The 57,671-nt window shown below is 43.8% G+C and carries 54 protein-coding genes and 1 tRNA gene (2 of these 55 cut by a window edge); 18 read left to right on the top strand and 37 right to left on the bottom strand.

The features are described from left to right. The 4 genes from DP923_RS08910 to DP923_RS08930 form a co-directional block, all read right to left on the bottom strand. Window positions 1–343: the 5' portion of a heavy metal translocating P-type ATPase gene (locus tag DP923_RS08910; RefSeq protein ID WP_112305468.1), read on the bottom strand. 2,063 nt of this gene lie to the left of the window's left edge; only the first 343 of its 2,406 coding nucleotides appear in the window; the start codon lies at window positions 341–343; its stop codon lies beyond the left edge, outside the window. Window positions 344–566: 223 nt separating this feature from the next. After that, entirely contained in the window at window positions 567–974 is a 408-nt protein-coding gene (locus DP923_RS08915; RefSeq protein ID WP_112305469.1) for a helix-turn-helix domain-containing protein, read from the bottom strand. 595 nt (window positions 975–1,569) lie between these two features. Further along, on the bottom strand, window positions 1,570–2,142 hold the full coding sequence (locus tag DP923_RS08925; RefSeq protein WP_112305471.1) for a plastocyanin/azurin family copper-binding protein: 573 nt from the start codon (window positions 2,140–2,142) through the stop codon (window positions 1,570–1,572). Window positions 2,143–2,183: 41 nt separating this feature from the next. Then, a complete protein-coding gene (locus DP923_RS08930) occupies window positions 2,184–3,905 on the bottom strand; it encodes a L,D-transpeptidase family protein (RefSeq protein WP_112305472.1) in 1,722 nt (573 codons plus the stop codon). Between the two features lie 334 nt (window positions 3,906–4,239). On the opposite strand from DP923_RS08930, the gene DP923_RS08935 reads away from it, so the two are divergent. Then, the gene (locus tag DP923_RS08935; RefSeq protein ID WP_239020979.1) at window positions 4,240–6,147 is read left to right on the top strand and encodes a M1 family metallopeptidase; all 1,908 of its coding nucleotides are present in this window, start codon (window positions 4,240–4,242) and stop codon (window positions 6,145–6,147) included. A 163-nt stretch (window positions 6,148–6,310) separates the two neighbouring features. Here DP923_RS08935 and DP923_RS08940 read toward each other — a convergent pair whose 3' ends face one another. Beyond that, complete coding sequence (locus DP923_RS08940; RefSeq protein ID WP_112305473.1) at window positions 6,311–6,799, bottom strand: YciE/YciF ferroxidase family protein; 489 nt, start codon at window positions 6,797–6,799, stop codon at window positions 6,311–6,313. Between the two features lie 305 nt (window positions 6,800–7,104). Here DP923_RS08940 and DP923_RS08945 point away from each other — a divergent pair, with 305 nt between their 5' ends. After that, window positions 7,105–7,998: a cyanophycinase gene (locus DP923_RS08945; RefSeq protein ID WP_112305474.1), complete on the top strand. Its 894-nt coding sequence runs from the start codon at window positions 7,105–7,107 to the stop codon at window positions 7,996–7,998. Window positions 7,999–8,025: 27 nt separating this feature from the next. Here the strand turns inward: DP923_RS08945 and DP923_RS08950 are convergent, their stop codons facing one another. Beyond that, complete coding sequence (locus tag DP923_RS08950; RefSeq protein ID WP_112305475.1) at window positions 8,026–8,958, bottom strand: isoaspartyl peptidase/L-asparaginase family protein; 933 nt, start codon at window positions 8,956–8,958, stop codon at window positions 8,026–8,028. Window positions 8,959–9,122: 164 nt separating this feature from the next. Here DP923_RS08950 and DP923_RS08955 point away from each other — a divergent pair, with 164 nt between their 5' ends. Next, window positions 9,123–9,503: a DUF3127 domain-containing protein gene (locus DP923_RS08955; RefSeq protein ID WP_112305476.1), complete on the top strand. Its 381-nt coding sequence runs from the start codon at window positions 9,123–9,125 to the stop codon at window positions 9,501–9,503. 153 nt (window positions 9,504–9,656) lie between these two features. Further along, entirely contained in the window at window positions 9,657–10,280 is a 624-nt protein-coding gene (locus tag DP923_RS08960) for an RNA-binding domain-containing protein (RefSeq protein WP_112305477.1), read from the top strand. Window positions 10,281–10,300: 20 nt separating this feature from the next. On the opposite strand, the gene DP923_RS08965 is transcribed toward DP923_RS08960, so the two are convergent. Further along, window positions 10,301–10,726 carry a toxin-antitoxin system YwqK family antitoxin gene (locus DP923_RS08965; RefSeq protein WP_112305478.1) on the bottom strand — a complete coding sequence of 142 codons (426 nt, stop codon included), beginning with the start codon at window positions 10,724–10,726 and terminating at the stop codon, window positions 10,301–10,303. Window positions 10,727–11,052: 326 nt separating this feature from the next. Here DP923_RS08965 and DP923_RS08970 point away from each other — a divergent pair, with 326 nt between their 5' ends. Then, window positions 11,053–12,474 carry a PhoH family protein gene (locus DP923_RS08970; protein ID WP_112305479.1) on the top strand — a complete coding sequence of 474 codons (1,422 nt, stop codon included), beginning with the start codon at window positions 11,053–11,055 and terminating at the stop codon, window positions 12,472–12,474. A 54-nt stretch (window positions 12,475–12,528) separates the two neighbouring features. Here the strand turns inward: DP923_RS08970 and DP923_RS08975 are convergent, their stop codons facing one another. Beyond that, complete coding sequence (locus DP923_RS08975; RefSeq protein ID WP_112305480.1) at window positions 12,529–13,065, bottom strand: DinB family protein; 537 nt, start codon at window positions 13,063–13,065, stop codon at window positions 12,529–12,531. Window positions 13,066–13,068: 3 nt separating this feature from the next. Continuing rightward, window positions 13,069–13,635: an SRPBCC family protein gene (locus DP923_RS08980; protein WP_112305481.1), complete on the bottom strand. Its 567-nt coding sequence runs from the start codon at window positions 13,633–13,635 to the stop codon at window positions 13,069–13,071. Window positions 13,636–13,831: 196 nt separating this feature from the next. Between DP923_RS08980 and DP923_RS08985 the strand changes: the two genes are divergently transcribed. Next, window positions 13,832–14,281: a YkvA family protein gene (locus DP923_RS08985; RefSeq protein ID WP_112305482.1), complete on the top strand. Its 450-nt coding sequence runs from the start codon at window positions 13,832–13,834 to the stop codon at window positions 14,279–14,281. Between the two features lie 84 nt (window positions 14,282–14,365). Here DP923_RS08985 and DP923_RS08990 read toward each other — a convergent pair whose 3' ends face one another. From DP923_RS08990 to mnmA, 3 genes are read right to left on the bottom strand one after another with little or no spacing between them, the layout of a single operon-like run. Beyond that, the gene (locus DP923_RS08990) at window positions 14,366–16,024 is read right to left on the bottom strand and encodes a S8 family serine peptidase (protein ID WP_125047690.1); all 1,659 of its coding nucleotides are present in this window, start codon (window positions 16,022–16,024) and stop codon (window positions 14,366–14,368) included. 1 nt (window position 16,025) lies between these two features. Continuing rightward, on the bottom strand, window positions 16,026–16,754 hold the full coding sequence (locus tag DP923_RS08995; RefSeq protein WP_112305484.1) for a hypothetical protein: 729 nt from the start codon (window positions 16,752–16,754) through the stop codon (window positions 16,026–16,028). Beyond that, window positions 16,755–17,882 (bottom strand): tRNA 2-thiouridine(34) synthase MnmA, encoded by a 1,128-nt coding sequence (gene mnmA, locus DP923_RS09000; RefSeq protein ID WP_112305485.1) that lies wholly within the window; start codon window positions 17,880–17,882, stop codon window positions 16,755–16,757. A gap of 229 nt (window positions 17,883–18,111) precedes the next feature. On the opposite strand from mnmA, the gene DP923_RS09005 reads away from it, so the two are divergent. Further along, window positions 18,112–18,735 (top strand): phosphoribosylanthranilate isomerase, encoded by a 624-nt coding sequence (locus DP923_RS09005; protein WP_112305486.1) that lies wholly within the window; start codon window positions 18,112–18,114, stop codon window positions 18,733–18,735. Between the two features lie 51 nt (window positions 18,736–18,786). On the opposite strand, the gene trmB is transcribed toward DP923_RS09005, so the two are convergent. The 9 genes from trmB to holA form a co-directional block, all read right to left on the bottom strand. Then, complete coding sequence (gene trmB / locus DP923_RS09010; RefSeq protein ID WP_112305487.1) at window positions 18,787–19,440, bottom strand: tRNA (guanosine(46)-N7)-methyltransferase TrmB; 654 nt, start codon at window positions 19,438–19,440, stop codon at window positions 18,787–18,789. A 2-nt stretch (window positions 19,441–19,442) separates the two neighbouring features. Next, the gene (locus DP923_RS09015; RefSeq protein WP_112305488.1) at window positions 19,443–20,729 is read right to left on the bottom strand and encodes a bifunctional folylpolyglutamate synthase/dihydrofolate synthase; all 1,287 of its coding nucleotides are present in this window, start codon (window positions 20,727–20,729) and stop codon (window positions 19,443–19,445) included. A gap of 18 nt (window positions 20,730–20,747) precedes the next feature. Continuing rightward, on the bottom strand, window positions 20,748–21,614 hold the full coding sequence (locus DP923_RS09020) for a hypothetical protein (protein WP_112305489.1): 867 nt from the start codon (window positions 21,612–21,614) through the stop codon (window positions 20,748–20,750). A 9-nt stretch (window positions 21,615–21,623) separates the two neighbouring features. Further along, complete coding sequence (locus DP923_RS09025; RefSeq protein ID WP_112305490.1) at window positions 21,624–22,019, bottom strand: ExbD/TolR family protein; 396 nt, start codon at window positions 22,017–22,019, stop codon at window positions 21,624–21,626. 2 nt (window positions 22,020–22,021) lie between these two features. Further along, complete coding sequence (locus DP923_RS09030; RefSeq protein WP_239020980.1) at window positions 22,022–22,735, bottom strand: MotA/TolQ/ExbB proton channel family protein; 714 nt, start codon at window positions 22,733–22,735, stop codon at window positions 22,022–22,024. Between the two features lies 1 nt (window position 22,736). Further along, on the bottom strand, window positions 22,737–23,873 hold the full coding sequence (locus tag DP923_RS09035; protein ID WP_112305491.1) for an HU domain-containing protein: 1,137 nt from the start codon (window positions 23,871–23,873) through the stop codon (window positions 22,737–22,739). Window positions 23,874–23,878: 5 nt separating this feature from the next. Continuing rightward, window positions 23,879–25,567: a TonB-dependent receptor gene (locus tag DP923_RS09040; protein WP_112305492.1), complete on the bottom strand. Its 1,689-nt coding sequence runs from the start codon at window positions 25,565–25,567 to the stop codon at window positions 23,879–23,881. 29 nt (window positions 25,568–25,596) lie between these two features. Beyond that, on the bottom strand, window positions 25,597–28,752 hold the full coding sequence (locus DP923_RS09045; protein WP_112305493.1) for a tetratricopeptide repeat protein: 3,156 nt from the start codon (window positions 28,750–28,752) through the stop codon (window positions 25,597–25,599). Window positions 28,753–29,005: 253 nt separating this feature from the next. Beyond that, entirely contained in the window at window positions 29,006–30,058 is a 1,053-nt protein-coding gene (gene holA / locus DP923_RS09050; RefSeq protein WP_112305494.1) for a DNA polymerase III subunit delta, read from the bottom strand. 285 nt (window positions 30,059–30,343) lie between these two features. Here holA and DP923_RS09055 point away from each other — a divergent pair, with 285 nt between their 5' ends. Together DP923_RS09055 and tyrS are read left to right on the top strand one after the other, a co-directional pair. Beyond that, window positions 30,344–30,766 carry an STAS/SEC14 domain-containing protein gene (locus DP923_RS09055; protein WP_112305495.1) on the top strand — a complete coding sequence of 141 codons (423 nt, stop codon included), beginning with the start codon at window positions 30,344–30,346 and terminating at the stop codon, window positions 30,764–30,766. Window positions 30,767–30,874: 108 nt separating this feature from the next. Next, window positions 30,875–32,179 carry a tyrosine--tRNA ligase gene (gene tyrS, locus DP923_RS09060; RefSeq protein ID WP_112305496.1) on the top strand — a complete coding sequence of 435 codons (1,305 nt, stop codon included), beginning with the start codon at window positions 30,875–30,877 and terminating at the stop codon, window positions 32,177–32,179. 78 nt (window positions 32,180–32,257) lie between these two features. Here tyrS and DP923_RS09065 read toward each other — a convergent pair whose 3' ends face one another. Both DP923_RS09065 and DP923_RS09070 read right to left on the bottom strand, forming a co-directional pair. Continuing rightward, window positions 32,258–32,449 carry a histone H1 gene (locus tag DP923_RS09065; protein WP_112305497.1) on the bottom strand — a complete coding sequence of 64 codons (192 nt, stop codon included), beginning with the start codon at window positions 32,447–32,449 and terminating at the stop codon, window positions 32,258–32,260. A gap of 104 nt (window positions 32,450–32,553) precedes the next feature. After that, window positions 32,554–33,792, bottom strand: coding sequence for an aminotransferase class I/II-fold pyridoxal phosphate-dependent enzyme (locus DP923_RS09070; RefSeq protein ID WP_112305498.1), 1,239 nt, complete (start codon window positions 33,790–33,792; stop codon window positions 32,554–32,556). A 212-nt stretch (window positions 33,793–34,004) separates the two neighbouring features. Between DP923_RS09070 and accC the strand changes: the two genes are divergently transcribed. Next, entirely contained in the window at window positions 34,005–35,504 is a 1,500-nt protein-coding gene (accC, locus tag DP923_RS09075; protein WP_112305499.1) for an acetyl-CoA carboxylase biotin carboxylase subunit, read from the top strand. 66 nt (window positions 35,505–35,570) lie between these two features. Here the strand turns inward: accC and bshB1 are convergent, their stop codons facing one another. The 8 genes from bshB1 to DP923_RS09115 all read right to left on the bottom strand — a co-directional run bounded on the left by bshB1 (window position 35,571) and on the right by DP923_RS09115 (window position 44,330). Continuing rightward, the gene (bshB1, locus tag DP923_RS09080) at window positions 35,571–36,290 is read right to left on the bottom strand and encodes a bacillithiol biosynthesis deacetylase BshB1 (RefSeq protein WP_112305500.1); all 720 of its coding nucleotides are present in this window, start codon (window positions 36,288–36,290) and stop codon (window positions 35,571–35,573) included. Window positions 36,291–36,297: 7 nt separating this feature from the next. Continuing rightward, entirely contained in the window at window positions 36,298–37,350 is a 1,053-nt protein-coding gene (locus DP923_RS09085) for a M23 family metallopeptidase (RefSeq protein WP_165838169.1), read from the bottom strand. 137 nt (window positions 37,351–37,487) lie between these two features. After that, window positions 37,488–38,426 carry a thioredoxin-disulfide reductase gene (trxB, locus tag DP923_RS09090; protein ID WP_112305501.1) on the bottom strand — a complete coding sequence of 313 codons (939 nt, stop codon included), beginning with the start codon at window positions 38,424–38,426 and terminating at the stop codon, window positions 37,488–37,490. Window positions 38,427–38,676: 250 nt separating this feature from the next. Beyond that, window positions 38,677–39,540, bottom strand: a complete 864-nt coding sequence (locus tag DP923_RS09095; RefSeq protein ID WP_089317726.1) for a sigma-70 family RNA polymerase sigma factor — start codon at window positions 39,538–39,540, stop codon at window positions 38,677–38,679. A 185-nt stretch (window positions 39,541–39,725) separates the two neighbouring features. Next, on the bottom strand, window positions 39,726–41,867 hold the full coding sequence (pnp, locus tag DP923_RS09100; protein ID WP_112305502.1) for a polyribonucleotide nucleotidyltransferase: 2,142 nt from the start codon (window positions 41,865–41,867) through the stop codon (window positions 39,726–39,728). Window positions 41,868–42,000: 133 nt separating this feature from the next. Continuing rightward, window positions 42,001–42,276, bottom strand: coding sequence for a 30S ribosomal protein S15 (rpsO, locus tag DP923_RS09105; protein WP_112305503.1), 276 nt, complete (start codon window positions 42,274–42,276; stop codon window positions 42,001–42,003). A 126-nt stretch (window positions 42,277–42,402) separates the two neighbouring features. Further along, on the bottom strand, window positions 42,403–43,815 hold the full coding sequence (locus DP923_RS09110) for an LptF/LptG family permease (RefSeq protein WP_112305504.1): 1,413 nt from the start codon (window positions 43,813–43,815) through the stop codon (window positions 42,403–42,405). A gap of 110 nt (window positions 43,816–43,925) precedes the next feature. Continuing rightward, entirely contained in the window at window positions 43,926–44,330 is a 405-nt protein-coding gene (locus DP923_RS09115) for an START-like domain-containing protein (RefSeq protein ID WP_112305505.1), read from the bottom strand. Between the two features lie 135 nt (window positions 44,331–44,465). Between DP923_RS09115 and DP923_RS09120 the strand changes: the two genes are divergently transcribed. The 5 genes from DP923_RS09120 to DP923_RS09140 all read left to right on the top strand — a co-directional run bounded on the left by DP923_RS09120 (window position 44,466) and on the right by DP923_RS09140 (window position 46,592). Next, window positions 44,466–44,539, top strand: a tRNA-Met gene (locus DP923_RS09120). Between the two features lie 315 nt (window positions 44,540–44,854). Next, the gene (locus DP923_RS09125) at window positions 44,855–45,046 is read left to right on the top strand and encodes a cold-shock protein (protein WP_112305506.1); all 192 of its coding nucleotides are present in this window, start codon (window positions 44,855–44,857) and stop codon (window positions 45,044–45,046) included. Between the two features lie 140 nt (window positions 45,047–45,186). Next, window positions 45,187–45,414: a hypothetical protein gene (locus tag DP923_RS09130; RefSeq protein WP_112305507.1), complete on the top strand. Its 228-nt coding sequence runs from the start codon at window positions 45,187–45,189 to the stop codon at window positions 45,412–45,414. 62 nt (window positions 45,415–45,476) lie between these two features. After that, entirely contained in the window at window positions 45,477–45,932 is a 456-nt protein-coding gene (locus DP923_RS16825) for a cold-shock protein (protein ID WP_112305508.1), read from the top strand. Between the two features lie 375 nt (window positions 45,933–46,307). Continuing rightward, entirely contained in the window at window positions 46,308–46,592 is a 285-nt protein-coding gene (locus tag DP923_RS09140; RefSeq protein WP_112305509.1) for a hypothetical protein, read from the top strand. A gap of 112 nt (window positions 46,593–46,704) precedes the next feature. Here the strand turns inward: DP923_RS09140 and DP923_RS16690 are convergent, their stop codons facing one another. Together DP923_RS16690 and DP923_RS09145 are read right to left on the bottom strand one after the other, a co-directional pair. Further along, the gene (locus DP923_RS16690; RefSeq protein WP_165838170.1) at window positions 46,705–46,857 is read right to left on the bottom strand and encodes a hypothetical protein; all 153 of its coding nucleotides are present in this window, start codon (window positions 46,855–46,857) and stop codon (window positions 46,705–46,707) included. Window positions 46,858–47,262: 405 nt separating this feature from the next. Next, a complete protein-coding gene (locus DP923_RS09145; RefSeq protein WP_112305649.1) occupies window positions 47,263–49,203 on the bottom strand; it encodes an ABC-F family ATP-binding cassette domain-containing protein in 1,941 nt (646 codons plus the stop codon). Between the two features lie 299 nt (window positions 49,204–49,502). Here DP923_RS09145 and DP923_RS09150 point away from each other — a divergent pair, with 299 nt between their 5' ends. Next, window positions 49,503–50,054: a 2'-5' RNA ligase family protein gene (locus DP923_RS09150; RefSeq protein WP_112305510.1), complete on the top strand. Its 552-nt coding sequence runs from the start codon at window positions 49,503–49,505 to the stop codon at window positions 50,052–50,054. A gap of 421 nt (window positions 50,055–50,475) precedes the next feature. Continuing rightward, window positions 50,476–52,677 (top strand): catalase, encoded by a 2,202-nt coding sequence (locus DP923_RS09155; protein WP_112305511.1) that lies wholly within the window; start codon window positions 50,476–50,478, stop codon window positions 52,675–52,677. A 65-nt stretch (window positions 52,678–52,742) separates the two neighbouring features. On the opposite strand, the gene DP923_RS09160 is transcribed toward DP923_RS09155, so the two are convergent. The 3 genes from DP923_RS09160 to hslV all read right to left on the bottom strand — a co-directional run bounded on the left by DP923_RS09160 (window position 52,743) and on the right by hslV (window position 55,811). After that, window positions 52,743–54,005, bottom strand: coding sequence for a porin family protein (locus tag DP923_RS09160; RefSeq protein ID WP_112305512.1), 1,263 nt, complete (start codon window positions 54,003–54,005; stop codon window positions 52,743–52,745). 150 nt (window positions 54,006–54,155) lie between these two features. After that, window positions 54,156–55,127, bottom strand: a complete 972-nt coding sequence (locus DP923_RS09165) for a deoxyhypusine synthase family protein (protein ID WP_112305650.1) — start codon at window positions 55,125–55,127, stop codon at window positions 54,156–54,158. A gap of 141 nt (window positions 55,128–55,268) precedes the next feature. Next, window positions 55,269–55,811: an ATP-dependent protease subunit HslV gene (gene hslV / locus DP923_RS09170; RefSeq protein ID WP_112305513.1), complete on the bottom strand. Its 543-nt coding sequence runs from the start codon at window positions 55,809–55,811 to the stop codon at window positions 55,269–55,271. A 410-nt stretch (window positions 55,812–56,221) separates the two neighbouring features. Between hslV and DP923_RS09175 the strand changes: the two genes are divergently transcribed. Further along, entirely contained in the window at window positions 56,222–57,091 is an 870-nt protein-coding gene (locus DP923_RS09175; RefSeq protein WP_112305514.1) for an ATP-grasp fold amidoligase family protein, read from the top strand. 87 nt (window positions 57,092–57,178) lie between these two features. Here the strand turns inward: DP923_RS09175 and DP923_RS09180 are convergent, their stop codons facing one another. Then, window positions 57,179–57,671, bottom strand: partial view of a pyruvate dehydrogenase complex dihydrolipoamide acetyltransferase gene (locus DP923_RS09180; protein WP_112305515.1) — the final stretch only. 1,217 nt of this gene lie beyond the right edge of the window; only the last 493 of its 1,710 coding nucleotides appear in the window; its start codon lies off the right edge, out of view — the gene reads right to left on this strand; the stop codon is at window positions 57,179–57,181.

The raw sequence follows: 57,671 nt of genomic DNA on the forward strand, positions 1-57,671 counted from the left end.
TAAAGAGGTTTTCGAGTAGCCAGATACATGAGCTGCAGTGCATCTGGGGCACATAAAAAGTAAGCTTGCAGATAGCGTCGTTCCTGAAACTTACCAGCTGCGCTTCTACGCCGGCATCATCCAGGTAAGCAAAACGGGATTCGTTCAGGGCCTCCTTACCTGATATGCCCGGATTTTGCTCCAGGTTATAGTATGTGCAGAGGTTATTTTCGTCTAGTAGTTCATAAACAGTTTTGCACCCGTCGCAGCAGAAAGCTTTGTCGTGCGCAAGTATGGGCTCTTTCTCGCAGGTATCCCCGCAATGGTAGCATGTCTGAACATTGGTTTGGAGTGCGGCTTCCATCTCAATTTTCCTTTATAAGTACAAAACAAAGGTAGAGACCGCCGCAACGGCAAAAGATGACAATGATCATTTCCCAGGCTGATACTTATCAATCAAGCGCTGGTGAAGTATAAATCTGAGATTTCAGTTAAGTTGTAATAGCGGGTTCAGGGCTGTTTAAAAGTATCAATAGTAAATGCAGTGACTTCCGCTGAAGCATCTGCACTTTTATACTTTTTAATTCCTAATCAGGTGTATAGGCTGTGAATTTTTTATCGCTGTAGAAGATGATGATCTTTTCGATCTGCCTGTCAGTTTGAGGTTGCGCGAGTAATTCGGAAACCAGGAATTGCTCCTGTGGCGGTTGCTTCTGCTCAGAGGGTTTAGCTTCTGATTTGGACTCCTCTTCCCGAGTAGCTTTTGCAGGCTTCTGCTCATTCAGTTTCTTCAGCATCTGCCCTTTGCCTAACAGCAACCATTCCAGGCTAATGTCATCGTGCTCCTGCAGGATTTTCGTGATCACTTCCAGGCTGGGCTTGTTGCGTCCGCTCATAATATGGCTTAGCACTGCCCTCGGAATTTCGATGCCATCCGCAAACTGCGAAGCACTCAGGTTTTTATATGTAATTAATTCCCTGATTCTCTCTACCATAGTTATTGTTTACAAATGTATAACAAATGTAAACAGTAAAATTTTATTTCAAACAATAATTTACCTATTTACAATTGTAACTAAATATATTATTTCATACTTTAGATATAAGTTACAGCAAAACAATAAGTTACAATTTAAAACAAAAGCAATTTATGATAGTTTACAAATGTATATACATTTGTAAACTCGACTTTGCATTAATCCTAACCTGTTACAAATCAGCATTTTTGATGTTACAAGGGTACATTTTATAACTGCTAATCTTCGACATTGAAAAGAGCACAAATCACTAACTGACATTGTGTCATTGCTACATTACCCTTTTGTGGATAACTCGAGTTATCCACAAAAGGGTAAAATACTACGTTTAAGCGCTTTATCACACGTTGTTGAAGTGGCAGATGAACCTGCTCTTTTAGCATACTTTCTGCTTTATGATGTGTTTTAAGCGATGTCAAGGCTAAAATTGAAAGTATAAAGTAGTTCCGGCGTATTAATTCGAACTCAAAAGTATAGGCATATAAAAAAGCTGACCTGTACATTTGTAGTGCACCGGCCAGCTTCAGGAACTGTTTACAGTATAAGGGCTTAACTATTCTACCAGCATCATGCCGTGCATTTTCTGATAGTGTTCGGGGTACGTGCAAACAAAGTCGTACTGCCCTTTTTTATCTGGTACCTTGAACTCCAGCTTTACCCGCTGGCCCGGTAATGCTAATGGAGAAGCAGCAATAACAGCTGAGTCTTTTGGTATGTAGTTACCTGGTGAGCCAATCTTAGCACCTGCCAGCGCCACAGCTTTAGCCATCCCTTTTTTCGTGATCACCAGGTTATGGATCATAGGCATATCCAGGCCTTCGTTTACCAGGGTTATGATGGCATCGGAACCAGCCTTAAAGCGAATAGTATCTTTATCAAAGCTAATATCCTGCAGCGTGTTTCCTCTGGCATATACCATTAGAGCCTCCTTTGTTGGTGCAGGCAATACTGCTTTTACAGAATCGTCCTGCTGTAACTGTTTAAGCGTGCCTGCCAATGACGTGGAATCCACTTCAGGTTTGAGTTCTGCTGTTTGGTTTATTTCTTTTTCAGAACCACACGAAACCAAAGCAGCAAGTATAATCATACTTGCTGCGCTTGTAAGCTTAAATGTCTTTCTCAACATTGCTTTTATTTAGTTTTGAATAACTTTTACTGCATCTGGTCTTAGCCGAAATATTCCTGCTCCAGTTTTTTGTCATGCTTATACAGGTCTTCCCGGAAATGGATATCACCATTCTCATCCACCCAGCTTGTAAAGTATACCAGGTAAACCTGTACTTGCTTAGGCAGCGTGATCCATTTTTCTTCCCCACCATTCATGGTTTCTCTGATGCTGCTCTCGTCCCACTCATTCATACCTTTTAAGAGGTATTTGGCAAGCTCTACGGGCTTCTCTACGCGTACACAGCCATGGCTGAAGTTACGCTCAGTCTGTGCAAACAGCGCATCCGCAGGTGTATCGTGCAGGTAAACGGCATACTCATTCGGGAACAGGAATTTAATGGAGCCCAGCGAGTTTTTAGGTCCTGGCTTTTCACGCACCATATACGGGAAGTTTTTCTCTGTTACGCCAGCCCAATCAATGGAAGATTCTGAAATAGGCTTTGGTTCTTTCTCTTTCGTAACAATCTCCATGTTGTTGTTGGCCAGCCAGCCGGGGTTGTTCAGCATTTTAGGCTTTATTTCCTTTTCAACAATGCTGTTTGGAACGTTCCAGTAAGGCGCTAATACCACATACTCCAGCTTATCACTAAAGATCGGTGTCGAGTTCATGGTCTTCCCCACAATCACCCGCATCTCCATCACTTTTTTGTAGGCACGCTCCGCATCCGGCTCGCCATCCTCGTCTTCGTAAATGTATAATTTATATTCCGGAATGTTCACCCAGATATACCGTTGGTCCAGGCTTTTAGGTACCATCCGTTTCGGTATCCAGCGCCAGCGTTCCATATTGATCATGATTTGCTGGATGCGCTCGCTAACCGGAATGTTCATGGTTTTTAACGTATGACCGCCTACAACGCCGTCCGTATCCAGACCATGCAGGGCCTGAAATTTCTTCACCTGCGTTTCTAACTGGGCATCATACAGGCGCATTTTAGGGTCGTTTACATTAAGCTTGCCAAAAGGGTCTAAGCGCTTGCGTAAGGCCAGCACCACCTGGGTGGTATCTCCTTTTTTAATCGATTTTAAGTTACCCAACTCCACTTTCTGCCAGCCGCCTTTTTGCTCCAGCGTACGATACTCCTTCAGTTTATCGCGCAGTTTGCTGTAACCGGCATGCAGGGCCTCAAACTCATAATACGGGTAGGTACTTTCACGCTCGCGCAAAATTGTTTGCAGGGCTTTATGAAGTTTTATCTTATTCTTTTTAACATCCCATGTTATGGTATTATCCGCTTTCGGGTCTACACGGCCGGTATAAAAATCGGAAGCATAATGAAAGTAGGAAGCGGTTAAGCCAACATCAATCTTTTTCTGAAGTTCAATTTTAACAGAATCGTCCGCCTCTTCATACTGTTTAATTAATGTCGGAAAGTCAACAAGTTTATACTGTTTAGGATCAAGTCCTTCTTTGGAGGCATTGTTCACAGCTTCCAAGAACTTATCTGCTTCCGGCACCAGGTTATCACCTCTGAACCAGGCAAGTTTGTAATCCCGGTCTCCGTAAAACAGGTACATGAGTTCTTTCTGTTTTTTGAAGTCAGGAACCTGGCTTATGTAGTTTAAGATATAAAGACTGTCTGTTTTTACCTCTTTTTCATCAGCTTTAGTAAATAGGCCTTTCTCATCAGAGTCTGATTTATTACTGCAACCACTGATCGATAAGCTAAGGGCAACGGGTATCAGCAACCCGAAGGAGTATTTTAAAAATGAAGGGTTCATATAATAGCGAAAGTTTAGGCGCTGCACTATACTTGCATACAGGCAACAGGTACAAAGTCTTTGAATCAAATAATAGATTCTTAGTTTTTTAATATTGAAATCAGCTTGTCAGCTAGATTTGGGCATCTCTGCTTTATGTACTACAATAAAGCGTAAAATGTTATCCCTAATTAGAGTTGCCTGAATTCAGAAATTAATTTGTGTTTCAACATCAGGCCGGGTTGCTTACAGTTGTTGAGAAGTATACCTCCTGTCTCTTTGCAGCACCTTTGGAATGATTTTTTCTGGTTCAGCTTAAATAGCTAACTTACACCATTTATATTCCAGAAAACCTATGAAACTATACCACCGTTGCTTACTGGGCATCAGTATGGCCGGAAGCCTGCAACTGGCCTCCTGCGCTACTAAAACCAATACGAAAACCTCGACCTCAGAAACTATGACAACCGAACAAAAAGCACTGGAAACGGCCTCCGCAGATGTGCACAGTTACGCCCGGCCCGCCGAAGCTGTAGCCAAACACCTGGACCTGGATATTGCCGTTGATTTTAATTCAAAAACTATTTCAGGCACTGCCTCTTACCTGATCGATAACCTGACCAAGACGAATGAGATCGTGTTTGATGTACGCGGCTTGCAGATCGAGAAAGTATACTTAGGCGATAACAAAGAAGAGACAACTTTTACTTTAGGTGAAAACAACACTTTTTTAGGCCAGCCTTTAACAGTAAACATTAAGCCTGATACACGTACAGTAACCATCCAGTATAAAACGTCTGCTGATGCCGCTGCCCTGCAATGGCTGAACCCGCAGCAGACTGCCGGCAAAAAATACCCGTTCCTGTTCACGCAATCACAAGCCATCCTGGCCCGCACCTGGATTCCGATCCAGGATAGCCCCGGCATCCGGATTACCTACAACGCCACCGTAAAAGTGCCCAAAGAACTGCTTGCCGTAATGAGCGCCAGCAACCCGCAAGAGAAAAACAGTTCAGGAGTTTATACTTTTGAGATGAAGCAGCCTATTCCGTCTTACCTGATGGCGCTCTCGGTGGGTGATTTAGTATTTAGTAAAGTTGGCCCGCAGACGGGTATTTATGCCGAGCCGGCTACTATTGAAGCTGCCGCTTACGAGTTTGCTGAGATGGATAAAATGCTGGTGGCCGCCGAAAAGATCTATGGCAAGTATAGATGGGATCGTTACGATTTGCTGGTGTTGCCTCCATCCTTCCCGTTTGGTGGGATGGAAAACCCGCGCCTGACCTTTGTAACGCCAACCGTACTGGCCAAAGACAGATCGCTTACCAGCCTGATTGCGCACGAACTGGCCCATAGTTGGAGCGGCAACCTGGTAACAAACGCAACCTGGAACGATTTCTGGCTGAACGAAGGCTTTACAGTATACTTTGAGCGCCGCATCATGGAAGAAATCTACGGCAAAGAGTATGCAGCCATGCTAAACGTACTTGGATACCAGGATCTACAGCATACCCTAGATGATATTGGCAGGCAAAACGAAGACACCCGCCTGAAACTGGACCTGGAAGGACGAGACCCGGATGAAGGCCTGACGGACATTGCCTACGAAAAAGGAAACGCTTTTCTGCAGAACATTGAGCGTGCCGTGGGCCGTGAAAAGTTCGATCAGTTTGTAAACAAATACTTTAACACCTTCGCTTTTAAAAGCACTAACACAGATCTTTTCCTTGATTTCCTGAGAACAGAGTTAATTAAGGGCGATGAGGAATTGGCAGAAAAAATCAATATTGAAGGATGGGTGTTTTCGCCGGGCTTGCCTGCTGATGTGCAGAAGCCGGAATCAACCCGTTTTGCTGCCGTAGCTGCTACTTATACTTCCTGGGCAAACGGAACGCCTGCCAAACAACTAGATACAAAAGACTGGTCGAGCCACGAATGGCTGCACTTTATACGCTTGCTTCCAGCTAAAATGACGCCGCAACAGTTAACGGACCTGGATACAGCATTTGGCTTTACAAACTCCGGCAACTCTGAAGTTTTAGCGGCCTGGCTGTTACATACCATTAATAACAAGTATACCAAAGCCGACAAAGCCCTGGAAACGTTCCTGGTAAATGTGGGCCGCCGCAAATTCCTGATTCCCCTTTACAAAGCACTGCTGCAAACGCCTGAAGGTAAAAAGAAAGCCTTAGCCATTTACGCCAAGGCCCGGCCAAATTACCATGCCGTGTCTACTGTTACTATAGATGATATGCTGAAATAGTAAGTATAAAAGTATAAACCATAAAAAATCCCGGCTTAACCTATAAGCCGGGATTTTTTATGCAAAGTATAAAACACGAAAAAGCTCTGTCACTTTCTGACCTGCTTGGGGAAGCCAGGCGAATGTACAGAGCTTTCTAGGTTTCGTAGGGAGTAAGTTATACTTACTCAGCTTTTTTGTTTACTGTATTTTCTGCAATCTCAGTAAGTAGCAGATCAGTTTCTTTTTCTTCGTTAAGTGTGATATGCAATTGCTCGGCTACATCATTTAAACCAAGTTGCTTGGCATAAGTGCAAACAGTACCGTAAGCAGCGATCTCGTAATGCTCCACGCGCTGTGCGCTGGCAATAAGGGCAGCATCCATTACGCTTTTATCAGCTTTCTCGCTCATCATAGATTCTGCTTCTTTAATGATGCCTTCCATCGCTTTGCATTTCTCAGCTTTTGCTTTTTCGCCCATCATTTCAAACACAGATTCCAGTCTTTCGATCTGCTTTTCTGTCATTTGAAGGTGGTCTTTAAAAGCGGCTTTTAGTTTGGTTGATGACGTTGCTTCGATCATCTTTGGCAGTGCTTTCGTAATCTGGTGTTCTGCACTGTAAATATCTTGTAATTCGTGAAGAAGCAAATCATTCAGGTTGTTAAGTTTCATAGCTTGGAAAGGTTACGCGTTTAGGTTTTCTATTAAGTTTGTGTCAATCTATACGGCCGAGATAATTTGGGGTTTTATAAAATATAATTTTTAATAGTATAATAACACAGTACATCAAACTGATTACTTAAATATATAATATTATTAATACAAAGTATAGAGTTGAACTATTAAAGAAGTAGGTGAATTGCTTTTACTGAAACGATTTTAGCTGAAATCGGTACCCTACTATAGCTATACTTTATATCTGATGAAAAATCGGCTAAAAGAGTAAAACAGCCCATATCAAAATAACAGCGTTACCAGTGGATAAACCTAAAGGAAAATTAATTGCAGTTGGCGGAAACGAAGACAAGGGAACCTACCCGAATCCCAAAACAAAAAAGAAATACTACCTCGATTTTTTTGAACTGGGAATTCTGAAACGTTTTCTGCAGGAAATACCCGCTGCTACCCCGCAAATAGAAGTGATCACGACTGCCTCTATGATTCCGGAAGAAGTGGGCGAACGCTATTTAAGTGCTTTCCGGATTCTGGGCTGCGATAAGGTTAACCTGATGCACATCCGCAACAACGAAGATGTTTTGCTGCCTGAATACCTGGAAAGAGTAAAAAACGCGGACGGCATCATGTTTAGTGGCGGCGACCAATCCCGGATCACGCGCATTTTTATGAACACCGAACTGCTGGATGTCATGCGGCACCGTTACTGGCACGAGGATTTTATACTTGCCGGTACCAGCGCAGGTGCTATGGCCATGTCAACGATCATGATCAAAGGCGGCAGTGCTTCGGAATCGCTATTAAAAGGGGCCGTTAAAATTGCCCAGGGCCTAGACTTGCTGGATAGCGTTATTATTGATACACACTTTGTGAAACGTGCCCGTTTCGGCAGGCTGATGGAAGCAGTAGTGTCACACCCGAATACGATCGGAATTGGCTTAGGCGAAGATACAGGTGTTTTAATTACGGATGGCCACATGATCGAAACGATCGGCTCTAATTTAGTGGTGGTAGTGGACGGGCATAACGTAGGCTATACCAACATCAAGGAAACAGGCACCGGCCGCCCTATCTCTATTGAGAATATGGTGATGCATGTGCTGGCCAAAGGCAACATTTACGACATCGAGAGTCGCAAATTTTTCAGGGATGCCCACGAAATGAAGGCTGAAATGCAAAAAGCAGAAACTAAGTAGCTATACTTTGTTTCTGCTTTTTTATACTTAGTTTTTATAGATACCCAGTATGGTTTGCTCGTCGTTGCGTTTGCAGGCGCGGTACATACCTTCCGAGTTAAATGTCAGGGCAATGTCGCCAGCTGGGTTCACCGCGATCAAACCACCTTCTCCCCCAATTTTAATTAGTTTGTTCAATACTACTTCCTCACAGGCTTCCTGCAAAGTATAACCCTTGTACTCGATCAGGCACGAAATATCATAGGCTACCACCGACCGAATAAAAAACTCGCCATGCCCGGTACACGAAACGGCGCAAGTCGCATTATTGGCGTATGTTCCCGCCCCAATGATGGGTGTATCACCGATACGGTTGAAATTCTTATTTGTCATGCCGCCAGTTGAGGTAGCAGCTGCTACATTACCGGCGCTGTCTACGGCTACAGCCCCTACAGTCCCGAATTTCTGTTCACGCTGCTCGGTATGGTCCATCAAAAATAGATTGGTATCGCGCACTTCGCACCACTGCTGATAACGGTAAGCATCATAAAAGTATGATTCAGGCGCAAATTCGATGGCATGTTCGCGGGCAAACTCTTCGGCCCCGTAGCCGCTCAACATCACGTTATCAGATTTTTCAAGTATGGCCCGGGTTAGTTTGATCGGGTTTTTGATACCTCGCACGCCAGCCACGGCACCGGCCGCCATCGTTTTGCCACACATCAGGGCGGCATCCATTTCGTGCTTGCCCGCTTTCGTGAAAACCGAGCCCCGGCCCGCGTTAAACAAAGGTTCATCTTCCAGTATGGTAACGGCCAGTTCAACGGCATCAAGTGCGGTGCCACCTTTTGCCAACAAGCGGTGCCCGGCTTCCACGGCCTGTTTCAGGGCTGCGTTAAAGGCTATTTCCTGGGTTGTGGTTAAGGTATTTTTGGTAATGGTTCCGGCGCCGCCGTGTATGGCAATGGCAATATTTTGCATAGTTTTTTGTTTGATTGATAAAGTGAACGCCTGCGTTTAGTTGCCGTACATACCAACTGAAAACAGACCGTGTTTATACTTTAAAGCGCGAAACCAAGGAGATTTCAGCAGAAAATTAGTTATATTTGTACCGTTATAAGAGTTAAATTTAAGAAAAAGTAATTATGTCGTTTGATATTCAAGGAAAGCTTTACGAAACATTTGACGAGCAGCAAGTAAGCGATAAATTTAAGAAACGTGAGTTTGTGCTGGAGGTTCCGGATGGTTCGTATACACAATATATCAAGTTTCAGCTTACACAGGATAAGTGCAGCCTGCTTGACCAGTATAAGAACGGAGATGAAGTAAAAGTTACGTTTAACCTGACGGGTAAGCCTTTCGTGAAAAACGGTACAACGATGTATTTCACGAACCTGCAGGCCTGGAGAATTGAAGGCGCAAGCGCTGGCTCTAATGCCTCTTACGATGCCCCTGCTTCGGCTCCGGCTCAAAACAACGCACCCTCTTTTTACAGCAGCGATGCCGATAACGACCTTCCTTTCTAACCAGGGAAAGTATAAATTTTAAAGCGGGCTTCACGGTCCGCTTTTTTTTGGTTCATACTTTCGTTTTCAAGTATAAATCAGCTCCAGCTCAAGTATAAACCCGACTATATCCGTACGTTAAAAGTATAAAGCTACTCTACCACTCCCAATCTGATGGACAAACTGCAACAACTCATACTTTCCGGTGAAAACGACAGCGTGGATTTTAAGCAACGCGTCACCCAACCCGAAAAAATAGCGCGCACGCTGGTTTCGTTTGCCAACACGCGGGGCGGTGTTATCCTGATCGGGGTGAAAGATAACGGCACCATTTGCGGCGTAGATCCGGAAGAAGAAAAACATACCTTAGGCCAGGCTGCCGCTTTTTACTGTGATCCTCCGGTGAAGGTAAAATATGAAGAAATAGAAACGGATGATGGCACTGTGCTGAAAGTTATTGTGCCGGAAAGCAGGCAGAAACCCCATTTCGCTAAAGTGAAGGACGATGATTGGCGCGGCTATGTGCGCGTACAGGATACGAGCGTACAAACAAGCAAGCTGGTAAATAAAACCCTTGCCAGCGAAACACCCCAACAGTTCGAGTCACTGCCTCTAGACCGCCACGAAAACCTTGTACTGGACTACCTGGCAAAAAATCCGCGCATTACGCTCAGGCAATACACCAAGCTGGCAAATCTTTCGGAGCGGCGGGCTTACCGCATACTGGTTAAATTAGTGATACATGGCTACCTGCGCCTGCACGATAAAGAAAAAGATGCATACTATACTTTAAGCTGACCTTACAACCAGAAGCCAGTTCAATTTGCAGGCTGCAGTTCTACCTGTTTTCCTTTTTCGTAATATTCCTGATGAGTTAGCTGCCCTTGCTCATTAAAAATATCCCACAACCCGAACCAGTAATAGCGGATTAGTTTTCCTTCATCCACCCAACGGGCCTGTCCTTGTTTTTCTAAAGCACCATTTTTGTGGTAGCGTTTTACGGTGAAATCTGCCCTTTTCCTGTTATGGTACTCAAGCATCATCAACTGGCCACTCAAGTAATAATAACGCCACTTCCCTATTTCTGCTCCATGCCTGAACCTACCATTCCGGATTAAAGTCTTTTCATCTGGTCCATATAATTTCCACCTGCCATGGTAATTACCCTGCTTATCTAGTTTGTTGTACCTGAAAGGCCATATTCCTTTGGCTGGGCTTTTTACTGCTTTATCAGATTGAGCCATTGCACCGGCAGAATTTAGTAAACAAAGTATGCATACCAAACAGGAAACACTTCTTTTCATCGGCAATAATCTAATTGAAAGTATAATATAAATTTTTTCTGACTTTTAAAAGTATAGGTTTCAGATTTTTAGTTTGTAAATAATTAGTTTTCAAGCTACTATATTTTAAAAACGATACTTTGATAAATCAACCTTAAAATCAGGCAAATAACCCGTCAGCCGTCGGTTTTATTCTTGCGTAGAAAGGCTATCAGTACCTGTGCCAACAGGTTTCAGTACAAGGCAACACATTTACTTTTTACGGTTTCACCCTTACCTAAAAATCTATGCCTACTACAACTAAACCGGCTACATCCGTCTCAGCCACCAAAAAAAATTCGGCCGGTTCAACGGCAAAAACCTCAAAATCAACCAAAGCAGTATCAGCGGCTACCGACAAAAAAATATTTGTACTCGATACCTCCGTTATACTTTACGACCACAGCGCTGTACAAAATTTTATGGAGCACGACGTGGCCATCCCGATCACGGTGCTGGAAGAGCTGGATAATTTTAAAAAGGGCAACGACATTAAAAACTTCGAGGCCCGCGAATTTATCAGGTTTATCGATAAACTGTCTGCGGAGCACAAATTGCAGCAATGGTTGCCACTGAACGGAAAAAATAAAGGCAGCTTTAAAGTATTGATGAATGAATCTGCACGGGTGGATGCTACCAAGATATTCGGAGACAAGAACGATCACCGTATCCTGAATGCCGCACTGGAGCTGCAAAGCGAACAGCCGGATGCAAAAGTGGTGCTGGTAACCAAAGACATTAACCTGCGCCTGAAAGCCCGGGCGCTTAACCTGGTTTCTGAGGACTATGAAACAGGCAAAGTACAGGACGTGGCAGGTTTATATACCGGAAATGATACGCTGGAAGATGTTCCGGCAGCGGCCATAAACGAGTTGTATGAAAAAGGCTCCTGCGATACCGATCAGATTTTAGAAGAACAGCCTGCTGATAACCATTACTTTGTACTCAAGAGTTTTAAGAGTTCTATACTTGCATTCTACAACTCCCCTGAAAAAAAGCTGGAGCGCGTAGATAAACAAGCAGCTTTCGGCATAAAGCCACGCAATGCCGAACAGACCTTTGCGCTGCATGCCCTTTTAAACCCGGATATAAAGCTTATTTCGGTGCAGGGTGTGGCCGGAACGGGTAAAACGCTGCTGGCTCTGGCAAGTGCTTTGGAGCAACGCCACAACTACAAACAAATTTACCTGGCGCGCCCTATTGTGCCACTCAGCAACAAGGATATTGGCTACCTGCCCGGCGATATCAAGTCTAAGCTAAACCCCTACATGGAGCCGCTCTGGGATAACCTGAAGTATATTCAGAACCAGTTTTCGGAGTCGAGCAAAGAGTATCAGAAGATAAAAGAAATGGTAGAGCTTGAAAAACTGATGATCACACCGCTTGCTTATATCCGGGGCCGCAGTTTATCCAATATCATTTTTATTGTGGATGAAGCCCAGAACCTGACGCCACACGAAGTAAAAACCATTATATCGAGAGCAGGCGAAAATACCAAGATCATTTTTACCGGCGATATTTACCAGATCGATACGCCTTACCTGGACTCGCAAAGCAACGGCCTTTCGTACCTGATCGATAGAGCCAAGAACCATCCGCTTTACGCCCATATTACTTTGTTAAAAGGAGAACGCTCAGAACTGGCTAACCTCGCTAACGAACTGCTTTAAAAGTATAAAGGCCTGCTGTGTAGCAGGCCTTTATACTTTTATATACGTACTAATTTACTTTTTCATTTTAGCATAACGCTCATTCAGGATGTTAACGTGGTGTTGCTCGTGGCCTGCAATAATATGGACGAGCGCTCTTGGCGTAACCTGGTTTCCGTTTGCTATTCCTACACGGTCCAGCATTTCGGAGGTGAAGCTCCTGATCATGGCCAGGTTCGATCTCCGGAGCAGATCATATTCGTTCAGTATACTTTCCAGGGGGCGGATATTAGCCAGGGAGTTGTAGGCGTATAGGTTTTCGTCGAAACCCGGTAAAGAGGCAGTTTCTCCGCGGCAGATGCAAAGTATACGGTAAGCAAAAATGCGCTCGCAATCGATCATGTGTTGCAGCAGCTCTTTTATTGTCCATTTACCTGGCTCATACGATTCTTCGGCGCGTGCATCTGATATGCCTTTAAACATATGCAGCAGGTCCGCATGCTGCTTTTCAAGGTAGTACATCACATCCTTGTCGGCGGGTACCAGCTCAATGTAAGACTTAAATGCTTCGGGGTATTCCTGAGGCTCAGGTTTAAGTATGGCAGTAGGCATGCTTTATCTGGTTTTGTTTTCTGCTCTCTTCTTACTGTTTTCGAGTAACAAGGTTTTTAAGCCGAGCAAGCCTTGCTCCTGTTGTTGCTCCATTTTATACTTGCGGAGCACACCTTTCAGCTTCGCAAGTTTCGTAGGTTCTAATTGCATGCGCTGGCTCCAGTTAATTTGCGTGCCGCCTTTCACCTCGGTTAATATAAACACGCCGAAAGTACTGTCCGTGTCGCCGTTGGTTAGCTGCGTGTAGGTTAACAAGGCAGGGCTGGTTGTTTCGTTCAGTACCAGGTGGCCGTTTCCCAGTTTATCGCCACTCCACTGCATACGCGCCCCGGATCCCGTTCTTGGTCCGCCATATAAATGAATAACCGAAGGATCATGGGCTTTCCCGAGTGCACTCCAGTGAGGCCAGTCGGTGGGGTTTTGCAGGTACGTATATACCTGCTCAGGATCGGCACCTACAACAAGTTGCTTTTTAATTTCGATCTGCTCCGGTAAATAATCTACAGCTATAAAAGCTGCTCCACCTAAAAACAGCAACGACGGTGCAAGAACTTTAAATAACAGTCTCATACGAGCTTCCCAATTAACAATAACCGTAACTTTGCACTATGGTAGGATAAAGTACACTAATTTAAAGGAACTACCTATAGTTAATCAACTAAATCAGCATATATATTTTTATAACGCAATATATGCCTGAATCATATCGCAGCCAAAGCATATAAATTGCCGTAAAAAGAGTTCTTGGTTACTAAACTATCATACTATGTTAAACGATTGGATACAACGCGGCCTTACACTATCGCAAAATCCCCTATTCCAGAAATTTTTGGGCCGTGCAGGCGGAGTAATAGCAAAGCCCGTTAAACTTGGCTATTTATTTACGCAGGCTTACAATAAACTTATTGATGTAGAAAGCAATAAAAGCGGATTTGAGCAAATAAAAGAAGTATTGCACACCTTTATCAGGTTAGGAAAGGCGTATGCTGATGGTTCATACCGCGATGTAGAATCAAAGTCGATGCTGATCGGGGTAGCTGTTATTTTGTACCTGGTTACGCCACTCGATATTATTCCTGATTTTCTGCCGGCCATTGGTTTACTGGATGACCTGAGCCTGATTGCCTGGTTTATAAGTTCTTTCCAGAAAGAGATCGATAAATTTAAGAAATGGGAAGAGCACCGCTATTTTGAGCCTCAAATCGGTACTTTATAAGTTTATTTAAAACAGAAAAGGCTGAGGAAATGTATGATGCATCTCCTCAGCCTTTAACTTTATACTTATTTATACTTTGGTACCTTATAGTTTTACAAACCGCAGCGTTTCGGCCATATTTCCTGACCTGATTCGGCACAGGTAAACACCTTTTTGTAACAGCTGGGGATCTAAAGCGAGTATTTGCTGCTTGGTGCCTGGCGTTAATTGCTGCGTGAATACGAGCTTTCCGGTTACATCAAAAACGGAAACTGTTATCGCCTGCTTGCTCCATTCTTCGCTGTAGCTTAAGGCTATCTTATCTTTACCAACCGGGTTGGTTATATAGATGCCTTTTTCAATTAGCAAGTCCGGCAGGCCGGTTACATTTTTTTTATACTTTGGAATACCATAACCGAGCGCATTATCGGGTGCAGTTGCTTGGCTGCCAAGTTGCCTGATCAACTGGATCATTTCCCGGTTGGTTTTGGAAGCATTTGCCTGCCATAAACTGGCTGCAAAACCCGCTATGATCGGTCCTGAAAAGGAAGTGCCATTCGATTTTACAAGCGTGCCGTTCTGGTTCAAAACATAGGCGTTCTGGCCTAAAGCCACCACATCCGGTTTTACCTGTCCATCGGCAGTTGGCCCGAAAGAACTGAATGCCGCTTTCACCCCCAAAGAATCCACAGCACCAACTGCCAGCACCGAATCCGCATCAGCAGGAGAGGCAATGTAGCGCCAGGGTTTAGTGCCATCGTTACCGGCACTCACCACTACCAGCATACCGGTAGCTGCAGCTATATCAGCAGCTTTTGCCACCAGCGTCGTGTTGCCATCCATTTGCTGGTACGTATAACTAACCGAGGGTGCATCGAAGAGCGAATATCCTAAGGAGGAGTTAATAACATCAGCCCCTGCGCTATCGGCATACTCAGCGGCCAGTAACCAGTTTATTTCTTCGATGTGGTGTTCGCTGGCAGCATCTTCGGTGCGAAGCAACAGGTAATTGGCGTTATAGGCTGTCCCGATAATTTTGTTAGGTTCATAAGCCCCCATGGTAGACAGTACAGATGTACCATGTGAGCTGGCATTATATACATTTTCCTTTTTCTGAACGAAGTCAAATGTACCTTTCAACTGGTTATTCTGGAAAAGGTGTGCGAAAGCCGGAATGGTATTTACGCCCGGAAATCCGGCATCCAAAACCGCAATAGTCATGCCTTCGCCGGTAAAGCGGGCTGTGTGCAGATCAACTGCTCCGAGCATATTTGCCTGGTGAAAGGAAAGCCCATACTCCTTGCTGTTGGCGGGGATCGGCGCCAGGGACGCTAACGTGTACGTTTCGTTTATCTTTGAATCAGCTTTCTCCACTACCGGCGTGCGCAGCCTGTTTAACACGCGACTGCCCTGTACATAGGTTAACTGCTGTATATCTTCCAGTTCTGTAGGAGTACATGCTATCACTGCAGCATTAAACCACCGCGAAGAATACCATACTTCGATGCCAAGCTGTTTTATACCTGATATATAAGCAGGGTTTACCGGCAGGTCGCGGGTTGTCAGGGCTATTTGCTGGCGCGAACGGCGGGCAATCGATTTTGGGGATAAAAACTTTTCCGGCTCCTGAAGAGTGTAGGGTGTACCGGCTTTATCTTTGAAATAGACCAGATATTTCTGCTTTCCCGGTTCATTAGTGCCTTGCGCCATTGCGCCTTTGGCAAGTATAATTAAGATGGAGACCAGGAAGAGCAGTTTGTTCATATTATTCTTTTCCGTGAGCAATCAGAATTTCGTGACGCTCGTGTCCGTTTAGCTTATACCGTTCGTTATACGGGCAGGCGTTCCCCTGCGAATCGTTGCAATACACAATCCTGTTAAATAAGCGATATACACGACCTATACCTTTGGCGTACACTTCTTTACGGTCATCATACTTAACAACGTTGTTATAAGCAGGTTTCCCCTGCACTACTGTTGCAGTGTTTTCGAAGGTATGCCCTTCAATTGTAAACTGTTCGCCTACATTACTGTAAGTATAAGGTTCTTTGTTTTTAGGGAATGGGTCCTCGTTAATGATATGCGTATTGTAAGCATCCCCAATCCAGGTGACGTTGTTGTTAACCGGGAAAATCAGTTTAATATACTTTGTATTATCTTTCGTAAGTATAACCCTGGAGTCTGATTTAGTAACGACCATCACAGAATCATTTACCCAATCGCTGTTTTCGTTTGTGCGGATAGAACGCACAATTTTATAGGCAAGCGTGTTGGTCTGATCCTGAAAAGAATCAGCCACCACTTCCCGCATCTGAAACCGGCTTGTTTCCGGAATGTTATTTCTGTAAAAGGTATTGGTTATGCTGTAGATACGGTACTGGCCAACTTCTAGCGGGTAATATGCATACCCATTATCCATAGGGACAACCTCTTCGTTTTTGTCTTTACAGCCAAAAGCTACCAGCAATACCAGAAACAGAAATAACTTTCTCATCTATTGGATAACATCTAAAGCATAGCTCAGGTTGTAGTTAGACTCGATCCATCCACCACCTACAACATCATTTCCTTCGTAAAAAACAGCCGCCTGGCCAGGTGCAATCGCATTTACCCCGTTCAGGAAGTGTACTTTCATTTTATCGCCCTCCTGCTCCACGATCGCTTCGGTACCGCCGTCGTTATAACGTACTTTGGTAATAGTTGGCAATGGTCTGTCGATCAGGTTATCATACTTGCCCATGTTCAGTTTACCAACCGTCATGGCATTTTTAGCAAGATCCTCAAAGTTACCCAGCACCACGCGGTTATTATCTTTATCGATGCGGGTAACGTAAGCCGGGAAACCTAATGCAATGCCCAGGCCTTTACGCTGGCCGATGGTATAGAAAGGATAGCCCTCATGGGTGCCCACTACGGTTCCGTCTTCCAGTACAAACTCGCCTCCAGCTACTTTCTCTTCCAGGCCATCGATGCGGCGCTTCAGGAAGCTGCGGTAATCGTTATCCGGGATAAAGCAGATCTCATAAGACTCTGGCTTGTTAACCAGTTCCACAAAGCCACGGTCCTGTGCCATCTGGCGGATTTCTGTCTTGCGCAAACCACCCAACGGGAAAATAGTGCGTGCCAGGCTCTCCTGCGAAATACCCCACAAAGCATATGACTGGTCTTTGCTCTCATCTAAACCTTTGGAAATAATATAGCGGCCGTTTTCCTGACGAATGTTGGCATAGTGGCCTGTAGCTATAAACTCACAGCCAAGTTGGTCGGCGCGGCGCAGCAAGGCATCCCATTTAATGTGCGTATTACATAGCACACATGGATTTGGCGTGCGGCCTGCCAAGTATTCGTCTGTAAAGTGGTTGATCACAAAATCACCAAACTCTTCACGGATATCAATTATATAATGCGGGAAACCAAGCTGAACGGCAATATTACGGGCATCGTTTATAGAATCGAGGCTGCAGCAGCCTGTCTCTTTTTTGCTGGCACCGCTAGAAGCATAATCCCATGTTTTCATGGTCATTCCTACCACTTCATAGCCTTGCTCGTGTAGCATTACAGCCGCTACTGAGCTGTCAATACCTCCGCTCATGGCTACCAGCACCCTTCCTTTCGTACTCATCTTATATCTGAAATGTAAGTTCTGTCTTAATTTAATTTGCTACAAATATAGCAACAACCAAGCAGTTATAATGATTCAGGAGTTCAAATATTGTAGAGACAAATTTCCTGGAAGGGCTAGCCGGAAATGAAATCCGGTAAAAAATATCCTTAAAAGCTAGTATGCCAAGTAATTTGCCTTTTACTTTGAGTTACTGATTCAGCAAACCAATTCTAAAGTATACCTTAGCATGAGTTTATCTACCACCGTGATTGTGAACGGAATAAATAACCTGAGTGATGCCCGTTATTGCGCCGCAATGGGTGTAGATGTTGTTAGTTTTAATTTGAAGCAAGGCCACGAAGACCAGGTGCAGCCCGAAACCTTAAAAGAAATTGCAGGCTGGGTAGCTGGTGTGCAGCTTTGCGGGGAATTTGAAAACGAGCGCCCGGAAGAGATCAACCAACTGGCTGAGGAATTTAAACTGGACCTGGTACAACTGGATGCGCCTTACCTGATCGATGAGATCGAACAGATTAGCCGGCCTGTTATCCAGAAAATGTTTGTGAACAAAGATTCCACTGCAGCGGAGCTGTTAGAGATCATGGAGCTGTATAGCCCTTACGTTAAATATTTCCTGCTTTACTCCCACGATTTTACAGCGATTGATGATACGAACACTGCTTTCCTGAAAAAACTGGCCACACACTACCCTATTCTGGTTGGTTTTGGCCTGGGGAAAGAAAATATAAAAGAAGTACTGGAAAAAGTTAAGCCGGCCGGCATTGGTTTGCAGGGCGGACATGAAGAAAAGCCCGGTTTCAAAGATTTTGACGAACTACAGGATATCTTCGAAGAAATAGAGATTGACTAAAAGTATAAAAGCCAGTACTTTATACTTTTACAAGGTACTGGCTTTTATATTTTAAAGCTGAAACTGCAGGTATTTGATCGGAATTCCTTCGCCTAGGTAGCGTTTCTCATAAGTCGTGTAAATTCCCATGGTATGCTCCTGCAAATCGGAGTTGTACAGATCCGAAGTATGGAACAGCTTTTCTTTTTTCTGCTCCTGCAGCACTTCCAACGTAAACTCATAGAGCATTTCGTTATCCGTTTTCAGGTGCACGAGGCCGTTTGGCTTCAGGATGCGCTCGTACTGTTTCAGGAAGCGCGGCGATGTTAAGCGGCGTTTGATATCACGGTCTTTCGGGCGTGGGTCCGGAAACGTAATCCAGATCTCATCTACTTCTCCTTCCGCGAAATGCTCGTTTAGTTGCTCTACAAATATCCGGAGAAAAGCCACGTTGGTTAATTCCTGCTCCATAGCCATGGTGCTTCCTTTCCATAGCCTGGCTCCTTTGATATCGATGCCGATAAAGTTCTTCTCCGGGAAAAGCGTAGCCATTCCGATGCTGTATTCGCCACGGCCGCAGCCTATTTCCAGTACGAGCGGGTTGTTGTTTTTAAAATGCGCTTCACGCCATTTTCCTGCCAGGTTCGCATAACGCTCATCCCCTTCCTGAATCACGTTTTCACGTTCTGCAATAACTGCAAACTTCTCTAATTTTGATCTTCCCATTTCTATAACTCTTCTACTTCGGCTACCACAAAGGTACTGCCTCCAATAAAAATAACCTCATCCGGCAACGCATTTGCTTTCGCCGCTTTAATTGCCTCTGCTACTGAAGTATAAATTTCACCGCTCAAGCCTATTTGGTCGGCTTTCTGTTTCAGTTCCTGCACATCAAGCGCACGTGGGATTACTGCCTGGCAAAAATAATAACGGTACGATTTGGGCAGTAACGTGAGTATGGTGGTAATATCCTTATCATTCACAGCGCCAAAAACCATATGCACCTGCTTTGGTTTTAAGCCTTGTAACTGCGCAAGTATCTGTTTAATTCCATCTTCATTATGGCCTGTATCGCAGATAGTTAAAGGCGATTGACTCAGAATTTGCCATCTCCCTTTTAATCCTGTTAAAGCTTTAACATTTGCTAAGCCAGTAGTTATACTTTGGGGAGTGATTGCAAAACCTTTCTCCTGAAGTATAGCCAATGTTTGCAGCACGCCAGGCAAATTATACTTTTGATAAGCGCCTGTGAGGTCAAGTTGCAGCAAGTATGACTCTGAACCCTTGTGTACTTCGAATGTCTGTTGCTGCAAGTCTGAGGCAATATAATTCACCTCGAAACTATCCGTAGCAAAGTATAACGGCGCTTTTACCAAATCTGCTTTCTCCTCGAACACATGCGCAATCTCAATTTGCTTTTTACTGACAACAGCAGGTATATTTTGTTTAATGATCCCTGCTTTCTCGCCCGCAATCTCTGGTAAAGTATCGCCGAGCAAAGTTTGGTGGTCGTAGCCAATGTTGGTGATCAGCGCTACTTCCGGCGTAATGATGTTGGTAGAATCCAGCCTGCCGCCCAACCCCACTTCTATCACAGCAACATCCACCTGCTCATCAGCAAAATACTTAAAAGCAAGCGCCACTGTCATTTCAAAAAAAGAAGGTTGGATGCGTTCGAAAAGTGTTTTGTGTTGCGCTACAAACTGGATAACGTACTGCTCCGAAATTTCCTGACCATCGATCCGGACACGCTCGGTAAAAGATTTTAAGTGCGGCGAAGTATAAAGCCCTGTTTTATAACCGGATTGTTGCAGCACAGCGGCCAGCATGTGTGAGCTGCTGCCTTTGCCGTTTGTGCCGGCCACATGAATGGTTTTAAACTGATGCTGCGGTTCGCCCAGAGCGGTGCAAAGGACAATAATATTATCCAGGCTCTTCTTAAAAGCAGCATTGCCGATGCGTTGAAACATCGGCAATTGCTGGTATAAATAAGTAAGGCACTCCTCGTATGTCATCAAACTGAAGTATAAAAATTAGCGTGACCGGATAACAAAGGTAACAACACCACTGGCTCCGGCATCGCTGCTGCCACCTGTACGGCTGAAGGTGGTTTTCTGGATCTGTTCGCGGTACCAGGCCACTACCTGCGGCGAAACGTTACTTTCCAGCAACGACACGTTTACAATATTGCCATCGCCATCTACTTTAATCCTGAATTTAACAATACCGCTCTCGTTGCTGTATGGGTCGCGTTTCGGTTGAATATCGTAGCGCCAGCCTGGCATATCCAAACCACCTGCGCCACCGCCCGGTGTACCATACAAAGCTTTAGCGTTCAGTTTACCGTTCGGGTCTCCTTTGTCGCCTACCGCGTCTGCATCATCGCCATTGTTATTTCCGGTAGCCTCGTTTGATGTTCCGCTTTTGCCCGTGCTTGTACTGGTTGTTGGCTTGCCCGGGTAAAGTGATTTCGGCTTTTCAGGTTCTTTTTTAACTACTTCTTCTTTCGGTTGCGGCTTTGGCTGTTCTTTTACAACTTCTTTCACAGCAACCGGGGCATCGGCAGTAGTGGTTACAACTTTAGGCGTTTCGGTTGGCTGGGCACGGGTAGGCTGAACGACCGGCTCAGGATCCGGCAACGGGTCTGGTTGTGTAGGTGCCGGTTTGCTATCCTGTGTGTTTTTGGATTCGTTGGCCACAGCAGTTGTTTGTAAGTCGCCGCTTCCGGCAGCATCCATTCCAAAGTTAAGCTCAATGCCCATCTCGGGTGCAGGTGGCCCCGGCGCTTTCCAGGCAAGCACGTAAATAAGGAGAAGCAGGATGATAATGTGCACCGCTATACTTACACCGGCCGCAACACGCTTATTCTTTTCTTCTTCCTGTGTGAAGGCTATAGCCATAATATTAAATTATTCAGTTGTCGAGGTAGCCAGCGTCACGCTTGCGTTCAGGCTTTTTGCAATGCCGGCCACGTTTACCAAATGCTCAACCGGAACAGTCTTATCTACATGCAACACAACGGCGCCCTGCTCTGTTCCCTGCAACAAGGCAGTCAGCTGAGGCTCTATCTCAGCAAAGGCAATGGGCTGCTCGTTCAGGTAGTATTCCAGGTCTTTTGTTATCGTTATACTTATCTTCTGAATAATGGTATCTGAGGCTTTGCTGGTAGGTAAACTAACCGGCATACCTGTTGTAGCCACAAAGTTAGAGGTAAGCATAAAGAAAATAAGCAGCAGGAAGATAATGTCCGTCATCGAGGACATATTAAATTCCGGGTTTATTCTATTCTTAGAACGTAAATTCATACTTACAATTGTGGCTCTTGTAACAGGTCAAGGAACTCGATAGAAGAATATTCCATGGAGTGTACAATGCTATCGATTTTAGAAACCAGGTAGTTATATCCTACATAAGCCGGAAGACCAATAATCAGACCAACAGCTGTTGTTACCATGGCCTGGTAAATACCACTGGATAATAACTTCGGGCTGATTGTGCCTTCTGCCTGTGCAATAGCAATAAAAGCTTCGATCATACCAGTTACAGTTCCCAGGAAACCTAGCATCGGGGCAGCACCGGCAATGGTAGCAAGGGCAGCCAGGTTTCTTTCCAGGCGGCTGATCTCGATTTTACCAACGTTCTCAATGGCTGTTTCGATATTTTTAAGAGGGTTACCGATACGTGTCAGGCCTTTTCCGATCATGCGGGAAATAGGTGTGTTGGTTTGAGCACACAGCATTTTAGCACCGTTGATGTCGCCTGACAATACCATACTTTTGATGCGGTCGTTAAAACCACTTGGGTTTTGAGCAGCTTTTTTCAAAGTCAGGTAGCGTTCCATAAAAATGTAAACAGCAGCTAAAGACAGTAAAGCAAGCGGAATCATGGCCCAGCCACCGGCCATGGCAAGATCGATCAGGGAAACAGAAGTTTCTGCAGCTTCAGCAGCGCCTTCAGTAAGGGCAGCGGTAGTATCAGCAGGCGCTGTAGCAGTCGTGATTTGTAATAAGAGTGATAGCATATTAGTTATTAAGTACCCAAATAGTTTCTCCAAATGATTTTCTGTAAGTTCTCAGCGCGTCTTTTGCTTCGGCATCCGTAGCAAAATCGGCTACAGATACTCTGTATAATCTGCTTCCTCGTAGAGGCATGATTACTTTTGCTTCGTGGCCTTTTTTCAGGATGCCGTCGCGGCTTTCTTCTGCATTCTGCAAACGGGCGTAACCACCCGTTACAATATAGAAACGGCCTGTTTTCTCGGAAACGGTAAGTACTGGTTCAGCTGCCTTTTCAACAATAGGTTCTTTAACAGCTTCAGCAAGTATAACTTCTTCTTTATCAGTTGTACTTACACTTTCTGTTAAAGCAATAGATAAGGAGTCATTTATACTTTCACTTGCAGCAAAAAACGAACTCTCTGTTACAACTTCCCGTGCTTCAGCGGCCGGAAGTATAAGCTGGTAAGCTGCATTTCGCTCCTCTGCTGATACATCAGAAGTATAGTTTTGGAGGGTGTTTGCACTTGCCTGATTTCCTGAAATATAAGAAACCGGGTTCAGGCTGCTCAGGTCATATCCCGACTGTAGCGACAGGTAGTATAAACCCGTCATGGTGATGCCGCCCAACGCCAAAGTAGCAGCTATGTTGTAATAGCGGCGTAAGCGCTTCCGGAAAGGTAATTTAGTATGTACAGGCTCTTGTCTGGTTTCTTTAAGCAAGGTACGCAGCACAACGGATTCTTCCGGGCGAACTGGCCGGGCAACAATTTCCGGTAAACCGAAGCTTGCCTCCAGCATGTTGTCGCTCTCCACATATTCGAACTCAATGCGGCGCTCGGCATTATACTTGAAAACACCTATTTCCTGTAGTTCGAAACGCTTTTCAGCTTCCAGTTTCGCTTTGGTCTGAAACACGAAATCAGCTACTAACTGGCGCGCTTCTTCTGTGGTAATATTGTTGCGGTAAGCGATCGAGCTGATCAGCAAACCATCTGTTAATGTAAGCTTTTCGTTAAAGGCTATCCTTTTGGAAGGCGGCGACAAGGTATGTTGTACCGCATTGATCTGTACAGGCACGTACCGCGTAATCAGTCCGCCAAAATCCGGAATGATAACACAATCGTGTTCATACAACAGCGTTTTAATATGCTTCTCGACCATAGCTTTTAGAAAGAATAGGTTACGCCCCCTATCAGGTTTATACTTTTACTTGGGTACTGCACGAACCGCTCGTACTTCTTGCCGAACAGGTTATTGGCCATCACAAAAATCGTAAAATTATTCGTGAATTTGTAATCGCCTTTCAGGTTCAGGTCAACAATTGTGTCTGTCTCTTTCAGGACTGATGTTCCGTCCGGTCTGAAAACACGGCCATACGCGCTACCAATATAGTAAAGTTCTGTGTTAAAGAGAATCTTGTCGTAGAAGTTATAGGTACCGTAAATGCTCGCCATCAGCTCTGGTCTGTGGAAGGGCTGCTCTAAACTTGCTGTGTTATATTTCTTATAGTCAGCCTTTAATCCGAACCTGAACTCGTCAGAATAATTAAATCCGGCTTCTGCAAAAACATTAAAAACATTTGTCACGCCATCGTCATATACCAGGTCAAACTTAGCTGAGTCGGCGCGGGAGTTGTTGTAGAAGTATAAATTGCGGTAATTCTGATAAGCAACCCGACCGGTCAGGTTTACATAGTTGGCCACATTGGCTGTAAAACCGGCATAAATTTCGAGGCCTTTGTTTATATCAGCTACCTGCACGTTTGGTGCTAAAAAAGGATTTTCTTCAGTAAGGGAATTTAAAGTTACTCTTTCCAGATCACCCCCTACTCCTGCGTAAATCAGCAAGTTATCCTTCACTGGCTCAAGTCCTATTCTAACCATTGGATAAATGTTAAACTGGCGCGCATCGTTTACTTCATCGCCGGTATAAGCCACGTTTGCTCCTAAGGATAAGGTTAAAGCACCTAGCTGCCTTTCGTAAGTTGGCTGCAGTTTAAAGAACGAGCGCGTTACGCTGGCCGAGTCTTTATGCGTTACAAAAGAGAACTCTGTCGCAACACGGAAAGCTGAAAGTGAATCTATACTATACTCGCCGTTCAAGCCCAGGTGCAGGTTGCTTTCGCTTGCTTCGAAACGGTCTTTCAGGTAATTGATTTTCAGATCGCCTCTATACAGGAAAGGTGCGCCTGATGTCTGGTTATGCAGAAAAGCGTTGGCTGCTACCCTATTAAACACCTGACGGATGGTATCGATCTCAATTTCGCGCTCGGGAGTCTGATCGTAACCGTAAAAATGGTTTTTATCACGGCCGTACCGCAGACCACCTCCTACAGTCAGGTCTTTCATGTAGCGCTCGCCATGCACAGCAATATGGCTGTTGGCAGCCGCCGAATATTTATTCTCGACCGGCCCTCTGCCTGATGCAACGTGGCTGAAGTCTGCGCCGATGTCATAATCTTCGTTGCGCTTGTTATGGAAATAGCCTTTCAAGTATAAAGAGGCATAGTTACCAATGCCGGCTTTCAGGTAATTGCCATATAGTTTGTTTAACTCATCCTGCTTGATAGTGAGCACTTTCATTTGCAGGTTAATATCCTGCTGTGGTAAGCGGTAATCTGTAAAACGGTAACGCACATTGCGCTCAGCTGCAGCCGGCGGATCGATGCGGAATTTTTCGAAGTTACGGGCGGCTTGCGGCAGCTCGATCACGCGGTTCTTTTCCACAATCACTTGCGTGTCTTCCAGCTTGGCTCCTTCGTTCCAGCCGTTGTTTTGTGCCTGTACTTTATTTAAATAGCTAAAACCAACGCTTAAAACTATGGCAAGAGAAGCTAATTTTGCTTTATTTTTCATGGTGATGCTGCTGTCTGTAAATGCTACAATTACTTCCGTTCCTGTCCGTTGCCCTGCTGCGTACTATCCGTAGGCACATCCTGTATTAACTCTATAGTATCAGTTGAGGCTGGCTGCTGCGCTGGCTGCAAATTGCTGGCCGGTGTCAGGTTCTGAGGCTTTGTCGTTGTGCTGCTTCCTTTGCCATCCAGTTGCTGAAGTTTCTGTTTCGCTTCTTCCACAATTTTTTTATCCGGTGATCCTTCAATAATGGAGTTTAAAGTAGCCCTTGCCTGGAACATCTCATTCTGAGCTGCATAATTATCAGCGATCAGCAGGAATGTTCTGCCCAGCCAATGGTCGTAACCTGAGTATTTGTTGTTGAAGTCGTAAGCGGCATCAAGCGATTCTTTATACTTTTTCTGCTTATACAGAATCTCTGCTATCAGGTATTGCGCTTCGGCACCATTCACGTCTGTGGCAGATTTTACAGTTTCCAGCAATTCTGTTAGCGCAAGCGGTAAGTTACCCTGACCATAGGTTGCTTTTCCTTTGTAAAGTAGGGCAGAATTATAGGCGTTAAGCGCTGCGTTGCCCTGGCTGATCAGTTCATTGGCAATACCTTTCGTACTCTGGAAATCGTTGGTGCTGTAGTGGCTCAGCATTAAACCGGTGAGTGCTGTCTGCTGTTCTTTTCGGTTTGTAGCCACATCGCGCAGGCGTGTGTAGTATTTGATAGCCTCGCTGTAATTCTTAGCTTCATACTCCATGTCCGCCACTTTCTGGATGGCACGGTTCACAAACTCAGATTTATTTTCGGCTACCACTTCTTTCATGCGCTGCAAACCAACCTGTGTGTTGTTCTGGCGAAGTTGTGCATCTGCCAGGAAATAACGGGCGTTTGCCACATGCGGGCTGTTCGGGTATCCCGTTACATAAGCCTGGAACTTAGGGACAGCCTCGCTATACTTTTCATTGAAGTATAATGTCTTAGCAGCCTCAAACTCAATGGTTTCAAGGGCGGTGCTTTCCGGATTAGCCGATTTATACTTGTTCAGGTAATCATCAAATTCGCTGCTACGGTTTTCGGTACCCAACACTTCCTGCAAACTATACAAAGCACCGCTGGCTACTGCCGATGATGGGAACTCGTTTAACACGCGCTGCTGATCGGCAATCGCTTTGGCATTCTGGCCCAGATTCGTATAAGCCGTACCACGTTTCTGCAAAGCATTTGGCACCAGTTTGCTGTCCGGTAATTGCTGAATAAGCGTTGTAAAAGATGTTACTGCTGCCTGGTAATTTCCGGCTTCATAATCGATGACGGCACGCTGGTACATGGCATCATCCAGGTAGCGTGATTTCGGGTATTTCGCGATCAGTTCCTGCAACGCCTGTTTGGCTGGTTCGCTGCGGCCGGTTATACTTAGCACCACCCCTTTCTGGAACAAGGCATAATCTCGATCCGGAGAACTGGAGGCAATTACGCGTTCGTACAGTTTCAGGGATTCGCCGTAATTTTTACTTACATAATAGGTATCAGCCAGGCGCACCGTTGCATCGTTATAGTTCGGGTTGCTGGGCTGTATAGCGTCTAGGTAAGCTTTAAAATGCGTAAGCGCTTTGTCGTATTCTTTGGTATTGAAGTAGGCATAACCGATTCCGTAGCGTGATTTGATATAATAATCGGCTTTGGTGCTCGGCGTTGCTCTGAATACGGCCCCGTAACTGTTAATGGCATCCCCGTAACGCTGACCAACCGAAAAAGCTTCGCCTTTCACGAAGTGGCTGGATGCCGTAACTTCTTTATCATAAGGATATTGTAACGACTTATCGAGCATAGCCACTGCGGCCGGGAATTTTGCATCGTTAAACAGGTTAACGCCGTGGTGGTACGTTACGCGCTGGTAAGTTTGCAGGATACGGTAGCTTTTCTTTGGCAGACTTTCGATGTGACGAATGGCTTCGGCGTAATTGTTCGAGCTAAAGTATGATTCGCTTAACAACCTGTCAGCTTCTTCGGCCTGCTCTGAGTCCGGGTAATCGTTTGTGAAACTTGCCAGCGAAGCGATCACTTCCCGGAAATTACCAAGCTCAAAATTTACCTGCGCATACTTTATCGTAGCTGCTTCTGTGATGTCTTTATCCTGGTCGTTCTTTCTGGCCTGGTCGAAAGCGGTGAGCGCAAATTGCTTGTTTTCTTCTTTCAGGTAGCTCAAGCCCAGATAATAAGCTGCACTTTGGCCCAAGGCATCTTTCTTCAGCGCGACCGCTTTAAAGTTGGCAATGGCATTCTTAAAATTATTGTTCTTATAATCCGTGAAAGCCAGTTTATACTGTACCACCGGCTCGAAAGAACGCTTGCCGGCTGCATATTGGGTAAAGTATTTTTCGGCAGTTTTATAGTCGGCTTTCTGGTAATAAGCGTCGCCTACTAGCAGCGCAATTTCATCGGCTTGCTGTACAGGCGGTTGTCTTTTCAGAGCTTCTTCGCCGTACCGGATCACTTCGTAGATATCGTTTTCCTTGTATAGGATTTCCGTAATCATGTAGGGTACGATACGCGCGTAAGCCTCGTTCTTCTCCGCAATTTTCAGGTCCGCTTTGGCTGCTGCATAATCCCCTTTTCGGTACGCGATGTAGCCTGCATAGTAATTAGAGGCGTAAGCAAAACGGTGCTCATCTTCTCTGAAACCGGTAGTCTTGTTTTTATCGAAGTATACTTTGGCGTTATCGAAATCCTTGGTAGCGAAGTAAGAATAGCCCAGTTTAAACTCCAGTTCTTTGTTCTGCTTGATATTTAATAAATGGGTAGGCGCTTTCTTAAGCAGCTCCACCGACTTTTCGTAGTTTTTCTTTTCGAAATAGTAAAGGCCTAACTCATAATTAGCAACTGCCGTTTTGGGGTGAGCCGGGTAGTTCTTAGCAAAATTCAGGATCAGCTGCTCCGCATCCGGGTGCATCAGGTACAAGCCGCTTATGGCGTAATAATACTGGGCATCTGCTGTTTTGGCTTTGTCCCCGATCCGCTCAATATACTTCTGGAAAGCTTCCTGCGCGGCGCCATACTTTGCCCGGTCAAAAAGCTCGAGCCCTTCGTGAAAATACTTTTCTTCTGATGTAAAAACCTGCGTATGCTGGGCCACCGCTACCTGCGAGCCACCGGCCAGTACGGATGCAAGCGCTATTTTATAAGCTATCTTCATATATCTCTACTTACCTTTCAGGGTATGTCGTTTACTTTTGAAGTATAAATAAACCAAATGGCCGTTTATACTTTATTCCTTTAAGAGCTAAAGTCAAAGTTAATAAAAAATGCATGGCTTTGGGCTTCTGTTTTCAATTTTAGAAGCACCTGCCCAGTATAAACCGGAGTTATACTTTTGAGCCGGGCCAGAACATTATGCAATGTCTATATAATGCTTTCCGGTGCCGAAATATTGTGTAAATTTTAAATTATCAGGCCTGAACTGCCATCGCTTTGGTAACCGGGTGCAGCATCTTAAAAACCAGTTCCCTTAAAATGTCGCCTTCGCTCATGTTGCCACCCGTTATCCCTTTCACCTGCAAATCAGCCACCCGGATAAAGTGAATGATATCGGCACAGCGGCCTAACGGAAAAACTTGCATCGCCTGCTTGTATTCCTTTACCTTCCAGGCCTGCTGGCCCAGTAATTTGCGCAAGCCGGCATCTGTCTTGTCGAAAGCCATGTGCATGGTTAGCAAGCGTGTGAAAAAAGAAAACAGTAACGACAGGTTCGGAATGAGCGGGTTGTTCTTGGGGTTTGCTTCAAAATAAAGTATGATCCGATTTGCTTTCAGCGCATCGCGGTTAATCAGGGCTGCCTGCAGTTCAAAAATATTATACTCTTTGCTGATGCCCACATTTTCCTGCACCACGCGCTCGTCAATGGGTTGGCCGGGCTGTAGGTTTATCAGGAGCTTATCAATCTCGTTTGCCAGCCGTGCCAGATCCGATCCGATGAACTCACTTAGCATGACCACTGCCTGCGGGGTAGCTTTTATACTTTTCTGTTTGAGGTAACCAGTCACCCAGGCTGGCACCTGGTTGTCGTAAATTTTCTTGGTTGTAAGCAGTACGGCGTGTTTGCTTACCGCTTTAGAAAGACTTTTGCGGCCATCCAGCGATTTGTGCTTGTAACAGAACACCAGGATGGTAGAGGGCAACGGGCGCTGGAGGTAGGCCTCCAGTTGTTTCATGCCTTCCTCTTTCTCAATATCCAGTATACTTTGAGCTTCTTTCACAATAACCACCTGGTAGTCGGCCATCATCGGGAAGCGTTTGGCTTGCAGCAGAATTGTGCCTATATCTACATCTTTCCCGTAAATAACAACCTGGTTAAAACCTTTCTCGTGCTCCTGCAGGGCATTTGCTTCTATATAATCCGAGATCTGATCTATGTAATACGCCTCTTCGCCCTGCAGAAAATAGACGGGAGCAAACTGGCGGTTCTTAAGCTTTTCTAAAATGCTTTCGGGTGTATGCGACATAAATGAAAGGCAACTGTGGCAGCGTTTATACTTTGCAAATTTAGGCCTTCAGCCTGAAACTTGTCTTAAAACTTTATCTTAGATTTGTTGTTAATTAATTTCATCGGTAAATAGCCAGGCAGATCAGGTTATTTCTCGGTTAAACACTTGTACCATTTCTGAGCTTGCGATACTTTTCAATTTTAGAAAAACTCTAAAACCTTTTCACCTATACTAAGTGTATTACTATAATTTGATTTAAGTCTGCTCGTATCGCTTTACAAATACCCGATTAGAATTAGTTAAATGAAACAGGAACTTACAAACCCTTTTGGACGCGTATATTTGGTCATACATGAAGATACCCAAAACAGGTGGATACATGTGAACTGGATGGGTTACCTGACAGAAGAAAATATCAAAACTGGCGCTCGCGCCTATGTGGCTGCGCTCCAAAAAACAGGTTATACATGTGTTTTAAATGATACCCGCCTTATCATCGGTTCCTGGGATCATTCTCTGGATTGGGTTTTAAATGACTGGGCTCCTACAGCAGCTTCGGCCGGACTTCGCCATTTTGCTATGATTGCGACGCCTGAAAGTTTTGCTAATAACACTGCCTCCGCATTTTACCGTAACCTGAAATCGTTTAAGGCTGAAGTGTTTGATGATATGGGTATAGCGAAAGAGTGGCTGAAACAATATTCCCTTCCCGAATCAAAAGTATAGGCAGCTGCCACTTTATACTTTTCTCTTAAAAGCAATAGGTAACCTACTTCCGTTCTTCAATATTGTAACTCTTTTTTATCTTTGTCAGAACAGACGAATTTGAAATTGATGAATTTAATAGAAGAATTAAGATGGAGAGGCATGCTCCACGATTTTATGCCGGGCACAGAAGAACAGTTAGCTTCAGGCATGACAACAGGCTACATCGGCTTTGATCCTACTGCCAGCTCATTGCACATAGGTAACCTGGCCACTATTATGCTGCTTGTACACCTGCAACGTGCAGGCCACAAACCAGTAGCCTTGGTAGGCGGTGCCACCGGCATGATCGGAGACCCTTCCGGAAAATCAGCGGAACGCAACCTTCTGAACGAAGAAACGCTGCAAGCCAACCAGCAGGGCATCCAAAAACAACTCGAAAAATTTCTGGACTTTAACAGTGGTACCAATGCAGCCGAGATCGTAAATAACTACGATTGGTTCAAGGAATTCAGCTTTCTGGGATTTTTGCGTGAGGTTGGCAAGCACCTGACCGTAAATTACATGATGGCCAAAGACTCCGTTAAGAAGCGTATTACGGCTGATGAGGACGGCGAGCGGGCCGAAGGACTTTCTTTTACCGAGTTCAGTTACCAACTGATCCAGGGGTATGATTTTTACCATTTGTATAAAAACAAAGGCGTAAAGCTGCAGATGGGCGCATCAGACCAATGGGGCAATATAACAACCGGTACAGAACTTATCCGCCGCATGGATGGCGGAAAAGCCTTTGCGCTGGTAGGCAAGCTGGTTACCAAATCTGATGGCACTAAGTTTGGCAAATCGGAAGGTGGAAATGTATGGCTGGATGCTTCCTTAACATCACCTTACAAATTTTATCAGTTCTGGCTTAACCTCTCCGATGAGGAAGCGGAAAAGCTGATAAAGGTTTATACTTTACTTTCGCAGGAAGAGATTGAACATATCCTTGAAGAGCACAAACAAGCTCCGCATTTACGTGCACTACAAAAAGCCCTGGCTAAAGATGTTACAATTCGTGTACACTCCGAAGAAGACTATACAAGTGCCATAGAAGCTTCCGAAATTTTATTTGGAAAAGGTGATTTAGAGACGCTGCAAGGCCTAAAAGAGGATGTTTTACTGTCTGTGTTCGAGGGTGTGCCCCAGATTGCGATCAGTAAAGCGCAATTTGAAGAAACAGCTAACGTAACCGATCTTTTATCGGAAGTAACAGGCGGCCAGATCTTCGAGTCGAAAGGTGAAGCCAAGCGTATGATCAAAAACGGAGGCGTAAGTATAAACCGCCAGAAGGTAGACGGTAATGAAACACCGGCAAGTTTTGAACTACTGCACGGTAAGTACCTGGTGGTGCAGAAAGGTAAAAAGAATTACTACCTGATTACTGCTAATTAACTAATAAACAGTATTTTAAGCAATAAAAAAGGGGAATCTGAACAGACTCCCCTTTTTTATTTATACTTAAATGATAGGTTACTTTTTCTCAGCAGAGCTGTTCTTAGCATCCTGTACTTCCTTGCGGATTTCCTGCGCCATGTTCTTCAGGTCTTGCATCCCTTTACGTACACGCGTACCAGCAGCAGCATTGTTCTTGTCGTAGAACTTTTCGAAATCAGATTCTAAAGACATTACAAGATCTTTGAGTTTGCTAAAGTTGTTGTTCATTAGAGCTTAATTTTAGTTAAAAAATTGGTTTAGTTGCTCTAATATACACATTTAATGATAACATCAAAAGATTAGCAAATTTTAATATATGCCTTTAAAGCAAATTAAGCCGTAACAGAAGAGCTTGAGTAAAGCCCTTTATCCAGCTTTTGTGCAATTTTTTCGAATGCTGCTATTGTTTCGGAAACATCTTCCAAAGTATGAGCAGCTGTCGGGATAAGGCGCAGCATGATCACATCTTTTGGTACAACCGGATATACCACGATAGAACAGAAGATATTATAGTTCTCGCGCAGATCCAGCGTTAATTGCGTTGCATCCGGAATCTGGCCGTTCAGGAACACAGGCGTTACCGGAGACTCTGTTGTGCCGATGTTGAAGCCTTTTTCGCGTAATCCGGTTTGCAGCGCATTTACCACTTCCCAAAGTTTATCTTTCAGTTCTGGCTTAGAGCGTAATAATTGCAGGCGTTTCAGGGCACCAATTGTAATGGGCATTGGCAACGACTTGGCAAATATCTGCGAACGCATGTTATAGCGAAGGTACTCCACTACCTGCTCGTTAGAAGATACGAAGGCACCTATCGTAGCCATCGATTTGGCGAAAGTAGAGAAGTATACATCGATACCATCCTGGCAACCTAAATGCTCTCCGGTGCCTGCACCTGTTTTACCCATTGTACCAAAACCGTGGGCATCATCAACAAATAAACGGAAGTTGAATTTCTCTTTCATTGCGATCACTTCCTTCAGGTTGCCCAGGTTACCAGACATACCGAACACACCTTCTGTGATCACAAGGATGGCGCCACCTGTATTTTCAGCCCAGCGCGTAGCACGCTCCAACTGTTTTTCAAGGCTAACCATATCGTTATGGCCATACACAAAACGCTTGCCCTGGTGCAGACGAACGCCATCAATAATACAGGCATGTGATTCCGCATCGTATACAATCACATCGTGGCGGTCGACCAGCGCATCAATAATAGATACTACGCCCTGGTAGCCAAAGTTAAGCAGTAAGGTATCTGGCTTCTGAACAAAATCAGACAACTCTGACTCCAGTTGCTCATGATAGTTTGAATTTCCGGACATGATACGGGCACCCATCGGGTAAGCCATACCCCAGTCTGCAGACGCATCGGCATCTGCCTTGCGTACTTCCGGGTGGTTAGCCAGGCCCAGGTAGTTGTTAAGGCTCCAGGTCAGCACGTCCTTTCCCCTGAACTTCATGCGCGGTCCTATCTCACCTTCAAGTTTAGGAAATGTAAAGTAGCCATGCGCGTAGTGAGAGTGGCTGCCTAGGGGACCTCTGTTGGTCAACAACTTTTCAAATAAATCCACTTGGTATAATGGTTAAGTTATCGGGATAATGATCAGATATTAAGTTCGCTTCAGATAAAAGCGAATGTTGCCTGATACAACGGTTGCAAATTTATAGTTTTAAAGATTCATAAGCAATCATAACTGCCCTCACTCCTGCCTTTTTAACAACACGATTTTTAAGTTTGCCCGCAAAGCCTTTTCTTTGGTATGAAATTAACCTTTCCTGCTGCATGAGAAAAATAAATAAGATACTGGTTGCCAACAGGGGCGAAATAGCCCTGCGTGTAATGCGAACCGCTAAAGAGATGGGAATCAAGACGGTAGCTGTTTACAGCGAAGCCGACCGTAATGCCCTGCATGTGCGTTTTGCTGATGAAGCTGTTTGCGTAGGTGGTCCTAAATCAAGTGATTCATACTTACGTGCAGATATTATTATTGCTGTTTGCAAACAGTTAGGAGTAGATGCCATACACCCGGGTTACGGTTTTTTATCTGAAAATGCAGGTTTTGCAGCACAGGTAAAAGAAGCGGGCATTATTTTTATCGGTCCTTCGCCGGAAGCAATCCAGCTGATGGGCAGCAAACTGGCTGCTAAAGCCGCTGTTGCAAAGTACAACATCCCGATGGTACCTGGTACGGAAGATGCCATAACTGATATTGAAGAAGCAAAGCGAATAGCTACTACAGTTGGCTTTCCGATCCTGATCAAAGCCAGTGCCGGCGGCGGCGGAAAAGGCATGCGCGTTGTAGAAAGCGTGGAAGTTTTTGAAGAACAGATGCAGCTTGCCGTAAGCGAAGCCACTTCCGCGTTTGGCGATGGTGCTGTTTTTATTGAAAAGTATATCGGTTCGCCGCGCCACGTAGAAATTCAGGTTCTCGGCGACTCGCATGGCAACATTGTGCATATTTTTGAGCGTGAATGCTCCATTCAGCGTCGACACCAGAAAGTTATTGAAGAAGCACCTTCTGCCGTTCTTACGCCTGCCCTGCGCGAGGAAATGGGCCAGTGTGCCGTGAACGTTGCCAGAGCCTGCGATTATGTAAGTGCCGGTACGGTAGAGTTTCTGGTGGATGAAAACCTGAACTTCTATTTCCTGGAGATGAACACACGTTTGCAGGTTGAACACCCGGTAACAGAACAGATTACTGGTTTGGATTTAGTACGTGAGCAGATCCTGATTGCAGAAGGCCACGAGATAACCTTTAAACAGGAAGATCTTAAAATAAAAGGGCACGCCATGGAGCTGCGCGTTTATGCCGAAGACCCTGCTAATAATTTTCTTCCGGACATTGGGCGATTAGAAACCTATACCCGTCCGCAAGGGTTAGGTGTGCGCGTCGATGATGGTTTTGAGCAAGGAATGGATATTCCGATTTATTACGACCCGATGATCGCGAAGCTTGTTACGTTTGGCAAAGACCGTAAAGAAGCGATCGAGAAAATGGTGCGGGCGATAGATGAATACCAGATTACCGGTATTGAAACGACGCTGCCTTTTGGCAAGTTTGTAATGCAGCACGAAGCTTTTGTAAGCGGTAACTTCGACACGAAATTTATTGAGCGTTATTTTGAGCCGGCTATGCTTTTGCCTCAGTTGGATGAAGCTACAGAAGAAATTGGTGTGGCACTGGCAGCTATGCTCATGGAAACCAGAAAACCGCAAGCTGCTTCTGCAGATGGCGCAAGTATGGCCCCTGTTTCTAATTGGCGCACTAACAGGTTGAAGTAAACCTAAGTATAAAGTATAAAAAGAAAGGCCGCTGATCAGCGGCCTTTCTTTTTATACTTTATACTTTTAAATCAGATCAAACAAGTTGCGGACGCCAATATGGCGTTCTTTTGTAAAGCCTTCGCCGTAGGTAACTCCTATCACATGCCCAAACTCTTTTGCTCTGGATTCTACAAATTCCAGAAACTCAGGAGATGAAATGTAAGTGTTGGCAGAAGTATCATCCGGGTTATAAAACTGTGTTTTGAAAGCGCGGATCGTTTCCATTTTCTTTTCCCAGAATGGCGTTACATCTACAATCAGGTCCGGCGTTATCATGCGGTCCTGGATATAATGGTAAACCGCCTTCGGTCTCCAAGGCTGTTGCTCGTTGCCCGCTTCATCTAATGTCCGGATCATGCGCAAGCCAGCTTTAAAACACGATTCTGACACAAGTTCCGAGCCTCTTCCATGATCCGGGTGTCGGTCATAGATAGCATTAAGCAGTACAATGTCGGGTTGGTACTGGCGTAATTTCTGAATTATCCTGAGCTGGTGTTCGCGGTCGTTCTGAAAAAAGCCATCCGCAAAACCAAGGTTGTCGCGTACAGCAAGGCCCATTATGGCTGAGGATGCTTCCCCTTCTGCTTTTCTGGTTTCAGGCGTTCCCCGGGTGCCCAGTTCGCCTGCTGTTAAATCTACTATGCCAGCTTTTTTGCCTGCAGCTATGTGTGCCAGTAACGTGCCTGAGCAACCTAATTCAGCATCATCCGGATGCGCCGCAAAGGCAAGTATGTCTATTTTCATCTGTGCTTTATTTTACCCGTAACTTCTGCCCTAACCGCAATGTAGTTCGTGTGCTAATGCCATTCAGTTTTGCGATCTGGCTAGCTGTTACACCATAGCGTTTGGCAATACCTGAAAGTGTATCACCTTTACGAATGGAATGATACTGCGTTCTTCGTGCGCCGCTGACAGAGCCGCTACTTCTTGCTTTGTTATAGTAATTAAACAATGCGGACGTAATAACGAAGCTTTGCCCCTTCAGTAAGTAATCCGGGAAATCGTAAATATTTTCCGGATCGATCGGATTGCCCTGGTACCGTACTTCGTAGTGCAAATGCGGACCGGAACTACGGCCTGTACTACCTCCTAACCCAAGCAGATCGCCGGCTTTTACAAACTGGCCTACTTTAGCAATTGGTTTACTTAAGTGGCCGTACAGCGTCTCCAAGCCATTGTAATGCCGCACCACGTAGTAATTACCGTAACCACCGCCGTCCCATTTACTGATGCGTATAACACCATCAAACGCTGCAAAAATAGAGTCTCCGGTATCTAGGTCTATATCAGTACCATAATGCCAGCGATAGCCTCTTTTGCCAAACCGACTGGTGATCGGTGTTTTAACCAGCGGCATTTTATAGTCACGTTTTACCTGTGGGTCATATAAGGTAATATCAACCGTATCCTTTAACTGCCGACTATCCATGCGGTAAGGATTAATGTTCCGGGTATCCCAGATGGCATAATAACCGGCAATCCTGATCCAGGTAGAATCTACCAGAACCTCTTCTGATACCTCCACAATATGCTGTTCTCCCAAATCAAGCTCAGATGTATCTTCACTCACAATGGAAAGCTCCTTCTTCGGGCTGAAAAATACAGAGTTATCCTCGTCTGACTCATCATCCGGAAACTCCTCATACTTGATCAGTATGGTTGTATCAGGGCGTACGTACTGTATCTTTGGAGATTTAACTTTGAAGAGGTCTTTGGTCTTACTTTGCGCCAAAGCGCCAGCCGGACCAAACAGTATCCCCAGAATAAACAGTACAACCGCTAACGTCGCTTTTTTTGTAAACATTCGATCTAATTTTGACAGCACCTCCGGTTAAAAGCGTAAATGCTTTTTCCTTAACTAAAGCACGGCCATTATATTGTAGATTTCTTGCTGAACCTTCTATAAAAATTCTGCAGGTGCAAAACTTGCAACCAGGTAAATTAATGCAACTCGTTTGCTGCCAGGTAGCGTTCCGCATCAAGTGCAGCCATACAACCCGACCCAGCCGCTGTTACTGCCTGTCTGTAAGTAAAGTCCTGCACATCGCCGCAAGCAAATACGCCATCAATGTTTGTTTTAGATGTTCCCGGGATAGTACGGATATACCCATTCTCATCCAGGTTAAGGTAATCCGCAAAAATATCAGAGTTAGGCTTATGGCCAATTGCTACGAAAAAGCCTGAAACTGCCAGCTCCTGTGTTTCGCCGGTTACCAGGTTCTTTAAACGAACACCTTCTACTACATCTTTCCCTAAAATTTCGTCTGTAACAGAATTCCAGATGATCTCGATATTAGGTGTTTTTTTAACGCGCTCCTGCATAATGGTAGAAGCACGCATTTCATCTTTCCGAACGATCATGTATACTTTTCGGCAAAGATTAGCCAGGTAAGTTGCTTCTTCAGCGGCCGTATCTCCGGCACCAACTATAGCTACATCCTGCCCACGGTAAAAGAAACCATCGCAAACGGCACAAGCTGATACACCATTTCCGTTAAGCCTTGCTTCAGACTCCAGGCCCAGCCACTTGGCAGAAGCACCCGTCGAAATAAGTACGGTATGGGCTTCGATAACTTTTTGGTCGTCGATGGTAACTTTATGTGGTTTCGAAGAAAAATCAACCGCAGTGGCAATGCCATAACGCACATCTGTGCCAAAGCGCTCTGCCTGCTTCCGGAAGTCTTCCATCATCTGCGGACCGTTTATGCCATCTGCATAACCCGGGTAATTTTCTACGTCGTTCGTTATGGTAAGCTGGCCACCGGGTTGCAGGCCCTGATATAAAACCGGGTTAAGGCCGGCGCGAGAAGCATAAATAGCTGCTGTATACCCAGCAGGACCCGATCCGATGATCAGGCACTTTACTTTTTCTATTTCCATTTTATTGATGCGTACAAAAGAAATTTGGTTGCAAGTATACAAAAATTATCACCCTTTGCCTTCATATCAACAAGTATAAAAAAAGGCATTAGGCAGGGTTATACTTTTCATCCTCCGGTTAAGAGTTAAAAGCACTCCTCTATTAACAAATGAAAAGCCGTTTATACTTACTGAATTTTAAATTTATACTTGCTACAAAAGCAAAACCCCGGCTTTAGACCAGGGTTTTGCTTTAAATAAATAATTTTGATTAGCCCAGATAAGGCTTCAAAGCTTTACTTCTGGAAGTATGGCGTAAACGTCTGATCGCTTTTTCTTTGATCTGGCGTACACGCTCCCGTGTCAGGTTAAACTTCTCACCAATCTCTTCAAGGGTTAACGAGTGTTCACCGTTCAATCCAAAGTATAACGTAATTACGTCGGCTTCGCGTTTGGTTAGTGTAGATAAGGCACGCTGTACTTCTTTGCGAAGCGAGTCGTTCATCAGGCCCATATCAGGCGATTCTTCGTCTTCGTTCTCCAGTACATCCAGCAGGCGGTTTTCTTCACCTTGCACAAAAGGCGCATCTACAGACACGTGTCTGCCCGAGATCTTTAAAGTATCTACTACTTCAGCAGTTGTCAGTTCCAGTACCTCCGCAATTTCTTCCGGCGATGGCTCGCGTTCAAACTTCTGCTCCAGCTCCGAAAATGATTTGGAAATCTTGTTCAGGGATCCTACTCTGTTCAGGGGAAGGCGCACAATACGCGACTGCTCGGCCAAAGCCTGCAGAATCGACTGACGGATCCACCAAACGGCGTAAGAAATAAATTTAAAACCTCTTGTTTCATCAAAACGCTTGGCAGCTTTGATCAGACCTAAGTTTCCTTCGTTGATCAAATCACCAAGAGAAAGGCCTTGATTTTGATACTGTTTTGCTACCGAAACCACAAAGCGAAGGTTCGCTTTTGTTAATTTCTCAAGCGCAAACTGATCTCCTTCTCTAATTCTCTGAGCTAACGAAACCTCTTCATCAGGAGTAAGCAAATCTACTTTGCCAATCTCCTGTAAGTATTTGTCAAGCGATTGGCTTTCGCGATTTGTAATCTGTTTGCTTATCTTGAGTTGTCTCATTAGAGTTAATTGTTATAGCAAAAATGTTAAAATTTTAATTAGGCTCGTTGTGGTAACATAAGCAACCCACGCAAAGTTCTTACTTATTCTAAATAAAAACAGCCAAGCATTGCTGCGCAAAAAGCAAAAAAACTCCTGATGCCATTTTACAGAAGAAAATGGCATCAGGAGCATAATAATACGTGTTACTGTTGTGGAGCAGATGCTTCAGGCTTAGGCAATATCGCTTTGCGCGATAACTTGAATTTACCTGTTTTCTTATCTACATCAATCAACTTCACTTTTATCTCTTCTCCAATCTCAAGTACGCCATCCATTGTTTCAAGGCGCTCATACTTAATTTCAGAAATGTGCAGTAAGCCATCTTTACCAGGCATGAACTCAACAAAAGCACCGTAAGGCTGGATAGACTTTACTTTACCAATGTAGATATCACCGATCTCAGGCTGCATTACAATAGCTTTGATTCTGGCTACTGCATCGTCCATTGCCTTCTGGTCGCTGGCGAAAATGTTTACGTGTCCTTTTTCGTTTTTCTCTTCGATGATGATCGTAGCACCTGTATCCTTCTGGATCTGCTGGATCACTTTACCACCTGGCCCGATTACAGCACCGATAAATTCTTTCTCGATCACGATGTTGAATGAACGAGGTGTGTGCGGCTTGTAATCTGCGTTAGGTGCCGAAAGTGTTTTGTTCATCTCGTTCAGGATGTGCGCACGACCTTCTTTCGCTTGCAACAATGCCTGCGTCATAACTTCGTGAGATAATCCTTTTACCTTGATGTCCATCTGGCAGGCCGTGATACCGTTTTTGGTACCTGTTACCTTGAAGTCCATATCACCCAGGTGATCTTCATCACCTAAGATATCAGATAGAACGGCAAATTTGCCTGTTTTCTCATCTGTGATCAAGCCCATTGCGATACCGGAAACTGCATTCTTAATCGGAACACCTGCATCCATTAAAGCTAAGCTACCTGCACAAACCGTTGCCATAGAAGATGAACCATTCGACTCCAGAATATCAGAAACGATACGGATTGTGTATGGATTCTCGCCTTCAGCAGGAAGTACTTTCTTAAGGGCACGTAGCGCCAGGTTACCGTGTCCGATCTCGCGACGGCCCGGTCCTCTGTTTGGCTTCACTTCTCCTGTAGAGTATGCAGGGAAGTTATAGTGCAATAAGAATTTGTTTGTACCTGATGTCATGGCGCTGTCGATCATCTGCTCGTCCAGCTTTGTACCTAACGTAACAGTTGTAAGCGATTGTGTTTCGCCACGTGTAAACACAGCAGAACCGTGCGTAGCAGGCAAATAGTTTACCTCAGACCAGATAGGGCGAATTTCGTTTAACTGACGACCGTCCAGGCGCACGCGCTCATCCAGTATCATGTTACGAACCGCTTCTTTCTCTACGTCGTGGTAATATGTTTTGATCAGACCAAGGTCGTAGCCATGATCTTCTCCTAAAGACTCAATAAACTCCGTTACAACTGCTTTGAAGCCTTCCTTACGCTCAGATTTGTTTGCATTGCCACGCATGGCAACCTGGTACGCTTTCTGGTAAGTTGCTTCGTATACTTTAGAGCGCAGTTCTTCGTCGTGCGTTTCGTGCGAGTACGTACGTTTCTCCAGTTTGCCAACCATTTCGGATAGCTCTAACTGGGCACGGCACTGTACTTTAATAGCCTCGTGTGCAAAGCTGATGGCTTCCAGCATCTCTTCTTCAGATACTTCGTTCATCTCGCCTTCCACCATCGATACGCTGTCCATAGAGGCACCAACGATCATATCGATGTCTGCACGCTGCAGGTCAGTTGCAGTTGGGTTAATTACAAACTGGCCATCAATGCGTGCTACGCGCACTTCAGAGATGGGGCCGTTAAATGGTATATCAGAAACAGCAAGTGCAGCAGAAGCAGCAAGCGCGGCCAATGCATCCGGCATGATCTCTTTATCAGCAGAGATCAGGTTAATGGAGATTTGCGTTTCAGCATGATAATCCTCCGGGAACAACGGGCGAAGCACGCGGTCAACCAGGCGGGATATCAGAATTTCGTAGTCAGAAAGGCGTGCTTCCCTTTTCAGGAAACCACCTGGAATTTTACCGGAAGAAGCGAATTTTTCCTGGTAGTCAACAGACATGGGCAGGAAATCAACTCCTTCGCGGGCTTCTTTGTTTGAAACAACAGCAGCCAGCAGCATGGTGTTTCCCATTTTTACTACTACTGAGCCGTCGGCCTGCTTGGCAAGTTTACCGGTTTCAATAGTTATCTCCCGGCCATCCGGAAGTTCAATCGTTTTCGTGATCGCGCTATAAGACATCTTCAATCGTTTTTACATCAAAAAACAGTTTTGCCCTTTGCAAAACTGTCGGGTACTGGCAATAGGGCACTCTGATTTGCTTAGAAAAAGATTAGGGAACCCTATACGAATTCCCTAGTCCTTTTAAATAAGCTTATTTTCTGATACCAAGCTCAGCGATGATAGCTCTGTATCTTTCGATATCGTTTTTCAGAAGGTAGTTAAGCAGTCTTCTTCTTTTACCAACCAGTTTCAAAAGTCCAAGACGAGTAGAAAAGTCTTTCTTGTGGATTTTTAAGTGCTCTGTAAGATCAGAGATGCGGGTTGTGAAAAGGGCAATCTGAGACTCAGGAGAACCTGTATCAGTTTTAGACTTAGCTATGCCATGCTTTTCAAAAATTTCTTGTTTCGCTTCAGTAGTTAATTTCATTGCGTATAATAAATATCAATCAGGTTATACTTTGGAAAGACTGCTCTATAAGCCGCAAAGATATAGATTTCTTATTAAATAAAAAAACCTGTACCTATACTTCTTTTGCGGCCTGCAAGCAGGGTATTATATTTTATTCCGGCGAAGACGTGTCATAAACTTGCGCCAGAAATCAACTTCGAGCAAACTGGAATCGTTACGTGCCTGATACAGAAAGAATAACCCAATCGGCAACAAGATCAGATTTGCCGCCCACATACCGGCACCAATAGGCACTAAGCTTTCTCGCCCCCACTTCTCTCCCAAAATCCCCATTACATAAAGCAATATAAAGAAGATAATCGAGATTATAACCGGCACGCCCAAACCGCCTTTCTTAATGATGGCTCCAAGCGGCGCGCCGATCAGGAACATGATAAGGATAGCAACCGACTGGGTATACTTGCGCCAGATCTCGATCTCATAGTTATTAGACTCGCGCTTAATGCCGTTTACACGCTCTACATAGCTTGATGTAAACGTCTTGATGTTGCGGGCTTTATTTGTTGCACTTGTAATTACAACTGCATTTATACTATCTAAATCTCGTTCCAGGGAGGCTTCCGTTAATTTAACACCATACTTGGTGCTATCGCTTGCAGCCTTAAAATACATGTAAAACGGATCTACGTTGGTTGCATATTGCTTTTGCTCGTTGGCGTTATAAGTCCGAAGCGAGTCTGTAACTTTCTCCAATTCTTTAATATTCTTCATCATCTTATGATCTGAAAAATACTCTTCCTTAGTGCGCTCCAGGCCAAAGGAAGACAAACTGGTCACTATTTTACTTTCTTCAAACTCCTGCCTTACAAACTGCTCGTTCGAGTTATTAAAATTGCCATCGGCCTGGTCTACGTAGGTATTACCATCAAAAAGCTCCATAACCAAGTAAGTGTCATTAAAAGCCGTATACATCCGCCCGGAATCAGCAAGGATAACGCGTGTATTGGAGCCCCCTTTCGAGTGGTCATAGATCATGATATCCTTTAATGCGCCCTCTTCATTTACTTTCTTGTTGATCTTTATGCTCAGACCCGGAAGGCCGTTATAGAAGGCGCCTTCCTTAAAGTTCATGGTTGGCTTTTTCTGGCGGATATCCCAAAGCAGGCTGTATGCTTTCAGGTTGGCTTTTGGTACGATGTTGTTATTAAAATAGAATGCCCCCAGCGTTATGGTGATCACCAGCAAAAAAACAGGCATTAATACACGTGGCAAGGCAATACCAGACGTTTTAATAGCGGTAAGCTCATGGTGTTCGCCCAAAGTGCCAAACGTCATCAAACTGGAGAGTAATACTGCCAGTGGCAGAGCAACCGGAACAGTGTTCAGGCTCAGATAAAACAGCAATTCGGCAAACACTTGAACACCCAGGCCTTTTCCAACCAGTTCGTCGAGGTACTTGAGTACGATGTGTGTGAGCAGAATAAACTCTACAATGGCAAATGTTAAAAGAAAAGGCCCTATAAACGACCTTATTATCAGCTTATCTAATTTCTTCATGCTAAAGTCTGGGAGACATAGAACTACACATCAAGTGCTGCCTGATGCTATTGTAAACTAACATGCAGCTGTCAAGAATCGTGCAAAGATAAGCAGATGCAAATGAATAATTACCCTCCTACCGTTTCGCGCAGATTAAGAATCAGATTATCCCAGAGTTCTTCCAGTTCTTCCACATCATCTTCATCTGTATAATCCACTATCTTCAGGAACTGCTCCTGGGTAAGTTCACTTGATTCGATAGAGAAATCGATGTACGAGGCATCTGGCACATGTTTTTTCTGATCATCCAGGAAAAGAAAGCGAACCGAGCGGTTGCTTCTAAAGCCGGTCATTTCGGCAAAGTGGCTGCGGCCGTCCCAAATAAAGTTAAAAATCTTATCCTCGTTTATTTTTGCATCATCACAAAACCACTGCGACAGTCCGCTTGGCGAACTCAGATAGGGGTACAAAAGTTTTGCTGAAGCATTGATCGGGTACTCTCTAACGAATTTAGTTTTTGTAGCTCTCGTCATAGATTTGGCTTGATAAGGATATTGGTAAGTATAGTATTAATTTTCGATTTTATATATATCTAAAAAATAAAATGTTTTTTTCAGAATTATACTTGCAATTATCAAAAACATCAAGCTATATTTGCACCCACAAACGGCGGGGTAGCTCAGATGGTTAGAGCGCAGGATTCATAACCCTGAGGTCGGCAGTTCGATTCTGCTCCCCGCTACTTAGGTTATCTTAAAACACCTGTAGGTCAATCTTACAGGTGTTTTTTTGTTTTACAGGATACTTCCAGAATAACTTAACCTGCTTTTTGTTACTCTCCTGCTCACCGAAAACAAGGGGCACAGTCTGACACGTTTCAATTACTGTTTCTTAACTTTCCAACACTTTCCTTCCACTTCTGCAATCCGGTAACATCTTAATATAATGACTATAAGGAATTAAATTAAGAATTGTTAAAAAATTGTCGTACATTTAAAAAAAATATGGAACATATATACCTGCAAATATGTAGTAGGTATATAATAAACAACACAACATGAATAACGGAACAGTAAAATTTTTCAACGACTCTAAAGGATTCGGTTTTATTAAGGATGCAGAAACAAATCAGGAGTACTTTGTACACGTATCAGGTCTTGTACACGAGATCAGAGAAAACGACGAAGTAACTTTTGAATTACAAGAAGGCAGAAAAGGACTTAACGCGATCAACGTAAAGCGTGCATAGTCTTTCTATATAAAGCTATCAATAAAAAAGCCTTACACCCTGTAAGGCTTTTTTATTGATAGTATTTGAATTTTAAGCTTGTTTCTTAAATCGTTTACAGCGATTAAGTAGATTATATCAAAATCCTAACCTATTTTACGATGAACAGGAAATATATAGTAGATACCACAACACGTGAATATTTATGTGTTGCTTTACAAAAAGGCCAGGAGTGGACACCCGTTAACCAGGATTCGTTAGAAGGTTTTATGGATGCTTGCCCGGACAAGGATAAGCCGGATTTCGAACTAGTTTCCGGTGAATACAACGATAACTCCTTCTTTGAGAAGTGGATACGCAATGGCACTAACTTCTTGTTCCGGTACTAACCAGAACAGTATTCTATACTAAATCATCAAGTAAAACTTAACACAAAGATCAGTAATAAATTATGGGTAGATCACAAGAGACCTTCAGTAAAAAAGAAAAAGAAAAGAAAAAGCTAAAGAAAAGACAAGACAAAGAGCAGAAGAAGGAAGAGCGTAAAGCCACTCCTAAAGGCAGCAGCATGGATGATATGCTGGCTTATGTAGATGAAGATGGCAATATTACCTCTACCCCACCAGATCCTACAAAGAAGAAGAAAGTTGTAAAGCAGGAGGATATCCAGATCGGTGTATCCAGACAAGAGCCTCAGGACCCGGCTGATCTGATCAGAAAAGGAACTGTAACTTTCTTTAATACTTCGAAAGGATATGGTTTTATCAAAGACCACGATACCCAGGAAAGTATTTTTGTGCATCAGAATGCGATTGAGGGCCCTATCAAAGAAAATGATAAAGTGACATTTGAAGTAGAAAAAGGACCGAAAGGCCTGAATGCTATTAATGTTAAGGCTGTAGCTTAAATCACAAGTATAGCTGCTTGTACCATCTATATTTATACTTGATCTGATCTTGATTAAGGCTTGTTAAGTATACTTGTTTATTTTATAAAAGGTCTTTCTAAGCTGTTCCATTACCTGGAACAGCTTTTCTATTTTTAGATTTTTTGTTCATCATACATTAAAATTACAGCAACAAGCAGCCCCCGAATTTATACTTTAACCTTGTCTCCCAATGAACTCTTTAGACTTATAAGCAGCTATTTTTAAACAGTTTAGAGCCATATTCACACATTGGCTCCAAATATTCTCCAGAACAGGTAATTAAAATTTTCATATTAATTTTTAAAACCATATCCATAAGATTGCGTTTCCATAGTGTAAAACAAATTTAAAACTATGGAAACACCTGACTTAAAAGATCTAAAAAATAAGGCCGACAGATTCAATCCTGAGCACAGAGAAGGCCCGGTAGCAAAAACAATTGAAGAGTATACTGCAAAGTTACCTTCCGACCTGTTCTTATGGGCAGCACTTGGCTCAATGGCCGTTTCAGCTACGCTGAAAATTATGAGAAAAGATGATGAAGCTTTATTTGTTGGCCAGTGGCCTGCTCCTTTCCTGTTATTAGGACTTTACAACAAACTTGTGAAAGTTGAAGGAAGCGACAAAGCAAGCAAATAATTGCTAAAAAACTTCATAAAACAAAAAGAGGAAGCAAATGCTTCCTCTTTTTGTTTTATAGGATAATATGTAGTGTGTCTTACTTAATACCTGCTTTTGGCAAGCTTTGAGCCTAACGACGAGCAGTATCTTTCAGGAAAGTTGGTTTGTACATAGGCTTGCCTTTCATGCTGCTGTATGCAGAACATGAATTCGAAAGCTGGCAGGAAGTAAAACCAACTACAATTAAAACAAACAGGCAGATTCTTAGTAAAATTGATTTCATATAAGGTTGGCTAAATAGTTAGTAAGCAATATTCTTTCGAGAGGTATTAGCTATCTCATTAAATATTATAATACAAATATATATTATTTAGTATCAATTATAAACTTTCATAATTAATATATTACAAAATAATATGATTTTATTCAAATAATACATTCCTGTAAAATAAGTAATTACTTGGTTATCAATTTATATTACTTTTATATACTAATTTGAATATTCGAAAATTTATTTTAACTATTTATAGATCTAAATTAGCTTGCGAAAACTTTAGGTTTCTAAGCTAATTTTTAAGCGGACTTATATTTTAAGCCAGATATCTAAATGGATGTGATGCTTGGACATAAAAAAACGTCTCAAATGAAAATTTGAGACGTTTTCAAAGTATAAATAAATAAGTATTACTTAATCAGCTAGTTTGGCTTCCAGTTCTTCGGCAGCAAGCATCAGTTCTTCCCACTTTTCGTTTACCTTACTTAACTCTTTCTGAACGGCTTCAAACTTAAGCGAATTTTCCTGGAGCAGGTTTACGTTGCCATAAATTTTAGGATCTGCCAATTGTGTTTCGTAGGCTGCTAACTCCTGTTCCAGCTTTTGAATCTGATTTTCTACTTCTTTCAGCTGTTTGTTTGTTTGTTTGAGTTGGTTATTCAGCGCATTGTATTCAGACGTTTCGCGTTGCTGCTTTTGCTTTACTTCTTCTTTTTTTGGAGAAACTTCTGCTATAGTACCCAACTTTTTCATTTCCTTCTCACGCTTTTCCTGGAACTGCTCATACTCATGGTAGGTGCCCGGATATTCTTTAAGCTGATAATCCTCGATATACCAGATCTTGGTTGCGACATTCTCAACAAAAAAGCGGTCGTGGGAGATAATGATAAAAGTACCCTCGTACTGCTCCAACGCCTGAATCAGAATGTTTACCGACTGCATATCCAGGTGGTTGGTTGGCTCATCCAGCATCAGGAAGTTAGCTTCTGAAATAAGTGTTTTTGCAAGCGCTACCCTGCTTTTCTCGCCACCGGATAATACTTTGATCTTCTTAAAAACAGAATCTCCGGTAAACAGGAAAGACCCCAGCAAGGTGCGCAGTTCCACCTCCGATTTGCCTGATCCGGCCTGTTGCAATTCCTGTAAAACCTCGTTCTCTACGTTAAGCGATTCCAGCTGGTGCTGCGCGTAGAAGGACATAATTACGTTGTGGCCCAATTCGCGCTTGCCTTCTATCGGTTCTGTACCGGCAATAATACGCAGCAGTGTAGATTTACCTTTACCGTTCCCTCCTACCAGCGCAATCTTATCGCCACGCTCTACGTGCACGTTCGTATCCCGGAAAATCATTTTAGAGCCGTAGCTTTTGCTCATATGCTCCAACCTGAAAATATGACGCCCGGGATGGGTATTAAACTTAAAGCTGAAATTCACTTTGGCTGCATCTGGTGCAACTTCCTCAATACGTTCCAGCCTGTCGAGTTGCTTCATGCGGCTTTGCGCCTGTTTTGCCTTCGTAGCTTTCGCCTTGAAACGCTCAATAAAGCGCTCCGTCTGTCGGATATGCGCCTGCTGGTTTTCATAAGCACCTTTTTGTATCTCGTTCCGCAGAATTTTTTCTTCTACGTAAAAGCTGTAATTGCCCGCGTATACATTCAGTTTGCTGTTCGAAACCTCAACAGTAATATTGGTTGTTTTATCCAGGAACTCCCTGTCGTGCGATACAATTACAACGGCGCCTTCAAAACGATCCAGGTACGTTTCCAGCCATTTAATGGAAGGTAAGTCCAGGTGGTTGGTAGGCTCATCGAGAAGTAATAAAGAAGGCTGCTGCAACAGGATCTTGGCCAGCATCACGCGCATGCGCCATCCCCCGGAAAACGAAGCCAGTGGTTGCTTTAATTCTTCTGTGGTAAAGCCCAAACCTTCCAGTATAGCCTCGGCATTTGCCTGCATGGTATAACCGCCCAGTGCCTCGAAGCGTTCCTGTAACTGCGCCAGCTTATCTACCAGGCTATCATGAAAATTATTTTCGAATTCTACTAAAATCTTATCTATCTCTTTCTGCAGCTGAAGCGCTTCTCCGAAGGCCTGCATCGCCACAGCAAGTATACTATCGTGGGTCTGGTAGCTGAGCAAATCCTGATTCAGAAAGCCTATGGAAGTTTCGCGGCTCATCTGTATGCTGCCACCATCCGGTTTATACTCGCCTACAATAATGCGTAATAACGTCGATTTGCCTGTACCATTCAGCCCGATCAGACCAATTTTATCTTTTGGTTTAATGTGCAGGTTAGCCTCATCATACATCGGACGGCTGCCAAAATGGAAGCTTAGGTTATTAATTGATATCATGTGCGAGTTATACTTTAAAGTACAAAGGTACTTAATTTTGCCCGTTACAGGAAAACACATTCTTTAAGTCCACTTTAACTTATACTTTATACCTTAGATTTGTAAAGTATAAGTTTGTGCTTTACCTTAAAGATTGGAGATTATACTTTACCAAAACCGTATAAAGCTAAAATTCCTTTTGTAGCTTTCAGATCAACATGAAATCACAAAGATTATATCGAAGCGATTTCGTAATATTGCATCCCTTTTATTTTCAGGTGTTGGGCTGCCAAAGTAAAGCATAATTTAAGTTTGAAGGTATGATTGCAATTGCCTCTATTTTGGATAAAAAAACGTCGGAGCGTGTAAGCGACCTGATGGAGCAACTTGAAGCTGAGTTTGGCTTAAGCGGCGTTAAGGTTACCCCTTACCCACACCTGACGCTTTTAACTGCTGAGATTCCGGACATGGAAGAACTGAAGCAGTACCTGGAAAATACCTGCATCGAAACCGAAAGCTTTACCATCCGCACCACAGGCCTGGGCATATTCCCGGGGCCTAACCCGGTTATTTACATACCTGTGCTACGAACACAGCCTCTCAATCATTTACACCGCAAGCTGCAGGTTGATATTTCTGAAATGAGTACCGAGATGGGTGTTTTTTATAACCCCAACATGTGGCTGCCCCATATAACACTAGCTTTAGGCGATACCACAACAGAACTACTGGGGCCTATACTTGCCTACCTGTGCCAGTACAATTACAACTGGGAAATTACAATCGATAACCTGACTATACTGCAGAAAAGCGGTGATTTCTATCTGAAAGAAGAAGAATTCTATTTTAAAAGCAGTGAACTGATTCGGTAATTTTAGCGCTAATTAGTTCTTTATTTTTTACATATAAAACCTAACAGCTGCTGCCATACTTCTATTTGGTCAGTCTGCCATTGATCCTATCTCTCAGAAGTATAAAAAGTGTACTTATAAGTTGTTAACTTCTTATACCTTCCTTCATTACTCATCTTATTATCACTATTTTATACTTTAAGTTATACTTACCGGAAAAAATTTAAAAGTGAGGATCTTACGCTTCAGTGCAACTACTGGCTTTGCCTTCCTAAAGTATAAATCCACTTTTAATCTAATTTTAATCTATATTAAACTAGGTTAAATCAAACGATTGTAGTTGGGTTCCGTATGGATTTATACTTCATTTAACTATAGACCTAGTTTTTAAGTAAGCAATCCAGGCTTTTTAAAGCTATCATTAAAGAAAGCTACCCAATCTATGAGCAACCAGGACAAATCAACATCATCTGCATCTACCACTCATGTAAATGATAAAACCAAAAACGAGCAGCTGGATCAGTTCCGAAGAGGCGACGAAGGCGAATACATGACAACGGATCATGGGCTGCGCATTAACCATACCGATGATTCTCTGAAAGCCGGATCGCATGGGCCGACCTTGATGGAAGACTTTCACTTCCGTGAAAAAATGACCCACTTCGACCATGAAAACATTCCGGAAAGAATTGTGCATGCGCGCGGTTCTGCGGCACACGGTTTCTTTCAGCCGTACGCTTCCATGGCCAAGTATACCAAAGCTAAATTCTTATCAGATCCGGATAAAAAGACACCGGTTTTTGTTCGGTTTTCTACAGTTGTTGGTTCGCGCGGTTCTGCAGATACAGTTAGAGATGGGCGAGGCTTTGCAACTAAATTCTATACTGAAGAAGGTAATTATGACCTGGTTGGGAACAACATTGCGCCGTTCTTTATCCAGGATGCAAATAAATTTCCTGATTTGGTACATGCCATCAAGCCAGATCCGGATAATGAAATGCCCCAGGCTTCGGCTGCTCACGACACCTTCTGGGACTTCGCATCGTTGATGCCGGAAACCACGCATATGATCATGTGGGTTTTATCCGACAGAGGTATTCCGCGCAGCTTCCGGATGATGGAAGGTTTTGGTGTGCATACTTTCCGGTTTATAAATGAGCAAGGTAAATCACGGTTTGTAAAATTCCATTGGCGGCCGTTATTGGGTACGCACTCACTTGTTTGGGACGAAGCCCAGAAGCTAGCCGGTAAAGACCCGGATTGGCTGCGTCGCGACCTTTGGGAAGCTATTGATATGGGCGAGTATCCGGAGTATGAATTAAGTGTGCAGGTAGTAGAGGAAGAAGATGAATTTAAATTTGACTTCGATCTTCTGGATGCAACCAAACTGATTCCGGAAGAACTGGTGCCTTTAGAGCCGATCGGTAAAATGACGCTGAACCGTAACCCTGATAACTTCTTTGCTGAAACAGAGCAAGTGGCGTTCCACCCGGGCAACCTCGTGCCGGGAATAGATGTTACAAACGATCCGTTGCTGCAGGGTCGCTTATTTTCCTACCTCGATACGCAGCTTAACCGCTTCAACAGCACCAACTTTACCGAAGTACCTATAAACCGACCGGTTTGCCCGGTGCATAATAACCAACAAAACGGGTTTATGCGCCAGACAATTAATAAAGGGAAAGCCAACTACTTCCCGAACTCCATCGGAAATGGTTGCCCGATGATGGCTCCAGAGAAAATGGGCGGTTACGTGCACCACATGGAAAAAGTGGAAGGCCATAAAATACGTGCCCGCAGCGAGAGCTTTAATAACCACTACAGCCAGGCAACACTGTTCTGGAACTCTATGACACCAGCCGAAAAGAAACACATTGTAGAAGCAGCGCATTTCGAACTTGGCAAAGTAGAATCCTATGAAATACGCGAGCGCATGGTAGCCAACTTTTATAAAGTGGATCCTGCATTTGCTAAACTCGTAGCCGATGGAATTGGTGTGGATGTGAAAAAAGGAGAAGACTCCCCATCTACAGGAAACTTCGTAGAAGACGAGGCATCTAAGAAAATCAAGAATGGAAAATCTGTAAAAGAATCTCCTGCGCTAAGTATGGAGAAAAATAAAGTAGCAACTGTTAAATCCAGAAAAGTAGCCATTCTGCTGGAAGACGGTTTTAACTACGATGAAGTAACCGAAATAAAAGAAGCCTTAACAAAAGCCGGAGCGAACGTTAAAATTGTTTCCAAAATCTTTAAGAACCTGCAGGCTTCTAACGGCAAAACCATGAAAGTTGATAAAAGCCATGTAACAACTGGTTCTATCATGTTTGATGCCGTTTATGTACCAGGTGGTGTGGCCAGTGTAGCAGCCATGAAAAAGCAGGGAGATGCGCTTCATTTTATACTCGAAGCTTACAAACACTGTAAAGCAATTGGTGCATCTACCGAAGGGATTGAGTTGATCGAAGCGGCGCAATTGCCAGGTTTGATTGTTGCTAAAGCTAATACCGAAGAAATAGCTACTTCCAAAGGGATCATCACCGCTCGCAAAGGCGCCTCTGTCGAAGAGTTTACTTCTGCTTTCCTGGATGCGATCAGCAAGCACCGCCATTGGGAAAGAGAAGATAAAATAATGGTACCGGCTTAAGTGCCATAATAACCTATAAAAAAAGCCCTTAGCTAATTAGTTAAGGGCTTTTTTTATAGGTTAACTTACTTTAACTGGTAGCCCAGCATGATTCCGAACATGGTTTTGGGAGAACCGATTGCCTGGACTTCAGATACGCCATTTCCTCTTTCAAGCCTGAATTCGGTTATCATATTTTTATAGCTTAAACCAGCTCCAACAACCCACGCCTGCTCATGCTTCCGGATACCGTTAACTGCTTCCACAGTTTTTTCGGACTGCACAGAGTAAAAATTCCGGTTTATTACCTTTTCATTGGTATGATTAAAGACAAAGTTATTGGCAACACCTGCATTGATAAATGGCTTAACAGCTCTTTCTTTTAACTGATACCGTAGCATTGCCGTTAGCCCAATGCCTTGCACTCCAATTTTAGAACTGGACGTAAAATAATTCTCGCTGGAGATACGCTCTTCGTAATCGCCTGTTACAGAATACGCTTTCCACAACAGTTCGGTATAAATAGACCAGCGTTGATGCAACCTCGGAACCACGAAATTAAATGCAACACCTGCAGTATAACCTGTACCATCAAAAGCAGTTTTAACCAGTTCATTCTTATCATCGCCTGTAAACTTAAGGGCAGTGCTAAAACCACCCGCCATTAAGGCTATTTCGGTTTCAAATTTCTCGTCAGGCGCCACATAGGTTGGAGTGGTTGCTGATGGTTTACATTCATTATAGCCAACCACCAGGTTTCTTATAGCTTTAGTGCTGAAACGTAAAGCAGAAATTTTACTTTTGATGGCTTCGCAACCTACCATCATACTTTGAAGCGTATCTTTAAAAGCTTCCTCCTGTGTCATATAATTCAGGCCATTAACTTCTACTTTATTTTTTAACAAAAGCAATTCTTTCGGCTGGCCCGCTCCCTCTTGTACAAATAAGTGTTCTTTTCCGCTTTCGCTTTTCAGATAATATAAATTAAGACTCCCTTTTGCCATCACTTTCATAAATACGGTATCGGTTTCTACTACCTGAGGGGTTGTAACCTTGATCATATTTTCATGCACACGCGACTTATTTACCGGCAATACAAATCGCTCATAGATGTCGCCGCCTGTTAACCCAAACGCCTGCAACTGTTCAATACTTTTGGTTTGAGTATCGCCCTGTTTGCCACTACCAGAAACAATAATGGTTTTCGGGTTTTTGCTCCAGTTCTTGTTCTCAATAAAACAGCTAACCGAGTCTTGTTGGTTGGTAACATAATATCCCTGCACAAACTTATTCTGAGCCTGTACCGAGATTGCAATAAAGATTAAAAAACTAGTAAAGATTGCTTTCATACAGAAGGGTTTTGGTTAAAAATAATCTCAGTTATACATTTCGCTTGTAATATATAGTTTATAATTAATTAAAAATAATTTATTGAAATTCATAGACATAAAAAAAAGCCAGCAGGGTCCTGCTGGCTTTTTTTATACTTGAAGATATAATTACATATCCAATACAATAGCAAAAATAAGTGGCGCCACAATCGTAGCATCCGACTCGATCATGAATTTAGGAGTATCTTTCCCTAATTTGCCCCATGTGATTTTCTCATTTGGCACAGCACCTGAGTATGAGCCGTAGCTGGTTGTAGAGTCAGAGATCTGAGCAAAATAACCCCAAAGCGGAACCCCTGTACGCTGAAGATCCTGGTGCAGCATTGGTACCACGCAGATCGGGAAATCGCCGGCAATACCACCACCAATCTGGAAGAAACCGATTGTTGATTCTTCTGTTGCAGTCTGGGTATAAAAGTCAGCCAGGTACATCATGTACTGTATACCCGTTTTCATGGTATGCACATTTTTGATGTCGCCGCTGATGACGTGGCCAGCATAGATATTACCTAGAGTGGAGTCTTCCCAGCCCGGGCAAATGATCGGAAGGTTTTTCTTGGCAGCTTCCAGCATCCAACTGTTCTTCGGATCGATCTGGTAATACTGCTCTAACTCACCAGACAATAGAATCTGATAGAAGAACTCATGCGGGAAGTATGATTCACCAGCTTTATCTGCTTTTTCCCAGTACTTCAATACAACGTGCTCTAAACGGCGCATTGCCTCTTCTTCCGGAATACAGGTATCGGTAACACGGTTCAGGTGGCGGCTTAAAAGCTCTTCTTCATCAGCGGCAGAAAGCTCACGGTAATGTGGTACACGCTCATAAAAATCATGGGCCACCAGGTTAAAGATATCTTCTTCCAGGTTAGCGCCCGTGCAAGAAATAGCGTGAATTTTATCCTGACGAATCATTTCTGCCAGAATAATGCCCAGCTCAGCTGTAGACATAGCACCTGCTAAGGTAACCAGCATTTTGCCACCATTATTCAGGTGCGTTTTGTATCCTTCAGCTGCATCTATTACAGAGGCTGCATTGAAGTGCTTGTAGTGTTTCTTTAAGAAATTTGTTACTTCCATGTTCATTAGCTTTAAGTACCCATCCAAAATAAGAGTACCTGAGTCCGCAAGTTATTAATTATTCCTGATTTATACTTTACGGTATGTATCGTGTAGCAGTTCAAACTACCAGACATACTTGTAAAATCACTAAATTACTGTTTAGCTGGCAGGCTTCTCGATGATGAGGTTATGGTTGGTGTAGATACAAATATCGGCTGCAATGTTCAGGGATTCTCTTACCATTTCTTCGGCTGTTAAATGCGGCGCGTGTTTCTTTAAAGCCAATGCAGCGGCATGCGCATACATACTGCCGGAGCCGATCGCGGCAATCTGGTTGTCTGGCTCCAATACATCGCCTGTACCTGAAATAATAAGCAACTCGTCTTTATTGGCTACTACCATCATGGCTTCCAGCTTGCGGAGGTACTGGTCTTTGCGCCAGTCTTTGGCCAGTTCAATGGCAGCACGCTTCATGTTACTTTGGTAAGCGTTCAGTTTTTCCTCGAAGCGCTCCAGTAAGGTAAATGCATCGGCAGTAGAGCCGGCAAAACCGGTTACTATCTTTCCATCCAATAGCTTCCGTATCTTTTTTACATTGCTTTTTGCTATATGCTTGTCCATTGTTGCCTGGCCATCAGCACCCAAAGCTACTTCGCCGTTATGGTATATGCCACATACTGTAGTTGATCTTATCTTCGTCATAGTAAAGTTAAAATTAAATGTTAAGTTACGCAGGTAACCGCTCTGTCTGGTAAAGCTAATCGTTTATCAAATAAAAAGCCAGATGCGTGCTTCGTGCCAAACTGTCTTACCTTTTTGATCAAGTGTTAAGCATTCTTAGTACAATTATTTATTGCACTAAGAATGCTAAAGATTTTTTTAAAAATAACTTTTAAATTTCACTTCAAAGGATGGCTTTGCTGCGAAAAAGCACGTAAACACTGCAGTCGAATAATAATATTCTGATCGGACGGTACATCATTTTTAAAAACAGCTTACAGTCAAATAGTTATAATTTATACTTTCTTAACTAGATAAACAATAAGCAGCTTTAAGGATATACAACTGAAAATTTGGTTTATGCAGCATCCCAAAATTCATTCATACTTTTCATGTTACGAGCTTTAATTAACAAACTAAGCACTAGAGCCACCAGAGAAAACAAGGAGTTCTCTAAACGCATCCTTTTCAGACATAAAACTTTTTGGGAAGCACCTGAAGCCGAAACTGTCCGAAACACAGTAATGCATGCCACCGATCCGATCGAGAAATGGCAGGATGTAAAGCATTGGCAACGCAAGCTTAGTAACAAGTATAACTCCAGGGAGTTTGCAAAAAAACATGGCTGCCGTGTAGCCGAACTATACTGGAAAGGCCGTGACATCGAAAATATTCCGTTCGATACCCTCCCTAACCATTTTGTGATCAGGCCAACCATTGGTTACTCCTGTGGTATGGTTTTCCTGATGAGTAATGGCTTGAACCTGATGGATAAAAAAACTTATACTCCTGAAGACCTGAAAGCAGAGCTTAAAAAAGGTATAGATGAAAATCCGTTGGTAGAGTTTTTAATTGAGGAATTTGTCAGGACAGAAGCCGGCGAATACGAAATACCAAAAGATTATAAATTATACTTGTTTAACGGCGAACTGGCGACCATACAGGTTATTAACCGGACCAGCGCAAAAAGTGGTTCTCAGAGCTCTTTCGATGAAAACTGGAACCTGCTGGAAAAGCACACAAACGTATATGCCTATGGCGGTTACAGAGAACCTCCGGCTTGCCTGCAGGATATTATTGAACAAGGCAAAAGGTTAAGTAAAGCCTATGGTATTTTTGTGAGGATAGACTTTTATGCCACCGATAAAGGCGCCGTGTTCGGAGAGTTTACGCCTACACCTGCCAGGGGTATGGGCTTTACAGATTATGCAAATAAACGCTATACCGCATTCTGGGACAAGCATTGTGCAGGTAAAATATAAGCTGATTTTAAATATTTAAACCAAAAAGTAAGAGCCTCTCCTTAATTGGAGAGGCTCTTACTTTTTATAAAGTATAGATTTGCGCTGCTATACCAGAATTCTTACCGGATTTTCCAGTAGGTTTTTAAATGTTTGCAGGAAAGCAGAACCAACGGCCCCATCTACCACGCGATGATCGCAGGATAAAGTTACCTTCATCACATTACCAATCCGGATTTCGCCATTGCGCACAACAGGCTTTTGCTTGATCGCGCCAACTGCCATGATACAAGCATCCGGAGAGTTGATAATAGCTGTAAATTCTTCGATACCAAACATACCTAAGTTTGAAATGGTAAAGGTATTTCCTTCCCACTCAGCAGGCTGCAGTTTCTTGTTTTTAGCTTTTCCGCCCAGTTCTTTCACTTCACTGGCAATAGCAGACAATGATTTGATATCAGCATTACGCACAACCGGTACCAGCAGGCCTTCTTCCACAGCCACAGCCACACCAATATTGATTTGCTTGTTGTAGCGGATTTTATCTCCTAACCAAGATGAGTTTACAGCCGGATGCTGACGCAAGGCAGCAGCAGCAGCT

Source organism: Pontibacter arcticus (genome assembly GCF_003284895.1).
GTDB classification, from domain to species: domain Bacteria; phylum Bacteroidota; class Bacteroidia; order Cytophagales; family Hymenobacteraceae; genus Pontibacter; species Pontibacter arcticus.

What these genes read in the sequence shown, in the direction of transcription:
- DP923_RS08915 (WP_112305469.1), bottom strand. Translation starts at nt 974, where the DNA reads ATGGTAGAGAGAATCAGGGAATTAATTACATATAAAAACCTGAGTGCT.
- DP923_RS08925 (WP_112305471.1), bottom strand. Translation starts at nt 2,142, where the DNA reads ATGTTGAGAAAGACATTTAAGCTTACAAGCGCAGCAAGTATGATTATA.
- DP923_RS08930 (WP_112305472.1), bottom strand. Translation starts at nt 3,905, where the DNA reads ATGAACCCTTCATTTTTAAAATACTCCTTCGGGTTGCTGATACCCGTT.
- DP923_RS08935 (WP_239020979.1), top strand. Translation starts at nt 4,240, where the DNA reads ATGAAACTATACCACCGTTGCTTACTGGGCATCAGTATGGCCGGAAGC.
- DP923_RS08940 (WP_112305473.1), bottom strand. Translation starts at nt 6,799, where the DNA reads ATGAAACTTAACAACCTGAATGATTTGCTTCTTCACGAATTACAAGAT.
- DP923_RS08950 (WP_112305475.1), bottom strand. Translation starts at nt 8,958, where the DNA reads ATGCAAAATATTGCCATTGCCATACACGGCGGCGCCGGAACCATTACC.
- DP923_RS08955 (WP_112305476.1), top strand. Translation starts at nt 9,123, where the DNA reads ATGTCGTTTGATATTCAAGGAAAGCTTTACGAAACATTTGACGAGCAG.
- DP923_RS08960 (WP_112305477.1), top strand. Translation starts at nt 9,657, where the DNA reads ATGGACAAACTGCAACAACTCATACTTTCCGGTGAAAACGACAGCGTG.
- DP923_RS08965 (WP_112305478.1), bottom strand. Translation starts at nt 10,726, where the DNA reads ATGGCTCAATCTGATAAAGCAGTAAAAAGCCCAGCCAAAGGAATATGG.
- DP923_RS08970 (WP_112305479.1), top strand. Translation starts at nt 11,053, where the DNA reads ATGCCTACTACAACTAAACCGGCTACATCCGTCTCAGCCACCAAAAAA.
- DP923_RS08975 (WP_112305480.1), bottom strand. Translation starts at nt 13,065, where the DNA reads ATGCCTACTGCCATACTTAAACCTGAGCCTCAGGAATACCCCGAAGCA.
- DP923_RS08980 (WP_112305481.1), bottom strand. Translation starts at nt 13,635, where the DNA reads ATGAGACTGTTATTTAAAGTTCTTGCACCGTCGTTGCTGTTTTTAGGT.
- DP923_RS08985 (WP_112305482.1), top strand. Translation starts at nt 13,832, where the DNA reads ATGTTAAACGATTGGATACAACGCGGCCTTACACTATCGCAAAATCCC.
- DP923_RS08990 (WP_125047690.1), bottom strand. Translation starts at nt 16,024, where the DNA reads ATGAACAAACTGCTCTTCCTGGTCTCCATCTTAATTATACTTGCCAAA.
- DP923_RS08995 (WP_112305484.1), bottom strand. Translation starts at nt 16,754, where the DNA reads ATGAGAAAGTTATTTCTGTTTCTGGTATTGCTGGTAGCTTTTGGCTGT.
- mnmA (WP_112305485.1), bottom strand. Translation starts at nt 17,882, where the DNA reads ATGAGTACGAAAGGAAGGGTGCTGGTAGCCATGAGCGGAGGTATTGAC.
- DP923_RS09005 (WP_112305486.1), top strand. Translation starts at nt 18,112, where the DNA reads ATGAGTTTATCTACCACCGTGATTGTGAACGGAATAAATAACCTGAGT.
- trmB (WP_112305487.1), bottom strand. Translation starts at nt 19,440, where the DNA reads ATGGGAAGATCAAAATTAGAGAAGTTTGCAGTTATTGCAGAACGTGAA.
- DP923_RS09015 (WP_112305488.1), bottom strand. Translation starts at nt 20,729, where the DNA reads ATGACATACGAGGAGTGCCTTACTTATTTATACCAGCAATTGCCGATG.
- DP923_RS09020 (WP_112305489.1), bottom strand. Translation starts at nt 21,614, where the DNA reads ATGGCTATAGCCTTCACACAGGAAGAAGAAAAGAATAAGCGTGTTGCG.
- DP923_RS09025 (WP_112305490.1), bottom strand. Translation starts at nt 22,019, where the DNA reads ATGAATTTACGTTCTAAGAATAGAATAAACCCGGAATTTAATATGTCC.
- DP923_RS09030 (WP_239020980.1), bottom strand. Translation starts at nt 22,735, where the DNA reads ATGCTATCACTCTTATTACAAATCACGACTGCTACAGCGCCTGCTGAT.
- DP923_RS09035 (WP_112305491.1), bottom strand. Translation starts at nt 23,873, where the DNA reads ATGGTCGAGAAGCATATTAAAACGCTGTTGTATGAACACGATTGTGTT.
- DP923_RS09040 (WP_112305492.1), bottom strand. Translation starts at nt 25,567, where the DNA reads ATGAAAAATAAAGCAAAATTAGCTTCTCTTGCCATAGTTTTAAGCGTT.
- DP923_RS09045 (WP_112305493.1), bottom strand. Translation starts at nt 28,752, where the DNA reads ATGAAGATAGCTTATAAAATAGCGCTTGCATCCGTACTGGCCGGTGGC.
- holA (WP_112305494.1), bottom strand. Translation starts at nt 30,058, where the DNA reads ATGTCGCATACACCCGAAAGCATTTTAGAAAAGCTTAAGAACCGCCAG.
- DP923_RS09055 (WP_112305495.1), top strand. Translation starts at nt 30,344, where the DNA reads ATGAAACAGGAACTTACAAACCCTTTTGGACGCGTATATTTGGTCATA.
- tyrS (WP_112305496.1), top strand. Translation starts at nt 30,875, where the DNA reads ATGAATTTAATAGAAGAATTAAGATGGAGAGGCATGCTCCACGATTTT.
- DP923_RS09065 (WP_112305497.1), bottom strand. Translation starts at nt 32,449, where the DNA reads ATGAACAACAACTTTAGCAAACTCAAAGATCTTGTAATGTCTTTAGAA.
- accC (WP_112305499.1), top strand. Translation starts at nt 34,005, where the DNA reads ATGAGAAAAATAAATAAGATACTGGTTGCCAACAGGGGCGAAATAGCC.
- bshB1 (WP_112305500.1), bottom strand. Translation starts at nt 36,290, where the DNA reads ATGAAAATAGACATACTTGCCTTTGCGGCGCATCCGGATGATGCTGAA.
- DP923_RS09085 (WP_165838169.1), bottom strand. Translation starts at nt 37,350, where the DNA reads ATGTTTACAAAAAAAGCGACGTTAGCGGTTGTACTGTTTATTCTGGGG.
- trxB (WP_112305501.1), bottom strand. Translation starts at nt 38,426, where the DNA reads ATGGAAATAGAAAAAGTAAAGTGCCTGATCATCGGATCGGGTCCTGCT.
- DP923_RS09095 (WP_089317726.1), bottom strand. Translation starts at nt 39,540, where the DNA reads ATGAGACAACTCAAGATAAGCAAACAGATTACAAATCGCGAAAGCCAA.
- pnp (WP_112305502.1), bottom strand. Translation starts at nt 41,867, where the DNA reads ATGTCTTATAGCGCGATCACGAAAACGATTGAACTTCCGGATGGCCGG.
- rpsO (WP_112305503.1), bottom strand. Translation starts at nt 42,276, where the DNA reads ATGAAATTAACTACTGAAGCGAAACAAGAAATTTTTGAAAAGCATGGC.
- DP923_RS09110 (WP_112305504.1), bottom strand. Translation starts at nt 43,815, where the DNA reads ATGAAGAAATTAGATAAGCTGATAATAAGGTCGTTTATAGGGCCTTTT.
- DP923_RS09115 (WP_112305505.1), bottom strand. Translation starts at nt 44,330, where the DNA reads ATGACGAGAGCTACAAAAACTAAATTCGTTAGAGAGTACCCGATCAAT.
- DP923_RS09125 (WP_112305506.1), top strand. Translation starts at nt 44,855, where the DNA reads ATGAATAACGGAACAGTAAAATTTTTCAACGACTCTAAAGGATTCGGT.
- DP923_RS09130 (WP_112305507.1), top strand. Translation starts at nt 45,187, where the DNA reads ATGAACAGGAAATATATAGTAGATACCACAACACGTGAATATTTATGT.
- DP923_RS16825 (WP_112305508.1), top strand. Translation starts at nt 45,477, where the DNA reads ATGGGTAGATCACAAGAGACCTTCAGTAAAAAAGAAAAAGAAAAGAAA.
- DP923_RS09140 (WP_112305509.1), top strand. Translation starts at nt 46,308, where the DNA reads ATGGAAACACCTGACTTAAAAGATCTAAAAAATAAGGCCGACAGATTC.
- DP923_RS16690 (WP_165838170.1), bottom strand. Translation starts at nt 46,857, where the DNA reads ATGAAATCAATTTTACTAAGAATCTGCCTGTTTGTTTTAATTGTAGTT.
- DP923_RS09145 (WP_112305649.1), bottom strand. Translation starts at nt 49,203, where the DNA reads ATGATATCAATTAATAACCTAAGCTTCCATTTTGGCAGCCGTCCGATG.
- DP923_RS09150 (WP_112305510.1), top strand. Translation starts at nt 49,503, where the DNA reads ATGATTGCAATTGCCTCTATTTTGGATAAAAAAACGTCGGAGCGTGTA.
- DP923_RS09155 (WP_112305511.1), top strand. Translation starts at nt 50,476, where the DNA reads ATGAGCAACCAGGACAAATCAACATCATCTGCATCTACCACTCATGTA.
- DP923_RS09160 (WP_112305512.1), bottom strand. Translation starts at nt 54,005, where the DNA reads ATGAAAGCAATCTTTACTAGTTTTTTAATCTTTATTGCAATCTCGGTA.
- DP923_RS09165 (WP_112305650.1), bottom strand. Translation starts at nt 55,127, where the DNA reads ATGGAAGTAACAAATTTCTTAAAGAAACACTACAAGCACTTCAATGCA.
- hslV (WP_112305513.1), bottom strand. Translation starts at nt 55,811, where the DNA reads ATGACGAAGATAAGATCAACTACAGTATGTGGCATATACCATAACGGC.
- DP923_RS09175 (WP_112305514.1), top strand. Translation starts at nt 56,222, where the DNA reads ATGTTACGAGCTTTAATTAACAAACTAAGCACTAGAGCCACCAGAGAA.